This window comes from Actinomadura sp. KC06, from assembly GCF_004348735.1.
Classification (GTDB): Bacteria; Actinomycetota; Actinomycetes; order Streptosporangiales; family Streptosporangiaceae; genus Spirillospora.
In genome coordinates, this window is the sequence record NZ_SMKT01000053.1 from 1 (window position 1) to 50,086 (window position 50,086).

At 70.8% G+C, this 50,086-nt stretch carries 50 protein-coding genes; 17 read left to right on the forward strand and 33 right to left on the reverse strand.

What is annotated here, in order from left to right; genetic code table 11:
* Nucleotides 1-30: 30 nt before the first annotated feature.
* Nucleotides 31-837, reverse strand: a complete 807-nt coding sequence (locus E1287_RS18575; protein ID WP_131966222.1) for a hypothetical protein — start codon at nucleotides 835-837, stop codon at nucleotides 31-33.
* Nucleotides 838-955: 118 nt separating this feature from the next.
* Nucleotides 956-3,151: a BTAD domain-containing putative transcriptional regulator gene (locus E1287_RS18580; protein WP_165969082.1), complete on the reverse strand. Its 2,196-nt coding sequence runs from the start codon at nucleotides 3,149-3,151 to the stop codon at nucleotides 956-958.
* Between the two features lie 187 nt (nucleotides 3,152-3,338).
* Here E1287_RS18580 and E1287_RS18585 point away from each other — a divergent pair, with 187 nt between their 5' ends.
* The gene (locus E1287_RS18585; protein ID WP_131966224.1) at nucleotides 3,339-4,634 is read left to right on the forward strand and encodes a phosphodiester glycosidase family protein; all 1,296 of its coding nucleotides are present in this window, start codon (nucleotides 3,339-3,341) and stop codon (nucleotides 4,632-4,634) included.
* A 105-nt stretch (nucleotides 4,635-4,739) separates the two neighbouring features.
* Here the strand turns inward: E1287_RS18585 and E1287_RS18590 are convergent, their stop codons facing one another.
* The 3 genes from E1287_RS18590 to E1287_RS18600 form a co-directional block, all read right to left on the reverse strand.
* Entirely contained in the window at nucleotides 4,740-6,323 is a 1,584-nt protein-coding gene (locus tag E1287_RS18590) for a PQQ-binding-like beta-propeller repeat protein (protein ID WP_131966225.1), read from the reverse strand.
* Nucleotides 6,324-6,366: 43 nt separating this feature from the next.
* The gene (locus E1287_RS18595) at nucleotides 6,367-6,759 is read right to left on the reverse strand and encodes a LytTR family DNA-binding domain-containing protein (RefSeq protein ID WP_243719174.1); all 393 of its coding nucleotides are present in this window, start codon (nucleotides 6,757-6,759) and stop codon (nucleotides 6,367-6,369) included.
* Between the two features lie 276 nt (nucleotides 6,760-7,035).
* Entirely contained in the window at nucleotides 7,036-8,661 is a 1,626-nt protein-coding gene (locus tag E1287_RS18600; RefSeq protein WP_131966227.1) for a carboxylesterase family protein, read from the reverse strand.
* 479 nt (nucleotides 8,662-9,140) lie between these two features.
* Here E1287_RS18600 and E1287_RS18605 point away from each other — a divergent pair, with 479 nt between their 5' ends.
* Together E1287_RS18605 and E1287_RS18610 are read left to right on the forward strand one after the other, a co-directional pair.
* Nucleotides 9,141-10,271 carry an acyl-CoA dehydrogenase family protein gene (locus E1287_RS18605; RefSeq protein ID WP_131966228.1) on the forward strand — a complete coding sequence of 377 codons (1,131 nt, stop codon included), beginning with the start codon at nucleotides 9,141-9,143 and terminating at the stop codon, nucleotides 10,269-10,271.
* Entirely contained in the window at nucleotides 10,268-11,185 is a 918-nt protein-coding gene (locus E1287_RS18610; protein ID WP_131966229.1) for an acyl-CoA dehydrogenase family protein, read from the forward strand. The genes E1287_RS18605 and E1287_RS18610 overlap by 4 nt, the downstream gene beginning before the upstream one ends.
* Here the strand turns inward: E1287_RS18610 and E1287_RS18615 are convergent.
* Complete coding sequence (locus tag E1287_RS18615) at nucleotides 11,169-12,752, reverse strand: FadD3 family acyl-CoA ligase (RefSeq protein ID WP_131966230.1); 1,584 nt, start codon at nucleotides 12,750-12,752, stop codon at nucleotides 11,169-11,171. The genes E1287_RS18610 and E1287_RS18615 overlap by 17 nt on opposite strands.
* 70 nt (nucleotides 12,753-12,822) lie before the next feature.
* Nucleotides 12,823-13,296: a MarR family transcriptional regulator gene (locus E1287_RS18620; protein ID WP_131966231.1), complete on the reverse strand. Its 474-nt coding sequence runs from the start codon at nucleotides 13,294-13,296 to the stop codon at nucleotides 12,823-12,825.
* A gap of 62 nt (nucleotides 13,297-13,358) precedes the next feature.
* On the opposite strand from E1287_RS18620, the gene E1287_RS18625 reads away from it, so the two are divergent.
* Nucleotides 13,359-14,513, forward strand: coding sequence for an FAD-dependent monooxygenase (locus tag E1287_RS18625; protein WP_131966232.1), 1,155 nt, complete (start codon nucleotides 13,359-13,361; stop codon nucleotides 14,511-14,513).
* Here the strand turns inward: E1287_RS18625 and E1287_RS18630 are convergent.
* The 15 genes from E1287_RS18630 to E1287_RS18700 all read right to left on the reverse strand — a co-directional run bounded on the left by E1287_RS18630 (nucleotide 14,478) and on the right by E1287_RS18700 (nucleotide 26,150).
* Entirely contained in the window at nucleotides 14,478-14,783 is a 306-nt protein-coding gene (locus E1287_RS18630; protein WP_131966233.1) for a hypothetical protein, read from the reverse strand. The genes E1287_RS18625 and E1287_RS18630 overlap by 36 nt on opposite strands.
* Nucleotides 14,784-14,901: 118 nt before the next feature.
* A complete protein-coding gene (locus E1287_RS18635) occupies nucleotides 14,902-15,684 on the reverse strand; it encodes a MaoC/PaaZ C-terminal domain-containing protein (RefSeq protein ID WP_131966234.1) in 783 nt (260 codons plus the stop codon).
* Between the two features lie 150 nt (nucleotides 15,685-15,834).
* Nucleotides 15,835-16,467, reverse strand: coding sequence for an HNH endonuclease family protein (locus E1287_RS18640; RefSeq protein WP_131966235.1), 633 nt, complete (start codon nucleotides 16,465-16,467; stop codon nucleotides 15,835-15,837).
* Between the two features lie 292 nt (nucleotides 16,468-16,759).
* Complete coding sequence (locus tag E1287_RS18645) at nucleotides 16,760-17,935, reverse strand: lipid-transfer protein (protein WP_131966236.1); 1,176 nt, start codon at nucleotides 17,933-17,935, stop codon at nucleotides 16,760-16,762.
* Nucleotides 17,932-18,351 carry a MaoC family dehydratase gene (locus tag E1287_RS18650; RefSeq protein ID WP_131966237.1) on the reverse strand — a complete coding sequence of 140 codons (420 nt, stop codon included), beginning with the start codon at nucleotides 18,349-18,351 and terminating at the stop codon, nucleotides 17,932-17,934. Before E1287_RS18650 ends, E1287_RS18645 begins: the two co-directional genes overlap by 4 nt.
* Nucleotides 18,348-19,427 (reverse strand): acyl-CoA dehydrogenase family protein, encoded by a 1,080-nt coding sequence (locus E1287_RS18655; RefSeq protein ID WP_131966238.1) that lies wholly within the window; start codon nucleotides 19,425-19,427, stop codon nucleotides 18,348-18,350. The genes E1287_RS18650 and E1287_RS18655 overlap by 4 nt, the downstream gene beginning before the upstream one ends.
* Nucleotides 19,427-20,395 (reverse strand): MaoC family dehydratase N-terminal domain-containing protein, encoded by a 969-nt coding sequence (locus E1287_RS18660; protein ID WP_131966239.1) that lies wholly within the window; start codon nucleotides 20,393-20,395, stop codon nucleotides 19,427-19,429. The genes E1287_RS18655 and E1287_RS18660 overlap by 1 nt, the downstream gene beginning before the upstream one ends.
* Complete coding sequence (locus E1287_RS18665; protein WP_131966240.1) at nucleotides 20,392-21,555, reverse strand: acyl-CoA dehydrogenase family protein; 1,164 nt, start codon at nucleotides 21,553-21,555, stop codon at nucleotides 20,392-20,394. Before E1287_RS18665 ends, E1287_RS18660 begins: the two co-directional genes overlap by 4 nt.
* A 9-nt stretch (nucleotides 21,556-21,564) precedes the next feature.
* Complete coding sequence (locus tag E1287_RS18670) at nucleotides 21,565-23,220, reverse strand: AMP-binding protein (protein WP_131966241.1); 1,656 nt, start codon at nucleotides 23,218-23,220, stop codon at nucleotides 21,565-21,567.
* A 22-nt stretch (nucleotides 23,221-23,242) separates the two neighbouring features.
* Nucleotides 23,243-24,421 (reverse strand): NADH:flavin oxidoreductase, encoded by a 1,179-nt coding sequence (locus E1287_RS18675; protein WP_131966242.1) that lies wholly within the window; start codon nucleotides 24,419-24,421, stop codon nucleotides 23,243-23,245.
* 88 nt (nucleotides 24,422-24,509) lie between these two features.
* Nucleotides 24,510-24,869, reverse strand: a complete 360-nt coding sequence (locus tag E1287_RS18680) for a hypothetical protein (protein WP_131966243.1) — start codon at nucleotides 24,867-24,869, stop codon at nucleotides 24,510-24,512.
* 25 nt (nucleotides 24,870-24,894) lie between these two features.
* Nucleotides 24,895-25,287: an ATP-binding protein gene (locus tag E1287_RS18685; RefSeq protein ID WP_131966244.1), complete on the reverse strand. Its 393-nt coding sequence runs from the start codon at nucleotides 25,285-25,287 to the stop codon at nucleotides 24,895-24,897.
* A complete protein-coding gene (locus tag E1287_RS18690) occupies nucleotides 25,287-25,538 on the reverse strand; it encodes a hypothetical protein (protein ID WP_131966245.1) in 252 nt (83 codons plus the stop codon). The genes E1287_RS18685 and E1287_RS18690 overlap by 1 nt, the downstream gene beginning before the upstream one ends.
* The gene (locus E1287_RS18695) at nucleotides 25,531-25,767 is read right to left on the reverse strand and encodes a hypothetical protein (RefSeq protein ID WP_131966246.1); all 237 of its coding nucleotides are present in this window, start codon (nucleotides 25,765-25,767) and stop codon (nucleotides 25,531-25,533) included. Before E1287_RS18695 ends, E1287_RS18690 begins: the two co-directional genes overlap by 8 nt.
* Nucleotides 25,764-26,150 (reverse strand): ATP-binding protein, encoded by a 387-nt coding sequence (locus tag E1287_RS18700; RefSeq protein WP_131966247.1) that lies wholly within the window; start codon nucleotides 26,148-26,150, stop codon nucleotides 25,764-25,766. Before E1287_RS18700 ends, E1287_RS18695 begins: the two co-directional genes overlap by 4 nt.
* 133 nt (nucleotides 26,151-26,283) lie before the next feature.
* On the opposite strand from E1287_RS18700, the gene E1287_RS18705 reads away from it, so the two are divergent.
* From E1287_RS18705 to E1287_RS18730, 6 genes are all read left to right on the forward strand, one after another.
* Nucleotides 26,284-27,030 (forward strand): GntR family transcriptional regulator, encoded by a 747-nt coding sequence (locus E1287_RS18705; protein WP_131966248.1) that lies wholly within the window; start codon nucleotides 26,284-26,286, stop codon nucleotides 27,028-27,030.
* 171 nt (nucleotides 27,031-27,201) lie between these two features.
* Entirely contained in the window at nucleotides 27,202-27,456 is a 255-nt protein-coding gene (locus tag E1287_RS18710; RefSeq protein ID WP_131966249.1) for a hypothetical protein, read from the forward strand.
* Nucleotides 27,428-27,943: a DUF6879 family protein gene (locus tag E1287_RS18715; RefSeq protein ID WP_131966250.1), complete on the forward strand. Its 516-nt coding sequence runs from the start codon at nucleotides 27,428-27,430 to the stop codon at nucleotides 27,941-27,943. The genes E1287_RS18710 and E1287_RS18715 overlap by 29 nt, the downstream gene beginning before the upstream one ends.
* An 18-nt stretch (nucleotides 27,944-27,961) precedes the next feature.
* Nucleotides 27,962-28,810, forward strand: coding sequence for a helix-turn-helix transcriptional regulator (locus E1287_RS18720; protein WP_131966251.1), 849 nt, complete (start codon nucleotides 27,962-27,964; stop codon nucleotides 28,808-28,810).
* Nucleotides 28,811-28,909: 99 nt separating this feature from the next.
* Nucleotides 28,910-29,383: a hypothetical protein gene (locus E1287_RS18725; protein ID WP_131966252.1), complete on the forward strand. Its 474-nt coding sequence runs from the start codon at nucleotides 28,910-28,912 to the stop codon at nucleotides 29,381-29,383.
* 8 nt (nucleotides 29,384-29,391) lie between these two features.
* Nucleotides 29,392-29,814, forward strand: a complete 423-nt coding sequence (locus E1287_RS18730) for a hypothetical protein (RefSeq protein ID WP_131966253.1) — start codon at nucleotides 29,392-29,394, stop codon at nucleotides 29,812-29,814.
* 30 nt (nucleotides 29,815-29,844) lie between these two features.
* Here the strand turns inward: E1287_RS18730 and E1287_RS18735 are convergent, their stop codons facing one another.
* The 6 genes from E1287_RS18735 to E1287_RS18760 form a co-directional block, all read right to left on the reverse strand.
* Complete coding sequence (locus E1287_RS18735) at nucleotides 29,845-30,198, reverse strand: hypothetical protein (RefSeq protein ID WP_131966254.1); 354 nt, start codon at nucleotides 30,196-30,198, stop codon at nucleotides 29,845-29,847.
* Between the two features lie 3 nt (nucleotides 30,199-30,201).
* Nucleotides 30,202-30,903, reverse strand: a complete 702-nt coding sequence (locus tag E1287_RS18740; protein ID WP_131966255.1) for an ABC transporter ATP-binding protein — start codon at nucleotides 30,901-30,903, stop codon at nucleotides 30,202-30,204.
* On the reverse strand, nucleotides 30,900-31,616 hold the full coding sequence (locus tag E1287_RS18745; RefSeq protein ID WP_131966256.1) for an ABC transporter ATP-binding protein: 717 nt from the start codon (nucleotides 31,614-31,616) through the stop codon (nucleotides 30,900-30,902). The genes E1287_RS18740 and E1287_RS18745 overlap by 4 nt, the downstream gene beginning before the upstream one ends.
* Nucleotides 31,603-33,804 (reverse strand): ABC transporter permease, encoded by a 2,202-nt coding sequence (locus tag E1287_RS18750; RefSeq protein WP_131966257.1) that lies wholly within the window; start codon nucleotides 33,802-33,804, stop codon nucleotides 31,603-31,605. Before E1287_RS18750 ends, E1287_RS18745 begins: the two co-directional genes overlap by 14 nt.
* 12 nt (nucleotides 33,805-33,816) lie before the next feature.
* Nucleotides 33,817-35,241: an ABC transporter substrate-binding protein gene (locus E1287_RS18755; protein ID WP_131966258.1), complete on the reverse strand. Its 1,425-nt coding sequence runs from the start codon at nucleotides 35,239-35,241 to the stop codon at nucleotides 33,817-33,819.
* A gap of 124 nt (nucleotides 35,242-35,365) precedes the next feature.
* Nucleotides 35,366-36,127: an SDR family oxidoreductase gene (locus tag E1287_RS18760; RefSeq protein WP_131966259.1), complete on the reverse strand. Its 762-nt coding sequence runs from the start codon at nucleotides 36,125-36,127 to the stop codon at nucleotides 35,366-35,368.
* 247 nt (nucleotides 36,128-36,374) lie between these two features.
* Between E1287_RS18760 and E1287_RS18765 the strand changes: the two genes are divergently transcribed.
* Nucleotides 36,375-38,012 (forward strand): class I adenylate-forming enzyme family protein, encoded by a 1,638-nt coding sequence (locus tag E1287_RS18765; protein WP_243719176.1) that lies wholly within the window; start codon nucleotides 36,375-36,377, stop codon nucleotides 38,010-38,012.
* Between the two features lie 117 nt (nucleotides 38,013-38,129).
* Nucleotides 38,130-38,873: a hypothetical protein gene (locus tag E1287_RS18770; protein WP_131966261.1), complete on the forward strand. Its 744-nt coding sequence runs from the start codon at nucleotides 38,130-38,132 to the stop codon at nucleotides 38,871-38,873.
* A 23-nt stretch (nucleotides 38,874-38,896) separates the two neighbouring features.
* Here E1287_RS18770 and E1287_RS18775 read toward each other — a convergent pair whose 3' ends face one another.
* From E1287_RS18775 to E1287_RS18785, 3 genes are all read right to left on the reverse strand, one after another.
* Complete coding sequence (locus tag E1287_RS18775; RefSeq protein ID WP_165969083.1) at nucleotides 38,897-39,718, reverse strand: thioesterase family protein; 822 nt, start codon at nucleotides 39,716-39,718, stop codon at nucleotides 38,897-38,899.
* A gap of 56 nt (nucleotides 39,719-39,774) precedes the next feature.
* Nucleotides 39,775-40,572 carry an NAD(P)H-binding protein gene (locus tag E1287_RS18780; RefSeq protein ID WP_131966262.1) on the reverse strand — a complete coding sequence of 266 codons (798 nt, stop codon included), beginning with the start codon at nucleotides 40,570-40,572 and terminating at the stop codon, nucleotides 39,775-39,777.
* Nucleotides 40,573-40,682: 110 nt separating this feature from the next.
* Nucleotides 40,683-41,522: an alpha/beta fold hydrolase gene (locus E1287_RS18785; RefSeq protein WP_131966263.1), complete on the reverse strand. Its 840-nt coding sequence runs from the start codon at nucleotides 41,520-41,522 to the stop codon at nucleotides 40,683-40,685.
* 95 nt (nucleotides 41,523-41,617) lie between these two features.
* On the opposite strand from E1287_RS18785, the gene E1287_RS18790 reads away from it, so the two are divergent.
* Together E1287_RS18790 and E1287_RS18795 are read left to right on the forward strand one after the other, a co-directional pair.
* Nucleotides 41,618-42,409: an SAM-dependent methyltransferase gene (locus E1287_RS18790; protein WP_131966264.1), complete on the forward strand. Its 792-nt coding sequence runs from the start codon at nucleotides 41,618-41,620 to the stop codon at nucleotides 42,407-42,409.
* A gap of 70 nt (nucleotides 42,410-42,479) precedes the next feature.
* Nucleotides 42,480-43,223 carry a hypothetical protein gene (locus E1287_RS18795; protein WP_131966265.1) on the forward strand — a complete coding sequence of 248 codons (744 nt, stop codon included), beginning with the start codon at nucleotides 42,480-42,482 and terminating at the stop codon, nucleotides 43,221-43,223.
* A gap of 14 nt (nucleotides 43,224-43,237) precedes the next feature.
* On the opposite strand, the gene E1287_RS18800 is transcribed toward E1287_RS18795, so the two are convergent.
* Complete coding sequence (locus E1287_RS18800) at nucleotides 43,238-44,269, reverse strand: serine hydrolase domain-containing protein (protein WP_131966266.1); 1,032 nt, start codon at nucleotides 44,267-44,269, stop codon at nucleotides 43,238-43,240.
* Nucleotides 44,270-44,500: 231 nt separating this feature from the next.
* Between E1287_RS18800 and E1287_RS18805 the strand changes: the two genes are divergently transcribed.
* The 3 genes from E1287_RS18805 to E1287_RS45710 all read left to right on the forward strand — a co-directional run bounded on the left by E1287_RS18805 (nucleotide 44,501) and on the right by E1287_RS45710 (nucleotide 47,688).
* Nucleotides 44,501-45,007 carry a GNAT family N-acetyltransferase gene (locus E1287_RS18805; protein ID WP_131966267.1) on the forward strand — a complete coding sequence of 169 codons (507 nt, stop codon included), beginning with the start codon at nucleotides 44,501-44,503 and terminating at the stop codon, nucleotides 45,005-45,007.
* Between the two features lie 123 nt (nucleotides 45,008-45,130).
* Complete coding sequence (locus tag E1287_RS18810) at nucleotides 45,131-46,330, forward strand: MFS transporter (RefSeq protein ID WP_131966268.1); 1,200 nt, start codon at nucleotides 45,131-45,133, stop codon at nucleotides 46,328-46,330.
* Between the two features lie 44 nt (nucleotides 46,331-46,374).
* Nucleotides 46,375-47,688, forward strand: coding sequence for an alpha/beta fold hydrolase (locus E1287_RS45710; RefSeq protein WP_131966269.1), 1,314 nt, complete (start codon nucleotides 46,375-46,377; stop codon nucleotides 47,686-47,688).
* Between the two features lie 41 nt (nucleotides 47,689-47,729).
* Here E1287_RS45710 and E1287_RS43820 read toward each other — a convergent pair.
* Nucleotides 47,730-50,086, reverse strand: a 2,357-nt coding sequence (locus tag E1287_RS43820; protein ID WP_165969084.1) for a hypothetical protein, incomplete at its 5' end; no start/stop codon positions are given.

Sequence of the window (50,086 nt, forward strand, 5' to 3'; positions counted from 1 at the left end):
CCCCTGCCCCCTGCCCCCTGCCCAATCGCATCAGCCGGACGGCGCCGTGATGTTCTGCGGCTTGCCGAGGTCGTGCAGCGTCAGCGTCGCCTTGAACTTCACGTCCATGCTCCGCCTTCCGGCGTTGAGGAAGAACTCGCTGGTCATCGTCAGGCGCCGCGGGCGGTCCCGGCCGTCCACCCAGAGCTTGGAGTTGAAGACCGCGTCGCCCGGATACACGCTGAGCGCGGCCTTCCGCGCCTCCGGGGAATCCTCCAGGCACTGCGCCACGGTGCAGGACGCGGAGAAGACGCTCATCGCCTCGCCCGCCTCCGTCGTCGCGGACGGACGGGGCGCCGCGATCTGCCCGCGGTAGATCTCCGCGATCACGATGGTGTCGACCATCGTCGCGGTGCTCGCCGGGTCGTATCCGTCCTTCCCGGTAAGCCGGGGGCCCGCCGGGAGCGTCCGCCATTGCCCGGACTGGAGCGTGTTGCGCACGTAGGTCTGGTCCCCGATCGTGATCACGCGGACGGCCCCGGAGTCGTTCCGGGTCGGGCCGGGCCGGAGCTCGATCTCAGTCGTGACCGAGGACAGGTCCAGATCGGTTGCCGGGTTGCCCGGCATCGAGCGGTGCGTCCCGCGCATCTCCGCCGTCAGCTTGAAACCCGGAACCATCCCGTTGAGGGCGTAGACGTCGACCTCGACGTCCGCCCGGTGCGGCTGGCCGCTCAAGGCGGTGAGGGCCTTCTCGAGCCGTCCCGCCGCTTTCTCCTCCGGTGACTCCTCCTCCGGCCCGCACGCGGTGAGCACCAACACGAGGACGCCGAGACCGGCCCCCATCCCCCGCCACTTCATGAACAAAGACCTCCGACACGCTGCGCGGATTGCTCCGCATGGATAGCGCGTCGCCGCTGTCCATCCGCTATCAGCTCCCTGTCACACCAGGTCAGCGGCCCAGGACGGCGGAAGCGGCTCAGGACGCGCGGAAGCGGATCAGGACCGGGGTCTCGGTGAGCCGCATCGCCTGCCCGCCCCGGACGGGGACCGTCCGGCCGTCGAGGTGCTCCACCCGGTGGGCGCCCGGCTCGGTCTTCATCTCCGCCGTGCCGTCCGCCATCCACCGCACCGCGGCCTCCGCCGATCCCGGCAGCAGGAACCGGCACTGCCAGGCGCCTTCGGGGAGGCCGTCCGCGGGCCCCTTCCCGCAGGACCGGATCCGGGCGCCGTCCAGCCACTGCTGGAGCCGCTGGACGAACAGCGCCGCGCGCGTCGGCGGACCGCCCTCCGCCTGCAGCACGAGCGGCAGGTTCCGCGGCCCCCAGCTGTAGAAGTACATGCGGCTGTAGCGGGCGTACAGCCCGGCGAGGTAGTGGCGGACGGCGTAGTTGTTGGCGTCCTCCTCGCCCAGGGGCTCGACCGTCGGGATGTCGTGTGCGGGGCCGGTCGCCCACATCGGCAGGTGCACCCCGACCTGATGCAGCGCGTTGTAGATGGGCACCGCCTGCTCGGTCATCTCCTCGGGGCGTCCGTCGCCGAGCCGGGGGTGCAGCTTGACGGCGATCGCGTCGCAGGACCGGAAACCGCCGAGCGTCCCGAAACGGATGAGGTATTGGAGTCCTTCCGGCTTCCACATCTCCCCGAACGACGGGCAGACGACCGTGGCCCGCGCATCCACCGCCTTGATGATCGCGGCCGCGCGGCGGGTCAGCTCGACGAGCGTCGCCACGTCCCCGGTGTAGTGGTACGGGGTGTTGGGGAAGTCCCAGAGTTCGTACGCCTCGATCTGCCCGCGATAGCGCGAGACGACGGCGCGGACGTAGCGGTCCCAGTCGGCGAGGTCGTCCGGCGGCGCCGTCCTGGAGCCGTCGGAGTAGGCGCTCCTCGGGCCGCCGGGCGCCGCCCACGCCGGGGTGATGCCCATGGTGTAGGTCATCGGCAGCCGGGCCCGCCGCGCACCGGCCACCATCCGGTCGAGTGCCGACCAGTCGAACGCGTCCCGCCGCGGCTGGACGTTGGACCAGCGCGTCCCGCTGTCCCAGAACCGGACGGTGCCTACGCGGAACCCGGGCATGGCGCCGCTGCCGCTCCCGACCGTCGTCCCGAAGAACGCCGCCGGGACGCCGATGGGCGGCGAGTTCACCCAGGTCGGGCCGCCGATCCGCTGCCGCCCCTGCACGAGCGGCGTCCCGTCCGTTCCGGACGAGTACGGGCGGGAGAGGTCCGCTCCGGCCGCGCCGCCGCCGAGGCCGGGAAGCATCGCCAGCGCCAGCACGAGAATCGCTCCCCGGGCTCGGAGACTTCGCACACCCGCCCGTGCGGGCACCTTCGGCACGTCGGGGAAGGACTCGGTTTCGGACAGCGCGGAGCCAGGCTCCTCCGCGTCGGGCCGCATCGGCGTCGGGGGCTTCGGCTCCGGGTGTCGCAATGCGGTGTCGCCCTGGAGGATGGCCTCGTGGAGGGCGCGGAGCCCGACCGTGGGTTCGAGCCCCGTCTCCTCGACCAGCAGCGCCCGTCCCTCCCGGTACACCTCCAGCGCCTCCGACTGGCGCCCGCAGCGGTAGAGGGCGAGCATCAGCCGGGCGCGCAGGTCCTCGCGGAGCGGATGCTCGGCGACCAGCGCGGACAGTTCCGCCACGACGGCGGCGTGCCGTCCGAGGGCGAGTTCGAGGCCCAGGCATTCCTCCAGGGCCGTCAGGTGCGTCTCCTCCAGCCGCGCCGCCTCGCGGGAGGCGAAGGCCGCGTCGATCCCGTCCAGCGGACGTCCCCGCCACAGCCCGAGCGCTTCGCGGAACGTTCCCGCCGCGCTCTCCAGGCGTCCCGCGCCGGCCTCTTTCCGGGCATCCTCAACGAGGTCGGTGAACACGGCCAGATCCAGGCGGGCCGAGCCCAGGCGCAGCACGTACCCGGGCGGACGCGTCTCGATCAGCGCACCGGCCTCGCCGAGCGCGCGGCGCACCCGGTGCACGAGCGTGTGCACCTGGGTCCGGGCCGACGCGGGCGGGAGGTCGCCCCACAGCTCGTCCACCAGCCGGTCGACCGACACCACCTGGTCGGCGCTGAGCAGCAGCCGGACGAGCAGCGCCCGCCGCCGTCCCCCGCCGAGAGCCACGACACGGCCGTCGACGCTCGCCTCCACGGGCCCGAGCACGGCGAAGACGACCTCGTGCATGCGCGTCCCTTCAGGTCGGATGGCCATATTTCATGCCATCCCGGCACCGGCTTGTCCAGGGAACAGGGAGATTCCCGAGCGCCGGATCACGTGATCTTCGGAGATTGTTGGCGGCCGGATCGCCCGATCTTCACCCCGCTTGCGTAATCATCAGCGAGCTTGATCTCCGCTGAGAGGGGCGTCGCCCATGCCACGGAAACTCACGGTCGTATTGGTCACCGCCGGTCTGGTGGGCGGCGCCGGCGCCGTCCCGGTGCGGGCGGACGCGCCGGGGCCGCCGGGCGTGGACGGCGCCGGTTCGGGTGAGCGCCCAGACGCGCGGGTCGCCGCGCTGCCGTCGTCCAGCACGATCGGGAAGCTGCGGTTCACGTCGGCGACCCGGCTCGCGCCCGGCGTGGTGTTCAAGACATTCGAGACGACCGGCATCGGCGGCCCGGTGCGCGGCGACCTGCTCGACGTCGATCTGCGCAGCCCGGGCGTCAGCATGGGCCTGCTGCATCCGCCGAACGTCGCGGCGCGGCAGACGGTCTCGGCGATGGCGGACGCGCAGCGCGCGCTGGCCGGGGTGAACGGCGACTTCTTCAACATCAGCGAGACGCGTCCGGGCGTGGTGGCGACCGGGTCGTCGTCCGGCCCGGAGGTGGACGACGGGAACCCGCTCAAGGGCGCGGTGCCGGACGGGCAGCGGTTCGGCCCCGCGCTGCCGCCCGGAACGTCCGCGGAGGACGTCATCGGCATCGGCGCAGACCGGCGCGGGCATCTCGGCCGCCTGCACCTGACCGGCACCGTCCGCGCCGGCGCCACGCGGATCCCGGTGCGCGGCCTCAACCAGTACGCGCTGCCGGTCGGGAGCGCGGGCGCGTTCACCGACGAGTGGGGCAGCGTGTCGCGGCTGCGCGCGGTGTGCGGGACGGACGCCGTCCGGAACGACCCCTGCAGCACGAACACCGCCGAGGTGACCGTCCGGCGGGGCGTGGTCACGAAGGTCGCGGACGAGATCGGCGCGGGCGCCATCCCCGACGACACGACCGTCCTGGTAGGACGGGAGAACGGCGCGAACGCGCTGCGCAAGCTGCGTCCCGGCGACCGCGTACGGATCAGCTACCGCTTCACGAGCACGAGGAAGTTCCGCTTCGCCATCGGCGGCTTCCCCGTCCTGCGGGACGGCGAGCCGCTCGCCGGGCTCGACCCGAAGGGCCCGGCCCCGCGCACGGCCGCGGGCGTGAGCCGCGACGGCCGCCGCATGTACCTCGTCGTCGCGGACGGACGGTCGGAGCGCAGCGCCGGCCTGACCGTCGCCGAACTCGCCGCGCTCCTGGACGAGGCGGGCGTCGACGACGCCGTCAACCTGGACGGCGGCGGCTCGTCCACGTTCGTCACCCGGAGCGGCGGGAAGTCGGTCGTCCGCAACGAGCCCTCGGACGGCCGGGAACGCGCCGTCGCCAACGGCATCGGCGTGTTCGTCCAGAGCTCTCGTCCCTGAAACGGGATGAGCGCGGGCGGAGACGACTCCCTCGACGGCGTCGTCCCCGCCCGCGCGTTTCGACCGCCCGAGGCAAGCGGCCGAAGCGGTCGGCCAGAGCGGTGGCTACCGGCCGAAGGCCAGCATGACGTGGCCCTTGTCGTTCGGGTAGTTGGTGAACATGTCGCCGGTCAGGACGTAGACCATCCCGTTGGCGACGACGGCGCCGCCGCCTCCGGCGAGGGCCCCGCCGCGTCCGGTGCCGCCGTTGACGGTCGGGAAGTCGGCGATGGTGTCGAAGCTCCACAGCACCTGACCGGTCTCGGTCGAGTAGGCGCGGAGCTTGCCGTCCATGCTGCCCTCCCACACGAGTCCGGGCGAGGTCGTCACCGCGGGCGGGTGACCGAGCCGGCACACGTTCGGGTACTGCGCCGCGCCGCCGGTCGTGCAGCCGTCGGCCGGGTTCGGCGTCTTCCAGATGATGTGCCCGTCGGCGGGGTTGATCGCGAACAGCGTGCCCGGGTTCGCCATGTAGGTCGCCACGTAGAGGCGCTCGCCGTCATAGCTCGACCCCCACTGGATGCCGCTGAGCCCGCCGCCCGGCATGGGCTCGGACAGCTGGCGCTGCCAGACGATCTCGCCGGTCGCGGCGTCCAGCACGTGGTAGACGCCGACCTTCTGGCCGATGCCGACGAGCCGCCGCCCGTTCGCGGTGAAGATGTTCGCCGTGGCGCCGAGGTCGAAGTCCAGCGCGGTGCCGTCCTTCAGGTTGGGGCAGTACTGCTGGTCCTCGGGCGTCGGGCTGTTGCATTCGCGGCGCCAGGTGTCGACGTCGGTCATCTTGCGCGTCCAGCGCGGCTCGCCCGTCTCGGTGTTCAGCGCGAGGACGGAGTCGAAGTGCCCGCCGCTCCCGCTGTAGTTCTGCCCGGTGCCCACGTAGAGCGTCTTGGTGGACGGATCGATGGTGGGCGAGCTCCACACGCCCGCGCCGGACGGCCCGTAGCGCGGCTGGCCGTTCGGCCAGGTGCCGTCCTGCTTCGGCTCGGGGACGGTGTAGAACCGCCAGTCGAGCTTGCCGGTCTTGATGTCGCGGGCGTCCACGTGGCCCCGGAACCGGCAGCAGGGGTAGTTCTTGCCGTTGAGGTTCTCGCCGCTCGACGTGCCGACGTAGACGCGGCCCTGGAAGACGATCGGCGAGCTGGTCAGGATGGCGCCGGGGAAGTCGTCGATCCGCTCGGCCCAGGCGAGCTTCCCGGTGGCCTGGTCGAGGGCGTACAGGTAGCCGCGGGAGTCGCCGAAGAACACCTTGCCCTCGGCGACGGACGCGCCGTCGCGCACCTGGGCGAAGCCGGTGCCGACCGTGGACAGGTCGAACTGCCACTTGACCGCGCCCGTCTTCGCGTCGGCGGCGCGGTAGATCCCGTCCGGTCCGCCGAAGTAGACCGTGTCGCCGACGACGGCCGGCTGGCTGCGCGGCCCGCCCGCCTGGCGCGGGAACCCGAACGCCCACTTGAGCTTGAGCTCGCCGACGTTCTTCGGCGTGATCTGGTTCTCCGCCGCGGCGTGCCGGCTGCCGAGGTGGTCCTTCGTCCAGGTCGGCCAGTCCGCGGCGGGGGGCTCTCCGGACGCGGCCGGCCCGGAGGCGACGGCCCCGCTCACCAGCAGGCAAGCGGCGGCGGCCAAGGCGACCGCCCGTCTTTTGCGACGCATTTTCAGTTTTCCCTTCGGGAATTGGGAGCTTGGGGGTGGGGCTTCAGGAACCTTGGGAGCGCCGGGTCGGGCCCGGCAGGGCGCCCCTGAGCAGCCGGTCGCGCAGAGCGCCCGTGTTGCGCCGGCTGACGGTCAGCCGCGTGCCGCCGACCCTGAGCGTGCACCGTCCCGACTCGACGACCATCTCGTCGATGTGCGCGAGCGAGACCAGGTGCGACCGGTGGATGCGGACGAACCCGGCGTCCCGCCACGCCTCCTCCAAGGCGGCCAGCGAGACCCGGACGAGATGGCTGCCAGCCCCGGTGTAGAGGCGCGCGTAGTCGCCGTGGGCCTCGGCGTACCGGACGTCCGACCGGCGGACGAAATGCGTGGCGCGCCCCAGCCCGACCGGGATGAGCTCGTCGGCGCCGGCGTCCTTGACGACGACCACGACCACCAGACGCTCTTCATCCTCGGTCGGGCGGGACGGCGATCGCCCCTGCCGTGCACGGCTCTGAGCCTGCGTACGATTCGGCGGGGATGTCCGGCCCTGGAATGGGGCCGGACGAGAATGAACCGCTGTGGCTCGCATGCGCTCATGGAATCCGCGCGGCCGGAGGCGTTCAAGAGGCCGATGCGAAATCTGGCACGTAGCGCACAATCCGCGGCATTGCACGTCAATCCACCTGGTCGATGAAGTGCTCAGTCAGCCGATATCCAGTTATGCCGATTACTAACCGAACGGCATGTACTTCTTCCAGAAGTCGCAGTGGTGCTGCCTTCCGATCTCCCTGGTCATCTCGCTGTCACCCGCGGGCACCAGCGACATGACGCCCTGGTCCGACTCGGTGAACGGCGTCCACAGCGGGGTGCCGTCCACGGTCGGGTTCCCGGTGCGGGCGAATCCCGTCCACTGGGCGGTGAGCTGCTTGCCGAACGACACCTGGTTGGGCGTCAGCTCGGTGTTGCCGAACGGGCTGAGGAAGATGCTCTCGCTGATGTGGTACGACCCGTTGGGCTTGGTCGCGTCCAGGAAGAACATCGGCGGGGCGTCGGCGTTGTCGGTCTGGTACGCGAACACCTTGATGTGCTCGGCCATCCGCTGGTCGTTGATCAGCGCCGGGCAGACGGAGTTGGAGTCGGCCACGATCGTCCGGTAGGCGATGAACGGCGACGGGTCCGGGAACCGCTCCAGCGGGTACAGCTTCATGACCTCGTCCGCGGCGTCGCCGTACTGCTGGCGGATGTTCGCCTGGTACTCCGCGGGCGTGTTCGCGGACGGGAGCTGCGTCTCGTCGCGGTCGACGCCGTGCATCAGCGTGACGTCGTTGACCTTCCCTTCGGCGAACGCCTGCGCGGGCGACACGGGCAGCACCTCGCCGTCGACGACGGGGCCCTGCGTCCCCACGTCCGCCCCGACGCCGCGCCCGGTCTGATCCAGCAGCCGCTGGACGGGCACGGCGCGCAGGCAGGCGGCAACGTCGGCGACGTTTCCGCAACCTACGGCCGCCGCGAACCGGTCGGCCGCCTGCTGTGCCTCATCCCGGGTCGGCAGGTCGGCCATGCAGTCCTGCGGCTGCCATTGGACGTCGACGCCGCGCCGCGAGTTGTACTCGCCGCTCTGCGGGATGCCCTTGTGGAACAGCCCCTTCGCCGTCGGCGAGGCGGTGTTGGCGCACACGCTCGACCCGCCGGCGGACGCGCCGTAGATGGTCACGTTGTTCGGGTCGCCGCCGAACTTGGCGATGTTGGCCTGCACCCAGCGCAGCGCGGCCTGCTGGTCGCGGAAGGCGTAGTTGCCGGAGTTCTCGCCGAACGCCTTGTGCGACATGAAACCGAAGATGTTGAGCCGGTACCGGACACCGACGTGCAGGATGTTGCCGTTCTTCACCAGGTGCTTGCCGTCGGACGGCGCGCCGAACCGGAACCCGCCGCCGTGCAGTTCGACCATCACGGCGAGCGGCTTGCCATCGGTCTTCTCCGGGGCGGTGACGTTGAGCCGGAGGCAGTCCTCGTTCGTCGAGCCCTGGCCGAGCCCCGGCGGCTGCGGGCAGGTCGGGCCCGCGGCGGTGGCCTCAAGCGTGTTCGTCCACGGCGCGGCCGGCTGCGGCGGAGCCCAGCGCAGATTCCGCAACGGCGGGGTCGCGTACGGGATGCCGAGCCAAGTCTTGACACCGTCGGCTATCCCGCCGCACACCGGGCCCTTGTCCGTCTGGACGGTCGTGCCGTCCGCGCACACCAGCGCCTTCGCGGCGCCGCCGGGCGCGGCGTCGGCGGTGGCCTGGGCCGCGGGGAGCACGGGAGCGAACGCGACCGCCGCCGCGCCGATGGCCGGGACAATCCATTTACTGATTTTCACACCCGACGTGGTCCTGCCGGATCTTCTCGCGCCCGAGGCCGTTGCGCGAGTCCTCATTCTCGGCATTTTCATGCTCGGCGTCCTTTACCGTCGACTACAGTTCGACGGGCTCCCGGCAGGCGGTAATTCGGCGCCGGCCGTCCCGTCCCCCCGGCGGCTGGACGATAAGTCCGGCATAAGCCGATATGACAGGCGAATTCGCGCCGTTCGCGATGAGCGGTGCCGTCCACTCGCCAAGCGGTACCGCCCCACCGGCAGACGGCCTCCGGCGCACGACACGGTCGTCCGAGACCACCTCGCCCGGACGTTTGAGAAGCAGCGGCGGGCACACGCGCCCGCGCCGACGGTCACGGCCGCGTCCACACCGGCGGGGTGGGTCCCGGTCGATGGGAGGGCGGCTCGCGCGGTCGCCGGTCGGGCGTTTACTCTACCAAACAATTGTTAGAAAGACGCTGGACGGATCATGAGGGCGGCTGCACATGGATCTTGAGTTCGGGGCGGCGGACGAGGAGTTCCGCGCGGAGGTGCGGGCGTGGCTGCACGAGCACGTCCCGTCCGGGCCGCTGCCGTCGCTGGAGACCGCGGACGGCTTCGCCGCGCACCGGGAGTGGGAGCGGACGCTCGGCCGGGCCCGGCTCGGCGTCGTGTCCTGGCCGGAGGAGTACGGCGGGCGCGGCGCGTCCGTGCTGCAATGGCTGATCTTCGAGGAGGAGTACTACGCGGCCGCCGCACCGGGACGCGTCAGCCAGAACGGCATCAACCTCCTCGCCCCGACGCTGCTGAAGCACGGCACGCCGGAGCAGCTCGCCCGCGTCCTGCCGCCGATGGCCTCGGGCGAGGTGATCTGGGCGCAGGCGTGGTCGGAGCCGGGCGCGGGCAGCGACCTCGCGGCGCTCCGCGCGACCGCCACGCGCACGGACGGCGGCTGGCTGCTCGACGGGCAGAAGACGTGGAGCTCGCGGGCAGCGTTCGCCGACCGCGGTTTCGGCCTGTTCCGCTCCGACCCGGAGGCCGCGCGCCACCGCGGGCTCACGTACCTGATGTTCCCGCTGGACGTGGACGGCGTGACGGTCCGCCCGATCGGGCGGCTGGACGGCAAGCCCGCGTTCGCCGAGCTGTTCCTCGACGGGGTGTTCGTCCCGGACGAGGACGTCATCGGGACGGCCGGCGACGGGTGGCGCGTCGCGATGGCCACGGCAGGCAACGAGCGCGGCCTCACCCTCCGCAGCCCCGGGCGTTTCACGGCGGCGGCGGAACGCCTGGTCGGCCTGTGGAAGGAGCGGGCGGCCACGTCGGACACGGCCATGCGGGACCGGGTCGCCGACGCCTGGATCAGATCCCGGGCCTACCGGCTCAAGGGGTTCGAGACGATCTCGCGCGGCGACGACATCGGCGCCGAGTCGAGCCTGAACAAGGTCTTCTGGTCGGAGCTGGACGTGGCGCTGCACGAGACCGCCCTCGACCTGCTCGGCCCGGACGGCGAGCTGGAGTCGGACTGGCTGGAGAACTACGTGTTCTCGCTCGCCGGACCGATCTACGCGGGCACCAACGAGATCCAGCGCAACGTGATCGCCGAGCGGCTGCTCGGCCTGCCGAAGGGGTCCCGGTGAAGTTCGTCCTTTCCGCCGAGCAGCGCATGTTCGGCGAGACGCTGCGCGACCTGCTCGCCGAGGCGGAAACCCCGAAGACCATCCGTGCCTGGGCGGCCGGGGACACGGGGCCCGGCCGGGCGCTGTGGTCGTCGGTCGCCGAGGCGGGAGTGTTCGCGGTCGCCGTCCCGGAGGGCTCCGGCGGCGCCGGGCCGCTGCCGGTCGAGCTGTGCGTCGCCGCCGAGGAGCTGGGCCGCGCCGCCGCCCCCGGCCCGTACGTGGAAACTCTCGCGGCCGCCGAACTCCTGGGCGGCGTGGGCCGCGGCGAGTCGCCGTGGCTGCGGCGGATCGCGGACGGCGAGGCGGTCGTGTCGCTCGCCGTCCCGCACGCGCTGGACGCCGACATCGCCGACCTCGTCCTGGACGCGGACGGCGTCGAACGCGAGCCGGGCGAGCGCGTCACATCACTGGACCCGGCGCGGCGCCTTTTCCGTATCCGGGGCGCCGTCCCTGGTTTCACCGATTTCGGTGCGCTGCTGTGCGCGGCGCAGCAGATCGGCCTCGGCCGGTCGCTGCTGGACGTGTCCGTCGCCTACGCCAAGACCCGGCGGCAGTTCGGACGTCCGATCGGCGAATACCAGGCGATCAAGCACCATCTGGCGAGCGCGCTGGTGGAGCTCGAATTCGCGCGGCCGCTCGTGTACGGGGCGGCGCTGTCGTACGGGACGCCGGACTTCGCGCGGGACGTGTCCGCCGCCAAGGCCGCCGCGTCCGAGGCGTCCTACGCGACGGCCAAGACCGCGCTCCAGGTGCACGGCGCGATCGGCTACACCGACGAGTACGACCCGTCCCTCTGGATCCGCAAGGCCCGCGCGCTGTACTCGGCGTGGGGCACGGTGTCCGAGCACAGGGCCCGCGTCATGGCGGCTCTTTGAGCGCCCCGCCGTCTTTGAGTTCGACGCGGCGGACCTTGCCGGACGCGGTCTTCGGGAGGTCGTCCACGAAGACGACCTCCCGCGGGACCTTGAAGTTCGCGAGCCGCTCCCGGCAGTGCCCGATCAGCTCGTCCGCCGTGGCGCTCCGCCCGGGCCGGAGGCGGACGTGGGCGCGTCCTACCTCGCCCAGGCGCGCGTCGGGGACACCGACGACACCCGACTCGGCGACCGCGTCATGGCGGGCGAGAACGTCCTCGACCTCGGCGGGGTAGACGTTGAAGCCGCCGACGACGAACATCTCCTTCGTCCGTCCGGTGATGGTGAGGTTGCCGCGCTCGTCCAGGCGTCCGCGGTCGCCGGTGTCGAGCCAGCCGCCGTCCCGGATCGTCTCCGCCGTGGCCTCCGGGTCGCCCAGGTAGCCCTTCATCACGTTGTAGCCGCGGACGAGCACCGCGCCGTCCGTGCCCGCCGGAACCTTCCCGCCCTTCTCGTCGACGATGGCGACCTCGACGTCGGCGATGGGCCTGCCGCAGGTGGTGGCGATGGTCTCGTCATCGTCGTCCACCGAGCAGACCGACACCGTGCCGGTCGACTCCGTCAGCCCGTACGCGGTCACGACCTGCGGGAACAGCTCGGCGCGGATGCGCCGCACCAGCGCCACGGGCACGTCCGCCGCGCCCGTCACGGCCAGCCGGAGGGACGACAGGTCGCGCTCGTCCCTGCCCGGCGCGTCGAGCAGCGACGTGTAGATCGTCGGCGGCCCCGGCAGGACCGTGATCCTCTCCCGCTCGATCAACCGCAGCGTCTCCGGGACGTCGAACGTCCGCTGGAGCACCATCGTGGCGCCCTTCAGCAGGCAGGCCAGCACGCCCGCCTTGTAGCCGAACGAGTGGAACAGCGGGTTGACGATCAGGTACCGGTCGCCGGACCGGACACCCGTCCGCTCGGACCACGCCTCGAAGGTGCGGACGTTCTGCTCGTGCGTGCTCATGACGCCCTTGGGCTTTCCGGTCGTCCCGGACGTGAACAGGACGTCGGCGACATCGTCCGGCCGGACGGCTCCGGCTCGCGCGTCGGCCTCTGCCTGGGAGACGGCCTTGGCGATGAACTCGTCCCATGTGCCGACGCCCGGCCGCGCGGCCCCGTTGAACGTGACCACGGCCTCCAGCGCCGGAAGCCCGGCCAGGACCCCCGACTCGTCCATGCCGAGCATTCCGGGGTAGTCGATGCCGAGGAACCCGTCCTCCACGAAGAGGACCCTCACCTCGGCCTTGGTGAGCGGCCACCGCGCCTCGTCCCCCTTGAACCGCGTGTTCAGCGGGACGAGCGTCGCGCCCGCGCCCATCGCGCCGAGCACGGCGACGATCCACGCCAGCCCGTTCGGCGCCCAGATCGCGACGCGATCGCCCGGCTCGATCCCGGCGCCGATGAACGCGCCCGCCGCCCGCCGGGCGCGGTCCCGCAGCTCGGCGTAGGTCACCCGGACGTCGCCGTCGACGACCGCCTCCGCCTCCGGAAACTCCGCGGCCGCCCGCGCCAGCACCCCCGGAATCGTCAGCTCGTTCATAACCCTTCATCATGGGCGCGGCCGAGCCGGTCACGCGAAGCCCCATCCCGCTCACCGGTACGCGGCGGCGTCACCCGTCCGGGGTCCGGCGCAGCTCCTTGGCGGCCGTCCGGTAGGCGCCGGCGATGCGGACGAGCATGTCGAGCAGCAGCGGCGCCTGCTCCGGCGTGTAGCGCGCGCCGACCTCGTCCAGATACCGCCTGGACGACTCGCAGGCGGCCTCGTAGTCGTCCATGCCTCCGGCGACCGGCTCGACGGTGACCGTCCGCCGGTCCTGCGCGCCGCGCACCCGCCGCACGTAGCCCGCCTTCTCCAGCCTGTCGACGAGCCGGGTGGTGGAGGCGGACGGCAGCCCGAGCTCCTCGGAGATCGTCCCCACCGCGAGCGGCCCGCGCATCTCCAGCAGGATCGCGGCGGCGACGTCGACCGGCTGCAGCCCGAGCCGGTCGGCGACCGCCTCGTTGTGCAGCAGGACCGCGATCACGAACTCGCGGAACACGTCCTCGCCCTGCCGCGCCTGCTCCGCCTGCTTCCGCCGACCCACTGTCGCAGCCTACTCCGCCCCGATGTATCTTCATATCGAAGATACTTCATTTCGGAGGGGATATGGAGATTCTGGTCATCGGCGGCGGCATCGGGGGCCTGGCCGCCGCACGCGAACTGCTGGCCGGCGGGCACGACGTCCGGGTCTACGAACAGGCCCCGGCCCGCCGGACCGGCGGCAAGGCGATCCTCCTCTGGAGCAACGGGACCGCCGTCCTGCACGACCTCGGCATCAGCGTCGACGGCGCCGGCAACCGCATCGACAGGATCGACGCCCTGACCTCCGACGGCCGCCTGCGCACCACCCAGAGCATCGCCCACACCGCCGGCCGCTTCGGCTTCGAGACCAAGGCCATCGCCCGCCGCGACCTGCTGGAACGCCTCGCGGACGGCCTGCCGGACGACCTCGTCCGCTACGGCAAGACCTGCGAGCGCATCAGCCAGGACGGCGACCGCGTCACGGCCGCCTTCGACGACGGATCGACCGACACCGCGGACCTGCTCGTCGGGGCCGACGGCCACCACTCGGTCGTCCGGCGCCACCTGTGGGGGGACGGCGCGGTCCGTCCGGCGACCTTCGGCACCTGGCAGGGCCTCAGCCCGATCGACATCGAGCTCACCGGCACCCACCACCACAGCATGATCACCGGACGGGAGGGCGCCTGCGGCCTCATGCCCGCCGGGGACGGCCTCCTCCAATGGTGGTTCGACGTGCGCTGGTCCCCCGCCGACCCGCGCCCCGCCTCTCCGCTGACCGACCTGCGGCGGCGTTTCGGCCATTGGGCATCGCCCGTCCCCGAGGTTCTCGCCGCCGCCAACGACGACGACCTCGAATTCTTCGGCCACCACTGGAACAAGGTCCGCCGCGTATGGGGAGACGGCCGCATCACCCTCGTCGGCGACGCCGCCCACACCATGCCGCCCACCCTCGGCCAGGGCGCCAACCAGACCCTTGAGGACGTCTGGGTCCTAGGACGCGAACTCGCCAAGGAAGACAAGGACCCGGCGGCACGCCTACGCGAATACGAGAAGACCCGCTACCCGCAGATCTCCAGGGTCTCCCGAATGGCCAAGCGCAACCCCGCCAACTGGCGCATCCCACCCGTGATCGGCCGCCTCTTCCCGGAAACGTCCCAGACCACCATGCTCGCCCGCTTCAGCAACCGCCTCACCGCCCGGGTGTCAGGGACGCGAGCGGAGCACCTCCACGACACGTGACCACGAGTCGGCGCCGTGGCCGTCGTCGATCGCCCGACGTGCCAGGTCACGCATCAGCGCCGGAAGCCGGGGATCGACGCCCGCCTGCACGCTGGTCGCGTGGACGTGCTCGAGTCCGGAGAGCTCCATCAGCAGGTTGTCCTCGGCGCCGGAATAGGTGCCCGCGTCCACATCGGCCGCGAGCCGCTCGAAGGCCGCCGGCAGGATGGCCAGGATCTCACCGGCCCAGGGCAGGAACTCCTTCGCGGTCAGACCCTGTGCGGTGGCCATCTACAGCCTGACCGAGCGCGGCGTTCGTCTCGACCTCGCGCTGCGTCCGCTCGGCGAATGGAGCGATCAGAACATGGACGTCATCACCGCCGCGAGACAAGGCGTGCGTTAGTGCCCCTTAGGCGAAGTGGGCTTTGGCTGAGGAGATTACTGTTCTGCCTTCTACGGCTGCCTCGAAGTGGGTGGTATTCCAGGTGGTCATCTGGAGGACGTCGCCTGGGAAGACCGGGGCGGCGAAGCGGCCTTCCAGTTCGGTCAGGTCGGCCGGGTGTGCGCCTAGGGATCTGGCCAGGGGAAGGGTCGTGGCGGCCAATGTGCAAAGGCCGTGCATGATGGGGCGGGGCATTCCGGCCGCCTTTGCCGCGTCCGGGTCTATGTGCAGGTGGTGGCGGTCGCCTAGGAGTCGGTAGAGCGCGGCCTGATTCGGGTCGGTCGTGACGGTGAGCGGCGTCGCGTCGGGCTCTGTTTCCGGACGGCGGCGCGCCGATGGGCCTCGTTCGCCGCCGAATCCGCCGCAGCCCGGGGCGAACAGCGACCAGGTCGCCTCGAAGTATCGGCTTTCTACGGTGACGTCGAAAACCGCGGCGGAACCCTTGTCCCAGACCTCGGAGACGTAGGCGGTCATTTCCACGGATCCCGAACGTGGCAGCGGCTCCAGAACGCGGAGGCGCTGCGAGCCGTGGACGGCGGTCCGCGCGTCGAACGCGCCTGCCGAACCCAGCGCGTCCGGGGCCCATTGGGCGAGGGTCAGCGCGAAGGTCGGCAGGACGCGGAGGCGATCCTCGAAGACCAGGTCGAGGTCGGACGCGTCCGCCCCGATCGCGAGCGCGTAGAGGATGGGCCGCGTCTCGTCGCATGACACGGTTCTGCTGCCGAGTGCGCGGCCGCGCCATTCGTTCATAGCCGTCCATCATGGGCGCGGCACGATCGTCGGGGGCACGTCCGTCCCGCTCACCGATACCTCGTCGCGGGTGCCGAGCGGCGGCCCGGGACGGCTGACGCCCGTGCCCCGGCCCGCCGTCCGGAGGTCGGATGGCGGGCCGGGTGATGGTCAGCAGGTGCCGAGCATCGAGTTCAGGGCGCCCTTCTCGGCGCTGTCGACGGTGAGGCCGTAGTACCACTTCACCTGGATCCAGGCGCGGGCGTAGGTGCAGCGGAAGGCGGCGCGCGGCGGCTGCCACTGGGCCGGGTCCTGGTCGCCCTTGGACTGGTTGACGTTGTCGGTGACGGCCCACAGCTCCGGGCCGCCGAGGTCGTTGGCGTAGGTCTGGCGGCGGGACGTCGTCCAGGCCCAGGCGCCGGAGGCCCACGCCTCGGCGAGCGGCACCATGTGGTCGATGTCCAGGTCGGAGGCGAGGGTCCAGGTGGCGCCGTCGTAGGGCGAGTACCAGGAGCCGGACGTCGGGTAGCACGCGGAGTCGGTGACGACGTTGGTCCCGTCCCGCTTCAGGACGGTCTCCCGGGTGTTGCACGCTCCGGAGATGGTGATCCAGTGCGGGAACAGATCACGGTCGTAGGTGTCGCCATGGGACTCGGCGGCGACGGTGAGCTCGGCCAGCCGGGCCGCGGCCGTGGCGGCGGACGGGATGTTCGGCGGTGTCGCGGACGCCGGCGTCCCGAGGACGCCGATCAGCGCCGCGCCGAGCACGGCGGGCAGCAGGAACAGGGACAGTCGTCGTCGCATGGGGGTCGCCCTCCTGCGGCCGTTCCCGGCCGGGCCGGTGGCTCCTGAGGGGCGGGAACGGCGGCACAGCGACCGTGGCATTTCACGGTAAGTGCCTTAAATGTCACGCTTTGCCCAAGGCGCAAGAGCGGTTGGGCGGATGGTGCCGTAGGCGCCCCGGCCGCACGCGGCATGACCTGCGAAGATGCCGCCGGCAGGCGGCGGTACGCGGGCGCGACGAGCCGATGAAACCCTTGCTAACGCGCCCTGTACGGACCGGTTTGGGCACAGAAGGTCCAGTCGTGGCGTCCGTTCAGGTGTCGGCGCCCAGGACCAGGCCGCTCGTCGGGACGCCCGTCCCCGCGGTGACGAGCACGTTGTGCACGTCCCCCGGCTGGTTCACCGAAGTGCCACGGACGAGCCGGACGCCCTCCGCGATTCCGTTCATGCCGTGGATGTACGCCTCGCCGAGCTGCCCGCCGTGCGTGTTGAAGGGGAGCCGTCCGTCCAGTTCCAGGTTGCCGTCCGCGACGAAGTCCTTGCCCTCGCCTTTCGCACAGAAGCCCAATTCCTCCAGCTGCGGCAGGACGAGAGGCGTGAAGTGGTCATAGAGAATGGCGGCCTGGACGTCGGCGGGCGTCAGGCGTGACTGCGCGTAGAGTTGCCGTCCGACCAGGCCCATTTCCGGGATTCCGGTGATTTCGGAGCGGTAGTAGCTGGTCATCATCTGCTGCTCGTTGCCGGACCCCTGCGCGGCGCCCCAGATGAGAGCGGGACGGTGCGGCAGATCGCGGGCGCGTTCGGCCGACACGACGACGAGGGCCTGGCCGCCGTCGCTTTCCTGGCAGCAGTCGAGCAGCCGGAGCGGTTCGGCGATCCAGCGGGACGCCTGGTGGTCTTCGAGGGTGATGGGACGGCCGTAGAACCAGGCGGCCGGGTTCCGCGCGGCGTGCCTGCGGTCGACGACGGCGATCCGGCCGAAGTCCTCGCTGGTCGCGCCGTACTCGTGCATGTAGCGGCGGGCGAACATGGCGACCCACTGCGCGGGCGTCGCGAGCCCGAACGGCGTCATCCACGAGTAGGCGGCGCGGTCGGCGCTGACGTCCATCGGACGGTCGGCCTGCCCGAGGCCGTAGCGGGTGCCGGAGCGTTCGTTGAAGGCGCGGTAGCAGACGACGACGTCGGCGACTCCGGTGGCGACGGCCATCGCGGCCTGCTGCACGGTCGCGCAGGCCGCGCCGCCGCCGTGCCCGATGCGGGAGAAGAACGTCAGCTCGCCGATGCCGAGATTGCGGGCGATGTGGATCTCGGAGCTGGTGTCGGCGGTGAACGTCACCATGCCGTCCACGTCGGACGGTTCGAGCCCGGCGTCGGTGACGGCGGCGAGCACGGCCTCGCAGGCGAGCCGCAGTTCACTGCGTCCGGACTCCTTGGAGAACTCGGTGGCGCCGATCCCGGCGATCGCGGCGGCGCCCGGCAGCACGCTCATGCGCCGCTCCCCTTCAACTGGACGACGACGGTGCCGGTCACGTGCGGGCCGATCGCGTTGGCGCCGCGCACCGCGATCTCGACCCGGCGGTCCTCGGGATGCTTGGCGGTGATCGTGCCGGTGAGGACCATCGTGTCGCCGGGGTAGTTCGGCGCGCCGAGGCGGATCCTGATGGCCTTCACTACGGCGGCGGGGCCCGCCCAGGTGGTGACGTACCGGTCGACCAGGCCGTTCGTCGTCAGGATGTTCATGAAGACGTCCTTGGAGCCGCGCTCGACCGCGAGGGACGGATCGTGGTGGACGTCCTGGTAGTCGCGGCTCGCCAGCGCGGTCGCGACGATCATCGTCCGGGTCAGCGGGATGCTCAGCTCGGGCAGTTCCTCGCCGACCGCCACGTCCTCGAACCGGCGGTTCACAGGGCGGCTCCCAGCAGGTCGAGGTCGTGCGACGCGCCGCCGAGCGTGCCGGAGATCTGCTTGCCCCACAGGAAGTGGCGGTGGACCGGGTAGTCGACGTCCACGCCGATGCCGCCGTGCAGGTGCTGGACGCGGTGGACGACGTTGAGCCCGCCCTCGCCCGACCACCATTTGGCGACCAGAACCGCGGAGTCGGCGTCTTCGCCTGCGGCGATCAGGGAGATGGCGTGCCAGAGGCAGACGCGGAGCGCGTCGATCTCGATGTAGCAGTCGGCGAGCTGGTGCTGCACCGCCTGGAAGGTGGCGAGCGGACGGCCGAACTGCTCGCGTCCGGCCAGGTAGTCGGCGGCCAGGCGGAGCGCGCCCTCCGCCACGCCGACCTGGACGGCGGCTAGCGCGACGCGGGCAAGGCGCAGCGCGGTGGCGAGGGCACCGCTGCCGAGGGGCTGTGCTGGGGACGCGTCCAGGGTGAGGTGCGCGGCGCTGTCGTGCGTCGTGGTCTGGGCTTGTTCCCAGGAGACACCGGACGCGGAGGCGTCGAGCAGGTAGAGGCCGGGGCCGTCATCCGCGCTGGCTGCTACAAGGACGCGGTTCGCGCCGAGCGGGGTGGGGACGACCGCCTTGGTGCCGGTCAAGAGCCAGCCGTCGCCGTGGCGGACGGCAGTGCAGCGGGGTTCTGCGGGGTCTGCGGGCGCGAACTCCTCCAAGGCGATGGTCAGCCGTTCGGTTCCGTCCGCGAGAGCGGGCAGGAGTTCCTGCTGCTCAGGTGTGCCGTGCTCGGCGACGGTGAGCGCGGCGACGAGTGCCGTCCAGATCGGGGCGGGCGCGACGGTGCGGCCCTGCTCCTCCAGCAGGACGGCGAGCCCGCCGACGCCCAGACCCGCGCCGCCCGCGTCCTCGGGCAGTGCGATGCCGAGCAGGCCCGCGTCCGCGAGAGCCGCCCACAGGCGTGCGTCGAGGAGACCGGTGCCGGACTGCTCCGCCGCCTTGATCCGATCCTGATCGGCGTGGCCGTTGAAGATCTGCCGGGCCAGGCCCTGGACGGCCTCCAGCTCTTCGCCAAGGGTGAAGTCCATCAGCGCTCCTTAGCGTCGGCCGGGCGGAACACCGGCAGGGACAGGTCGGGGTCCGGGTCGATCCAGTCGAGGACGACCGGCATGCCTATCTCCACGTCCGCTGGGGCGACGTCCGCCATATTGGCGATGAGGCGGGTTCCCTCGGCGAGCTCGATCACGGCGACGACCAGGGGATAGTCGAAGGCCGGATGGCGCGGGTGATGATTGACGACGTAGGTGTAGACGTGGCCGTTGCCCGTCGACTCGATGGTGTCCCAGCCGAACGAGCCGCACTGCGGGCAGGCCGGGCCGGGCGGGTGCCGCAGCGATTTGCAGTCGGCGCAGCGCTGGATGACCAGGCGGTGCTCGCGGGCGGCCTCGAACCAGAAGGCGTTGTCCGGGTTGATCGCGGGGCGCGGACGCGATGCCTTCGGCTCCGGCTCAGCTGGAGCCGCAGCCTCGGCTGGAGCCTCGGCCGGACGGAAGCGGAGGGTGCGCCAGCGTTGGGTGGCCACGACTTCGCCCGTCGCGTCGCGGTACGTCTTGATGGTGCTGATGAAGCGTCCCGCGCCCAGTGCCGTCTGCTTCTCCGGTGAGACCGACTCGACGGTCTCCTCGACGCTGACGTGGTCGCCGGGGGTCAGCTCGCGGTGGAATTCGAACTCCGAGTCGGTGGCGACGACCGACGTGTAGCCGCCCTCGGCGAGCAGCGCGTTCAGCTCGTCCGCGGCAGAGGGCTCGGAGTCCGGACGGACGGACGCGGCGTATCCGCGCATCGTCCACGCCTGCATCATCGACGCGGGCGCCACGATGCCGTCACGTCCGCTGGCGCGTGCGGCGTCGTCGTCCAGGTAGACGGGGTTGTCGTCGCCCATTGCCTCGACCCAGTGACGGATCATGGGGACGTTCACCGGGTCCTGCCCCTGGCGGCGGGCGACCACCTCGCGTCCGGCCCATGCCTGGAGCCTGTCCTCATAAGCGTCGGTCATGAGCGCCTCGACCGGGGGAGTCCGAGGCCCTGGACGGCGACCATGTCGCGGAGCACCTCGTTGACGCCGCCGCCGAATGTGTTCACGATGCCCTGCCGCGAGAGCTGCTCGATCTGCCCGTAGAGCACGGCTCCCGGCGATTCGGGACGGATCCGTCCGGCCGCGCCGAGGATCCCGGTGAGGGTGCGCTGGACGTCGATGTGCGTCTCCGTCCCGTAGGACTTGGCGGCGCCCGCCTGGGCACCGGTCAGCGTGCCCGCCTCCACGGCCATGGTCATCTTCCAGTTCATCAGCCGCATCGCCTCCAGCCTGGCGTGCGTGCGGGCGAGATCGGCCCGGACCCACGGCAGGTCGATCGCGCCGTTGTCGCGGGCCCAGTCGCGGACGTCCTCCCACAGGCGGATCATCCGCCCGCCGAGCGCGGCGAGCCCGACCCGCTCGTGGTTGAGCTGGGTGGTGATGAGCGTCCAGCCGCCGTCGACGTCCCCGACGACCGAGGACGCGGGCACCCGGACGCCGTTGTAGTAGGTCGCCGTGACGATCATTCCGCCGACGGTCTGGATCGGGCTCCAGGAGAACCCGTCGGCGTCGGTCGGCACGATCAGGATGGAGATGCCCTTGTGCTTCGGCGCGTCCGGGTTCGTGCGGACGGCGAGCCAGATGTGGTCGGCGGTGTTGGCGCCGCTGGTGAACACCTTGCTGCCGTCCACGACGAACCGGTCGCCGTCGAGGACGGCCTTCGTGCGCAGCGACGCGAGGTCGGTACCGGCGTCGGGCTCGGTGTATCCGATCGCGAACACGATGTCGCCGGACAGGACGCCCGGCAGGAACCGGCGCTTCTGCTCGTCCGTCCCGTACCGCATGAGCGTCGGGCCGACCGTGTTGACGGTGACGAACGGGAACGGCAGCCCGGCCCGCTGCACCTCGTCGAAGAACACGTACTGCTCGGCGATCGACCTGCCCTGCCCGCCGTACTCCTCCGGCCAGCCGTAACCGAGCCAGCCGTCGTTGCCGAGCATCTTGACGATCTCGCGGAACCGCTCACCGCCGACGCCCTGCTCACCGGCGCGGCGCCGCACGTCCGGGGGCAGCAGGCCCGCGAAGTACGCCCTCAGTTCCGTGCGCAGCGCGCGGTGCGCCGCGGACTCACGCAGATCCATACCAACCCCTCACGGAAGGAAGCGCTCGCGGCCGGCGGCGGCGAACTCCTCGCGGAGCGCCGCCTTGTCGGCCTCGGTCATCAGGGCGTATCCGGGGGCGCCCCGCCCGGCCCACCGGTAGACGGGGTCGGCGGTGCGCCACCCTTCGAGCTGCATCTCCTTCTTCTTGAGCTTGCCGGAGCCGGTCGTCGGCAGCGCGTGCGAGACGCGCACGAACCGCGGCGCGCCCTTGGTGCCGAGATCGTCCTGGACGGCGAGGAACCCGGGAAGGTCGAGATCCTCGAACTCCACGCCCTCGGGGATCTCGATCGCCGCCATCACCTGGTCGCCCGAACGCGGGTCGGGGACGCCGAACGCGACCGCGTCCACGATCTTCGGATGGCGGCGGACGATGTTCTGCGTGAGCAGCGCGGAGATGTTCTCGGAGTCGACGCGGATCCAGTCGCCGGACCGTCCGCCGAAGTACAGGAACCCGTCGCCGTCGACGTAGCCGAGGTCTCCCGTCCAGTACCAGCCGTGCCTTACGCGCTCGGCGTCGGCCTCGGGGTTCTTGTAGTAGCCCTCGAATCTTCCGGCGCCGTCCACGTCGACGATCTCGCCGATGGCGGCCTCGGCGTTGGTGACGCGTCCGTGCTCGTCCAGGACGGCGGGCGCGCACGTCTCGCGCGTCTCCGGGTTCACGATCCGGACGCCGTCGCGGGCGGGCTTGCCGAACGCGGTCGCCGGGGTGCCCGGCACCCGCTTGATCATCCCGGCGCTCTCGCTGGACCCGTAGCCTTCGAGGAGCGTCGCGCCGAAGCGGCGGAGGAACTCGCGCTTGTCCTCGGGGGACGCCTCAGTGCCGAACCCGTGCGTGAGGGTGTTGTCGCCGTCGTCCGGCTGTTCCGGGGTGCCGAGGACGTAGCCGATGGCCTTGCCGACGTAGGTGAAGAACGTCGCGCCGTAGAACCGGATGTCCGGCATGAACCCGGACGCAGAGAACTTCTTCCCCAGGACGACGGTCGCGCCCACGGCCAGCGACGGGGCCCACAGCGCCATCAGCGCGTTGCCGTGGAACAGGGGCATCGAGCAGTAGCTGATGTCGTCCCGCTTGATGTCGTACTTGGCGCTGTTGTTGCGGCCCAGCTCGGCGAGCCTGCCCTGCGAGCAGCGCGCCGCCTTGGACGCACCGGTCGTCCCGGACGTGAACAGCAGCAGCATCTGCGTCTTCGGCGTGATCGACGGGTCGGCCCGGGGCTCGGAGGCGTGCGCCTCGACCATCGCCGCGTAGCCGTCATCGTCAACGAGCAGGAAGCGGTCGCGCGGGACGCCGATGTCGAGACCGTCGAGGAGTTCCAGCCCCTCCCGGTCGGTGACGACGAGCTGAAGGTCGGTGTGGCGGACCTCCTGCTCCAGGTAGGAGCCGGTCCGGGTGGAGTTGATCCCGACGATCGTCGCGCCGCTCAGCGCCGCCGCGCCGAGCCAGAGCACGTACTCGGGGACGTTCTCCAGCAGCACACCGATATGGAACGGTCCTTCTTGGCGAAGCCCGCGCGCCAGCGACGCCCGGGCTGCGCTCTCCCTGACGACCTCGTCCCACGTCCACGTCCGCTCGCGGCTGCGCAGGCCGGGACGGTCGTCACCCAGCCTGGCCAGCAGCATCCCGGCGATCGTCTCGTCTCGCACTCGCACACCCCTCCCGGCGGGCTCACATGGGCTGGACGAGAACGCAGCGCGTCCCGCCGTAGATCGCCGTCATGCACTTGTTGCAGTGGATGCACAGCGACTTCGTGTCCGGCTCGTCCTTGATGCGGTTGATCAGGTCGGGTTCGCGGAGCAGCGCCCGCGCCATCGCGACGAACTGGAAGCCTTCGGCCATGGCGATGTCCATGCCCGCCTTGTCCGTGACGCCGCCGAGCAGGATCAGCGGCATCTTCACGGCGGCGCGGATCTGGCGGGCGTCCTTGAGCAGGTAGAGGTCCTCGTACGGGTACTCGCGCAGGAACCGGCGTCCGACCAGCTTCACGCCGAGCTTGATCGGCTGCGGCATGACGGCGGCGAACTCGTGCAGCGGCGCGTCGCCCTTGAACAGGTACATCGGGTTGAGGAGCGAACTTCCGGCGGTGAGTTCGAGGGCGTCGAGCGAGCCGTCCGCCTCCAGCCAGCGGGCGACCTGGATGGCCTCGTCCAGCCAGAACCCGCCGGGCACGCCGTCGTCCATGTTGAGCTTGGCGGTGATGGCAATGCGATCCCCCACGGCGTCCCGCACAGCCCGCGCGATATCCCGCGACAGCCGGGCCCGGTTGGCCAGCGAGCCGCCGTACTCGTCCTTCCGATGGTTGATCTTCGGGCTCAGGAAGGAACTGGCCAGGTAGTTGTGGCCGAGATGGATCTCGACGGCGTCGAACCCGGCCTCGATCGCCATCCGCCCCGCATGCGCATGCCCCTGGACGACCCGCTCCAGGTCAGCGCGCGTCGCCGCCCTGGTGAAACTCGTGGTCGTCGCGTGGAAGTGCCGATTGGGCGCAATGGCAGGCAGCCCATTGCCCTTCGGATTCGCAACCGGTCCTGCATGCCCGATCTGCGCGGCGATGGCGGCACCCTCAGCATGCACGGCCTCGGTCAGTTTCCGCAGGCCGGGGAGTGCTTCGTCCGTCCACAGAATTTGTTTGCGATCCGTCCGCCCATCCGGCGCAACGGCGCAGTACGCGACGGTCGTCATCCCGACACCACCGGCCGCATGCCGCACATGAAACTCGATCAGCTCGTCAGTGACGAGACTCTTCTTGCTAAGCCCCTCATACGTGGCTGCCTTGACGATGCGGTTCCGCAGCGTGACCGGACCGAGCTTGGCGGGAGCGAGCACGTCGGGTATCGGGTCGTTCATCCAGGTCCTTCCATCCGGACCCGACGTTAATCAGCGCGCCGCCCGCCCACGCCGACCATCCCGCTGACCGGGAGCGACGACCTCGCACTCAGCCCCACTCCCTGCCCGGAAACATCCGCCCCTTCAAGATCAGATCCAGCGCATCCGCCGCCGCCTTGACGTCCCCGCACGGCGACACGAACCCACCGCGCCCGTCACCCGCCTCGAAGTACCCCCACGCCTGCCCTGGCATCGCCCGGACGGTAACGACGGCCCCGATGTCGTCCGCCGCCCCACTCGCGTAGACCCACAGCAACGGCACCGGAAACCGGAACTCCCGCTTGTCGTAAAGCCCCACGCACCGCCACCCCTTGGGCAGAAGAGCGACCCGCAGCAGCTCAAGCCTCCGCACCGCCGCGTCATGGCCGACCCACGTCCGCCATTCCAGGACGACCCGCCACCGCCCCACCGCCTGACACGCACCCCGCGCCACCTCACACACCCTTTCCGACCCGCGCCCACACCCACTTGCCGTGCGGCTTGGTCTGGTAGGCGCCGCACCCGAGGGCGAGCGCCTCCACGATCGGCAGCCCTCGGCCGCTGAGTCCGTCCTCATCGTGCTTGCGCACCGGCATGACGTCGGACGCGTCCCACACTTCGAACAGCAGCCCGCGCAGCTCGTGCGTGAGCCTGACGCGGATCTCCTGTTCGGGCGCGTGCCGGACGGCGTTCGTCACCAGCTCACTGGCGATCAACGTCGCGTCATCGCGCAGCGCGGTCAGCCCCCAGGACGCGAGCCGCAACTCCACCAGCATCCGAACCTGCGCCGGTGCCGTCCGCGCCGCCAGGAACCGCGCGTCCAGGACGTTCGCGGGTCCGCACTCCATCACGACCACCGCCCCAACTGCCGCACCACCAGGACGATCCGCTCCGCCGCCGCGGCCTCGCGCCCGACCTCGCCGAGCACATGCCCCCGCTCCCCACCCCACCGGAACCGCGCCCCATCACACGCGATCACCCGCTCGCCCCGCGTCCCCAGCGACGCGAGCACCATCCCCTCGGACACGCTCGCCCGGATACCCCGCTGCACAAGCTGCGCCGCCAACGCCTCCAGCGGCTTGCCCGTAACTTCACACACAGGTCCGTCTCCTTCCGGCCAGGCTGAGGCCCTGGCCCGCGGCGGTCTGTCGCCCGCTCTCGTGGTGGCGAGCGACGGCGCGCTCGGTGATGTCGCCGGGACGGCGCTCCAGCTCAGCGCTCCCGACGCCCTTCTTGTGGTGGGACGTGGCCACGACGACCCGGTCCATCAGCCCTCGGTAGGCGGCGATCGCTTGCTGCGGGTCTGTGCAGCCCTCCGCCAACGTCATGCCTCGACGCTCCAGGTCAGCTCCGCCCACATGGTTTGGCCTTCCGCGCCGACGTCGTGGCCGAGCCTGTCGGCGGTCTGCTCGATGATGATCAGCCCTCGCCCGTGCTCGGCGGCGAGGTCGTGCGCCTCCGGCCGGCCCCAGGCGCCGGTGCCGGAGTCGGTCACGGCGATACGCGCCCACCCGGGGCGGATCGTCACCGTGATGGACAGTTCTCCGCCGCCTGCGTCACTCAGGGTGTGTCGGATGCTGTTGGCCGCAAGTTCCGCAGCGATGAGTTCGGCATCGCCACGGCGCGGGCTGCCGTTGAGGAGTCCGCACACGAACGCACGAATTGCCGGAACCATGGACGGCAGACCCGGATAGGTCTGGGACCATTCCATGACAGAGGGCACCTCCAAGCGATCAAGTTCTTACACTGAGTGACCCGGCAAGCTGAGTACTCAGCTTGCGACCTGAGCACTCAGGTTGTCAAGCTTGGGGACAGGAATCGCACCCAGCGCACCGGAGACGCCCGTGACACAGCCCGCCTACCTGCGTATCGCCGACGATCTGCGGCAGCAGATCGTCGACGGCCGTCTCGGACCGGGCGACCGGGTCCCGTCCCGCCACCAACTCGCCCGCGACCACGGGGTCTCCGACCGCGTCGCCGTCGAGGCCGTCCGGCTCCTCGTGTCCGAGGGCTATGTCGAATCCCGCTCCGGGTCGGGCACCTACGTGAGGCAGCGTCCGACGGTGAGGCGCCTGACTCGAAGCTGGTACCGCGAGGCTCGTGGCCGTGCCGACTCGCCGTTCCGCGCGGACATGGAGACCCAGGGTCGCGCCGGAACATGGCGGTCGTCGTCGGAGACGTCCACCGCGACACCGGCCGTCGCAGAACGGCTTGGCGTGGCCGAGGGCGATCCCGTCATGCGGACGCAGTACACCTTTCTCGCCGACGAGCAACCCGTCATGCTGTCCACCTCGTGGGAGCCCCTCGCCCTGACGCGCGGGACGCCGGTGATGCTGCCCGAGTCGGGCCCGTACGCGGGCGCTGGCGTGGTGGCGAGGATGCGCGCGATCGAGCAGACGGTGACGCTGGCGTCAGAGGTCGTCACGGCTCGGGCGATCCTCGCCGACGAGGCCGACGTGCTCGGCGAGCCGATGGGCTCCATCGTCATGGTGATCCAGCGGACCTACTCCGGCGACCACCCCGTCGAAACCGCCGACATCATCGTCCCGGTCGACCGCTACGAGTTGGCCTACGTCATCCCAGTGGACTGACCGCGAGCAGTCCGGAACGGGCTCTCCCCGCCGGGCACTTGAGGAGTTCGGGATATGACCGCCGTGAACCTCGCGTCGGCGGGCCGGCGAACTTCTTGACGGGCCGGACGGCCCGGGTGAGGGTCGGAGGACGTGTCGCTCTCGGGCACACCACCGATCGTGGAGGGCACTATGGCGCTACTGTGCATCGGCATCGACCCTGAAACCAATGAGGACAAGTGCCCGGCGGTGTTCTTGGATACCGACACCGGCGACTTCGTTCTCGTCGGGTGGACGGTGACTGATCCCGACACGCTCGCCAAGGTGGCCGAGCGCACCCCGGTCGCGGACTACGAGACCGTGGTGCGGCTCCCGGCCCGGATGCGGGAGATCATCACGAAGGCCCTGGAGGTACCTGATGTCGGGGAACGCACCGACCTTCGCTGAACTACTCGCGTCCACGAAGCTCTCCGCGATCCACCTGGAGATGCGGGACACCTACACTCCGGACGACCCCAAATTCCTCGCGTGGCGGGAAACCGGCGCCCTCGAAGGATTCGGCGCGGGCACCCCCTGGTTCGACCTCATCCGCTCCGCGATCGCTCGTGGCGTGACCGTCCGCCGGGCCCGGCTGGTGTCAGAACCGGTCACCGAGTACATCCGCTTCGAGCACGCTGTGACCGGCCGGCACAACCTTCCGGCCGGGGAACGGGTCCGATGGCTGTCCCGGTGCCGCGCCTCTGACCTGGCGCTGCCCGGCAACGACTTCTGGGTATTCGACGACCGGCTGGTGCGGTTCCATCACTTCTCAGGGGACGGCCACCCCCTCGATGACGAATTCAGTGAGAACCCGGCGGTGATCAAGCTGTGCGTCGACGCGTTCGAGGCCGTGTGGGCACGGGCCGTCGATCATGCTGACTTTGAGCCGCGGTGAAGCTGTCAGTCACAACCGATGTCCATCTCACCGTCTTCTTCGGTCCAGGCCGCACGCGAAGAGCTGGCCGCACGCCTGCGCGAAATCCGGGTTGAAACCGAATTGACCGGAAAGGCACTGGCTGCCGAAGCCGGGTGGCACCGCACGAAGGTCTCCCAGATCGAGCACGCCGCACGCCCGCCCTCCCCTAACGACATTCGCACCTGGTGCCGCATCTGTCACGCCGCCGACGAGGCCGAGGACCTCATAGCCCGACTTCGCGACGTCCAGGGCGGCTACATCGAATGGAAACGGCTCCAGCGCACCGGCCTCAAACGTCTTCAGGAGACGGCACGGGCGGAGTTCGACGAGTGCCGACACCTGCGCGCCTATTGCTCCCAGGTCATGCCCGGCCTGCTCCAGACCGCCGACTACACCCGCGCGCTCCTCGGATCGGTCCAGCGGTTCCGCGAACTCCCGGATGACGTTGAGGCCGCGGTCGCAGTCCGCCTGGCCTGGCAACGGGTCCTCACCGAGGGAGACCACCGCTTGGCTTTCCTGATCGAAGAGAGCGTGCTGCGATACCGGCTCGGCAGCGCCGAGGTCATGGCCGATCAGCTCGGCCACCTAATGGCCGTCATGCAACTGCCGTCGGTTTCGCTCGGCATCATCCCTTTCGCCACGACGCGCACCATCACACCGCGCCCGAACTTCACCATGTTCGACGCCGAGAACGTCCAGGTGGAACTTCCCTCGGCGCTCATAACGGTGACCGCGCCAGGGGAGATCGCGATCTATGCGAAGGCGTTCGAGGAGCTTGCTGAGATGGCCGTGATCGGTGGAGCCGCGCGAGCCTTGATCGCCTCGACGATCAGCACGCTGGACTGATTCGCACGTAACACTCGGTCACACTCCTGGCCTGGAGCGTAACGCCAGGTGGACGCTCTGTTTCGACGGCACAGATGCGAAAGCCACCGGGAGGCAACGATGACCATCGCCTTGAATCGGGCGGCGCAGGCTGCCAAGGACCCACGTGAGCTCGTCCCGCCCGAGGTATGGGACCTACTGGTCGAGGACCTGCGGCGCTACCACCACGTCACCCGTGGCTACGCAGAGCGGATGATGGGACAGGCACTCGTGTTCCTCAAGGCGCAGGCGGAGGTCGTCCGGGCTCGCCTGGAGGGACGGCACTGGGAGCGGATCGTCCCGACCTCGCCTGTGGATCCGGCGTGGCACGCCTTCATCCTGCGGTCGCAGGCCTACGAGGCGTTCTGCCAGGAGCACGCGGGCGAGTACATCCACCACGTGCCCTACCAGAACGAGGCCATGCTGAATGGCGAGGCGCTTGAGGTCACGATTCCGCGGTTGGAGTCGACCGGGTATCGGGTGGACGTGGAGTTCTGGCACGGTGAGCGGTCGCCGTGCTGCCCGCCGGAGTGCAACAACATGGGCGGGAAGTAGCGCACGCCGTGGCGCACCGGATCGCCCCTGACGCGGCCAGACCTGCGGCCGTCCGGTCCACGCATTACCACTGCTACAAGTGGTCGGGCAGCGGGCAGGAGTGGGAGCGGCTTGGAAAGAGCGACACGCTTGATCTGAACAGCCCCGACCGGCCGCCGGTGCGGACGGTCGATTGGCTGATCAAGTCGCCACGGTTCATTGCGGCCGTCCACGCTGGCCCGCAGGCCGCGCGGGACTGGCTGATCGGCGAGTGGGACCGGGCGCGGGAGAAGGCGATGACCCCGGTCCCCGAATGGGTGAGCAGCGAGGACCGGGCGGCGCGGGCGTTGAAGGCGATCGAGACCGGTTGCTGGCCGTCCTACAGCCAGTGGCTCGCCGGTGGTGTGATCGTGTTCCTGGCCGTCGTCGGCAGCGACCAGACGTGCCATTGAGCGGCACCGTCCAGAAGCCGCTGCTCCCCGCTACTGCTCGTTCTTCAGGGCCTCGGCTATCTGGTCGGTTTGGGACTGGGATTCGATTAGTTGGCGAAGGAGCCATAGGCGTAGAACGCGGGTTACGGCGGCGGCCAGGTAAAGGGCCGCGCCTAGGACGGTTACTGCCAAAAAGCCGACGGCGAGGGTCTGGAGTGAGCCGACGTCGCGGAGGTCGTCCTTGGTCAGGGAAACGTTGTAGGCGATGAACGTGCCGACGACCCCGATGACCATCGCCAATGCCCCGGCGATCCGGAGGACGCCGTCGTATCTCGACTGGTCTGTCTTGAGTTTCTGGCGTGCGACGTCGTCCTTGAACTGCTGGCGCCGTTCTTCGGTGAGCATGGGTCAACCTCCCAGGTAGTCGCTGGACAACCGGTCTTCGATCTCGTCGGGGGTTCCGGCCGCGACGATGCGGCCGTTCAGCATCAGGGCGGCGGTGTCGGCGATCGGCAGGACGGCTCGGGCGAACTGCTCCGCGACGAGCACCGACAGGCCGCCTTCGACCAGTTCGGCGACCGTCTCGTACATCCGGGTGACGATCATGGGTGCGAGGCCCATGGACAGCTCGTCGAGCAGGAGCACCGCCGGGTCGGCGCCGAGGGCGCGGGACAGGGCGAGCATCTGCTGCTCGCCGCCCGAGAGTGAGCCGGCGAGCTGGCGGCGGCGTTCACCGAGGATGGGGAAGCGGGCGTACGCCTTCTCCTCCAGGTCCTCCAGGCGGGCGCCGGTGCCGGTCGCGGCCCACAGGTTCTCCCGGACGGTCAGGTTCGGGAAGATCCCGCGGCCCTCGGGGATGGAGCACACGCCTAGGCGGGCGGCGTCCTGGGCGGAGATGCCGTTCACCTTGCGTCCCGCGAAGCGCAGTTCTCCGCCGGACGGGGCATGCAGGCCCGCGCAGACTCGCATTGTGGTGGATTTGCCGCCGCCGTTCGGGCCTAGCAGTGCGAGGAGCGAGCCGGGCCGGAGGGTCAGGTCTACGCCGTGGAGTACCTCGATCGCGCCGTAGCCCGCACGGATGCCTGCCAGTTCGAGCATGGGTTCCGTCATCCGGCTGCCTCCGTGCCGATGTAGGCGGCTATGACCTCGGGTGACTCCTTGATCTCCGCCGGGGTGCCGGACGCGATCAGCGCGCCGTAGTCGAGGACGTGGATGGTCGCGCAGAGGCGCATGACGAGCGGCAGGTCGTGCTCGACCAGGCAGATCGCGAGGCCCTCGGCGGCCAGGCCGGTGAGCATCTCGGCGAACGCGTCCGTCTCGCGGTCGGTCTGGCCGGACGCGGGCTCGTCCAGGAGCAGGACGCGCGGTGAGGTCATCAGCGCGCGGGCCACCTCCACGACGCGGGCCCGTCCGATGGGGATGTCGGAGACGTCGCGGTCGGCGATGTCGGTGAGGCCCGTGCGTTCGAGGATCTTGTCCGTGTCCTGATCACGGGTGGAGCTGTGCTGGATGTCGCCTGCCACGCGGATGTTGTCGCGAACCGACAGTGACAGGAACAGTTCCAGGCGCTGGAACGTCCGGGCCATGCCGCGCCGGGCCCGGCGGGCCGGGGACAGCTTCGTGATGTCGTCGCCGTCCAGCAGGACCTGGCCGGACGCAGGTTTCTGCAGGCCGGTGATGGTGTTGAACAGCGTGGTCTTGCCCGCGCCGTTCGGGCCTATCAGCCCGGTGATCTGTCCTTTGCCGATGGTGAGGCCGACGTCGTCCACGGCGGTGTTGCCGCCGAACCGGACGGTGATGCCCCGTGTTTCAAGCAGGGACATGGGCACCTTCCTTCAGGCCGAGGTCACGGTCTAGCCGAGTGCGGAGCTCGTCGGTGTAGGGCTCGTCCACGCCGATCAGTTCCAGCGGTGTCGGGCGGGCCCGCCGCTCGCGGCCGAAGAGGGGCAGCAGCATGATCGTGCAGAGGGCGATCAGCGAGAACGTCCAGGCCCCGATCACGCCGGTGAGCGCCAGGACGTACAGGGCCGCGCCGAACGCGCCGGCCCCCAGCAGGACGGGCCTCGAACCGCGCAGCGTGCGGTAGCCCTCGACGATGTCGTGGACGAAGCCGCTCGGGTTCCGTCCGACGCCCATCCCGACCAGCGCCGTCCCGACGAGGACGAGATGGCCGAGCGCGCCGTAGATGTTCGACAGGCCCTCGCTCTCCAGCGCCAGGTCGCTGAACGTCGACACCAGGACGGCGGACCCGACGCCCGCCATCAGGCCGCCGAACAGCGCGCCGCTGATGTAGCCGATCCCGGCGACGACGACGAGCATGAGCAGGGCCAGGCTGCCGACGAAGGAGAAGTTCTCCTGCGCGACCGTCCCCGTCGCGGACGACATCAGCACCCCGCCGAGCCCGGCGATCGCCGCGGAGATCATGAAGACGCTCAGCTTCAGCCGGACGAGGTCCTGCCCGAGCATCGCGGCCGCCGCCGGGCTGTCCTTCATCGCGGCGAGCCGCCGACCGTATCCGCCGCCGCGGAGCGCGGCGAGCCCGACGGCGATCAGCGCGAACAGGACGGTGGCGGTCATGAGCGAGGTGGTCCCGTCCCGGAGGTCGAGCGGCCCGATCTTGAGAGGCGGGACGATGAGCGAGCCGTCCGGGAACAGCGTGAACTTCACCCCGAACCATTCGTGCTGGGTGGTGTCGCGCAGCACCATGTTCGACAGGAATTCGCCGAACGCCATCGTCGCGAGGGCCAGGTAGAGGCCGCGGAGCCGTAGTGCGGGCAGCGCGACCAGGCCGCCGACCAGCGCCGCCGCCGCGACAGCGAGCAGCAGGCCCTGGACGTTCAGGTGCGCGCCGAGCCCGCTCCCCCGCACGCCGAAGTGGAACGCGACGACCGTCGCGACCGCGCCGAACGCCAGCGGCGCGAGGTTCAGCTCGCCCGCGTAGCCGGTCAGGACGGTCAGCGACAGCGCGATGATCGCGAAGCTCATGCCGAGCGCGAACGTGGTGACGCCCGCGTCCGACAGCAGCAGGCTGTACAGGTACACGATCGCGACGAGCGTGACGCCCCACACGGTCGCGGCGCGGACGGTCGGCGGACGGTACCGCTCGCGGGTCCGGATCGCGGCGCCGCGGAGGCGGTCCTGGGGCAGCAGCACCAGCACCACGAACAGGATGATCATCGGCAGCGAGACGCGCAGGTTGCCGGTGAACGTGCCCGCGGACGGCAGGTAGGCGAGCACGTAGTTGGCGGCGAGGCCGAGCACCATCGCGCCGACGAACGTGCGGGGGATGCTGCGCAGGCGTCCGAACATCGCGGCGGCGAACGCGTCGATCACCAGGAGGGTGAGGGCGTTCGCGTCCAGGCCGCCGCCGCTGATCGGCACGATCAGGACCCCGGCGAGGACGGCGAGCGTCGAGCCGAGCGCCCACGACAGCATCGCCGCCCGCTCGGGGTCGTGGCCGTTCAGCCGCAGCAGGTCGGGGTCGTCGACGGATCCGCGCATGACGACGCCCGTCCGGCTGCGGGTGAACAGCACGCGCAGCCCGACCGCGATGACGACGGCGGCGACCAGGCAGACGATCTCGTGGTACCGGACCACCACCCCGCCGACCGTGATCTTCGAGCCGGAGCCGAAGAACATGTCGACGGTGTGCGCCTCGTCCGGGTTCCAGATCCACTGCGCCAGGTAGACGGTGCCGAGCAGCACCGCCACCGTCACGATGATCTTCGTGACGTCGGCGGTGCCGCGCAGCCCCTTCATGATCACGGCGTGCAGCGCGGCGCCCATCGCGGGGCCGGCGAGCCCGACCACGACGATCAGCGCGAGCCACACCGGCCAGCCCCACCGCTCGGTGACGTGCCAGTACAGGAACGTGCCGAACATCGCCTGGGCGCCGTGCGCGAAGTTGAATATCCCGGACGTGTTGTACGTCAGCACGAGCCCCGAGGCCGCGATGGAGTACACCGACCCCAGGACGAGCCCGAGGATCGTGTAGGTCAGGAACGTCGTCATGCGATCTCCGGATCAGCCGGCCTGCGGCTTGATGACGTCGCCGGTCAGGAACTTGGTGGACGTGCGGTCCGCGTTGAGCGTCGTCCCCCAGGTCTTCGGGTCGGTCTTGACGACGAAGTCGCCGCCGCACTCGAACTCCCCGACGTTCTTGGGGAATGCCTGCTCGTACTTGGTGCCGTTGAGCTTCACCATCAGCGAGCAGGACGCGGGCTTGTTGTTGCCCGGGTCGGTGGGCGCGTGCAGGCCGCCGCCCGTCCACTCGTGCACCTTGGACAGCTCGTTGATCACGCACTGCCGGGTCAGGTCGGAGCCGCACTTCTGCGCGGACTGCGCCCACAGGAGGAAGGACGACGTGGCCTGCATGCCCAGCAGCGCGACCTTGCCCTTCTTGGCGCCGACGATGTCGGTGTACTGCTTGACGGCCGGAACCTTCGCGGCGTTCTCCAGCGGCTGGAAGATCATCCCGACGTGCAGGTTGTTCCCGGCGCCGGAGGCGTTCCACTTGGAGACGAACGTGCTGTACCAGGTCGCCTCGAACACGTAGGTCGGCTTGGCGCCAGCGCGGTCGATCGACTCCAGGAAGCTGAACTGGCCCGGGTCGGGCGAGTCGGACGTCCACAGGTACTTGACGCCGCAGTCCTTGATCTTCTCGGCGAACGGCATGTAGCTGCTCTCGCCCTTGTCGTTCAGCCGGACGCCGCATTCCATCGGCGTGATCCCGATGCCCTTCATCGCCCCGGCGATCTTGTTCGTGCCGTGGGTGACGGCCGGCGACGTGGACAGCAGGATGTCCGTCTTGCCCTTGAAATCGGGGAACTGCTTCTCGGCGATGCGGAGCGCGCCGATGTTCATCAGGTCCACCGGGTACGGGACGGCCTCGTACTTCATCGGGCCCATCGCGGCGTTCGGCCCGACGGTGAATCCGGCGACGGTCGGCAGCTTGCACCCGACCCGATACTGCTCGGCGGCGTCGTCCAGCGCGAAGCCCTGCCCGACGAGCATGAAGTCCTGCTTGCAGGACTCCTGCACGACCTTCACCGACTGAGTCATCGCGGCGTCGTACTGGTTGCCCTTGAGCTTGCGGCCGTTGATGCCGCCCTGCTCGTTGCACCAGTCGATCATCGCGCCGATCGCGTCGCCCATCTCCTTGGACAGGCCGGGCGCGGACGCGAAGCCGCGATCGTCGCCGAAGCCGATCGCGATCTGGTCGTCGGTGACGCCCTGGTCGGTCTTGCCCTTGGCGTCGCCGGGGCCGCAGGGGGACGGCATCGTCCCGAACGTCTTGCTCGCCGTGGTCTTGCCGCCGCCGTCCGAGCCGTTCCCGCCGTTCCCGTCCGAGATGCCGTCGGTGCCCGAGCGATCGCTGGCACAGGACGCGGTCACCAGCGCGACCGCCAGGGCGCCTGCGGCGAGACGCCCGATCTTGTCGACCTTCATCCGGTCGTACTCCTTCGTGAGTCGGGGTGGTGCGGCGGGGGGGCGATGGTCTGCGGCACGGCGGTACGCGGGTGCGCACGGCCGGGGAACCCCTGCGCCGGGGAAGGCGGATGGGCCGGGTCGGTCAGCCGAAATTGGCCTGGCCGCCGTCGAGAGGCACCGTCGCCCCGGTGAGATAGCGCATGGCGGGCTGGACGATCGCCACGACGGCCCGGCCGATGTCCTCCTCGCAGTCGCCGACATAGCCGAGCGGAATCGTCTTCCGGAACTCCTCGGCCGCCTCGGGGTTCTGCTCCGCCCACCACTTCAGCCCTGGTGAGAGGGCGTGCGGGGCGATGTTGTTGGCGCGGATCCCGTCCGGTCCCCATTCGGCGGCGGCCGTCCGGGTCAGCGACCGCAGCGCCTGCTTCGCCGCCGCGTAGGCGCCGTAGGTGGCCGGGTCCCAGCGGACCATCGCGGACGTGACCAGGTTGACGATGCTGCCGCCGCCGCGCGCCTTCATGTGCGGGTGGCACGCCTTCATGAACGCGAACGCGGCGAACGGGCCGGTGATGAAGCCCTTTTGGAATTTGGCGTCGCTCATCGACAGCAGCGGGCCGTAGGCGCCCGAATAGGCGTTGTTGACGAGGATGTCGATGGCGCCGAACGATTCCGCGACCGCGTCGACGACACCGGGAATGGCGTCGGTGTCGGCGACATCGCAGACGAACGCGTCCGCTTTCGCGGACCTCGCGCGGGCTTGCTCGCATGTCGCGTCGAGCGTGGCCCTCGTCCGGCCGAGTGCCGCGATCGCCGCGCCCTCCGACGCCAGCGCGAGCGCGATGCCCTGCCCGACGCCCTGGCCGGCACCGGTCACGATCGCGACCTTGCCGCTGAGGCTTCCCATGGCTTCTCCTACTCAGTCCTGCTTGCGCGCCCAGCCCTCGGTCCGACGGTTCGCGCCTGTCGGTCCGGGTCTGCTCAGTCCTGGTGGGGTCATCGTGATGTGACCCGGCCCACGCCATAGCCCCAGTCCCGCTCACCGGGAACGGGTTCGGGAAAAGCCGCCGACGGCCGTCCCGCTGAGCGGAAAGCCCTGGTGAAGCCCGGACGCGGAGGCCGACAATGAGCCGTCGGCGAGGAGGAGGATGCGGGTGTCCAGTCCTATGGAGATCGTCCGGGAGCTGACCGGGCCCGGCGGCGAGTTCGAGCTTCGGGACGAGGACGTGCTCGGCGCGCGGCTGCCGGTCTTCGCGAACCGGGCCCGCGGTCTCGGCGAGGTCCTCGCCCGCTCGTCCGCCTACGGCGACCGCGACTACATCGTCACCGCGTCACGGCGGCTGACGTTCGCCGAGCACGCGGCGGCCGTCGCGTCGATGGCGAAGGCGCTGCGGGACGACCTGGGCGTCCGCCCCGGCGACCGCATCGCGATCAACGCGGCCAACAGCCCCGAGTGGATCATCTCGTTCTGGGCGGCGATCGCGGCGGGCGGCGTCGCGGTCGGCTACAACGCCTGGTGGGCGCCGCGGGAGGTGGAGCACGCCCTCGGCCACACCGAGCCGAAGCTGGTCATCGCGGACGCGAAGCGCGCGGCGCTGACGCCTCCCGGGAACTCGGTCGCCGCCGTCCTGACGGTCGAGGAGGACGTGCCGTCCCTGACCTCCCGCTATCCCGGCGCGGACCTGGACGTCCCGCCCGTCGCGGAGGACGACCCGGCGGTCATCCTGTACACGAGCGGCACGTCGGGACGTCCGAAGGGAGCCGTCCACTCGCACCGCAACCTGACCTCGGTGATCGAGTACCACCGGTTCAACGACGCGATGATGCGGGCGTTCGGCGACCCGGTCGACCCGTCGTCCCGCCGCTACCTGCTGGCGCTGCCGCTGTTCCACATCGCGTGCCTGCACAACCTGGCCGTCCCGCGCCTCGCCACCGGCACCGCCGTGATCATGCACGAGGGCGGTTTCGACGTGGACAAGGTGCTGAGCCTGATCGAGCGGGAGCGGGTGACGAACTGGGGCGCCGTCCCGACGATGGCGCACCGCCTGGTCGAGCACGGCGACCTGTCCCGGTACGACGTGTCGTCCCTGACGGCGTTCGCCCTGGCCACGGCGCCGTCCTCGCCCGCGTTCAAGGAGCGGCTGCGCGCGGTGTTCCCCCCGGCGAAGAACGCGCTGGTCGACAGCTACGGGCTCACCGAGTCGTGCACCGGCATTTCCGTCGCGACGCCCGCCGATCTCGCCGAGTCGCCCGGGACGCTGGGCCGCCCGACCCTCGGCGTCCAGCTGGAGATCCGCGACCCGGACGACAAGCCGGTCCCGGTGGGCGTCGAGGGCGAGGTGTGCACGCGCAGCGCCTACAACATGGTCGGGTACTGGCGCGACCCGGACGCGACCGCGCGGGCCATCGACGCTGACCGCTGGCTGCACACGGGCGACATCGGGATGCTCGACGAGCAGGGCAGGCTCCGGCTCACCACCCGCCGCTCCGACCTGATCATCCGCGGCGGCGAGAACGTCTACCCGGCCGAGATCGAGAACGTCCTGGCCGAGCATCCGGGGGTGCGGGAGTGCATCGTCGTCGGCGTCGCGCACCCGGACCTCGGGCAGGAGGTCGCGGCGGTCGTCGTGGTCGCGGACGCTCCGCCGGCACCGGAGGAACTGGCGGCCTACGCCCGCGAGCGGCTCGCGTACTTCAAGGTCCCGTCCCGCTGGCACATCACGACCGATCCGCTTCCCCGGAACGCGACGGGGAAGGTCCTGCGCAGGCAGATCGAATCCAGCCTTCCCTGAGCGGACGCCTACTCAATCGGCAATTGAGTAGGCGCGCGGATGCCGCGAGCCTCTGATCGAGCGACCGTGGTGGTCTCCAGCACGTTCCGCGACGTTCGCCATTTCAGGAGCCTGGACGTGTCCAAGAACCTTCTGTCGCTCGCCATTCTGGTCGCCGTCGTCTCGGCGGTCGTCCTGCTCTTCGTCAAGGACATCTCGCTGTCGGTGGCGCTTTCCGTGGGGGCGGGTGCGCTGTGCCTGGCGTGGCTCGTCCTGCTGCTGACCGTCCCGTGGAACGTGTATTTCCAGGCTGTCGGCCTTCTTGAGGAGATCCGCGTCAGCAAAGAACGGGGATTGGACGTTCCCGCCGGCAGCGGCGACGAGGCCCGCCGGATCGCCGCGCGGATGAAGGCGGCGGCGGTCGGGGCGCACGTCCTTTCCGCCGCTCTCGTCGCCGCCGTCACCTATTTCTCCGGCGCCGACATCGGCTACTACTTCGCCGCGTTCTACCTGGTCAGCACGTCGTTCCGGCCTGCCGGCGCATGGTTCGCCCATCTGCGCCGGCGGCTCAGCACGATGCTGAAGGAAGTGCGCTACCCGCGCGACGACGTCCTCGGCCTCACCGAACGGGTCGAGTTCCTGGAAGCCCAGGCGGAGAATCTGCGGGCCACGACCGAGCAGCTCCATTCGGCGGACCTCGCGGCGGAACGGAGCATCGCGGACCTTTCCGTCACCACCGCGCAGCGCGCCGGTGAACTGGACCGGCGGCTGGACGCGATAGGCCGCCAATTCGAGGACACCGTGACGCGGCTCACCGACAACCAGGAGGTCATCGCCGGGATCAAGGCGTTCCTGCGGATGCTCCGCACGGAGACCGCCTGAGCCTTTCTTGACCGCCGAGGGGTTCAGCGCGGAGTCGTCCGGTCCGGGCGGCAGATCAGCTGCCCGGACGCCGAGGCGAGCAGTTCCCGCTCGTCCGACCAGATCCGGTTGCGGAAGCCGATGAGCCCGTTCTCCGCCACCTCCGCGGTGCCCTCCCCGAACAGCCATTCCGACTCCGGCGCGGGACGGTGGAACTGCACGTTCAGGTCGAGGTTCGGGGCGATGAATCCGCTGTCCGGCGGGTGCGCGTGCCACACCGCGCTCCAGGCGATCGTGTCCAGGATGACGAGCTGGCGCGCCATGTCATCGGTGGTGTGCCCGGGAAATCGGTACCACGCTCCGTAATACGGCTCCCCGAGCGGACGGCTTCCCACATCGTCATGCCAGACAAGGGGCTTGCCCTCGATGCTGTTCCACATCGGCGGCATCGGAGGATCCGGATCGGGGATCAGCTCGGCGAACGAGCGGAGTTCTTCCGGCGCGGGCACGTCCGGCATCGCCGCGGCGTCGTGGCGCAATCCGTCCAGGTGGTCGGAGGCGAGCCAGATCAGGGCGTCCGCGACGGCCGTCCCGTCCTGCCGCATGGAGCACCGCACCGACTCGGCTCGTTTCGACCGGCGCAGAGTCGTCACTTCCACGTCGACGGGCGCGAACCGTCCCACCGACAGGAAATGGCAGGACAGCGACGCCACCCGCGGAAGCGATCCGTGCGCCAGCGCCGCCCGCGCGAGAATGGCGGCCACGTAACCGCCGACCGGGCCCCACGCAGACCAATCGGGCACCAGCTCGGCCTCGTAGCGCCCGTTCCCGCCCGTCACCGCCGCGTCGACCGCAAGATCCCTCACACGGGCACTGTAAAACGCGTCAACGACAGTCCTCGACCGGATTTCCGGGCACCACTTCAGGCGGAGCCAGGCGCAACACGACCATTCGCCTTCTGCTCCCCCGCCTGCCCGACCCGCTCGGCCAGGAACGCCTCCCAGGTCCGGGAGCCCAGGGTGGCGCCTTCGAGAGTCAAGTTGTCGCCGTCGCGGTAGGCGCGGCCCGACTTTCCCGGGATCCGGAACGGCAGCATGGGACGGCGCTTCCCGCGCGCCCGCAGGTATCCGCGGGTCAGCTCGCTCAGCTCGTACACCTCGGGCCCGGCCAGGTCGGGGACCAGCCCGGCGGGCTCGCCGAGCGCCAGCTCCGCGACGTCGCGGGGGTCGACCGGCTGGAGCCGCAGCCCGCGCGGGGCCGGGACCACCGGCGACTTCGCCATCATCCGCACCAGCTTCAGGACCAGGTCGTGGAACTGGGCGGCGCGCAGCGTCGTCCACGGCACGCCCGAGTCGATGACGGCTCGCTCCGCGTCAAGCTGCATCTTGAGGAACCGCTGCGGCATGCGGTCCGCCCCGATGACGGAGATCAGCACCAGATGCCGCACACCGGCCCGCGCCGCCGCCTGCGCCAGGTTGCGCGTCGCCACGTCGTCGCCCTTGTAGCCGCCCGCGAGATGCAGGACGGTCTCGATGCCGTCCAGCGCGGCCTCGACGCCTTCGTCCTTGAGCACGTCGCCGACCACGTACTCGACGCCGTCCTGCGGCTCGCGGGCGCGGCGGCTGAGCACCCGCACCTCACGCCCCGCGTCCCGCAGCAGCGGCACGACCTGCCGCCCAAGCGTGCCCGTCCCACCAGTAACCAGAATCGGTGTTCCCATGTCTCCTCCACTCCCTCGAACCAACACCAACAAAGACGGTCGGGCTGCCAAAGGATGTGACATCAACGCGATCTTGAAGGGCCCGCGACCCGCGGTAGGCGGATGCGGGGCTATCCGGCGTGGGTGCGGAGCCAGGTCAGGGTTGATGGGGCGGAGTTGAGGATGGAGATGTGTCCGTCGTCAGCGGAGAGGCGCAGGTCGGCGCTGGAGCAGTGCCGGGCGAGCCATCGGGCATGGGAGGCGGGCACGATCCGGTCCTGCTCGCCATGGAGGACGAGGAGCGGCGCGGTGATCCTGGACGGGGCGAATCCCCACGGCGCGACATATGCGAGGTCGTCGTCGACCAGCCCTCCGGTGCCGTTCTCTACTGCCGGGCCGACCACGTCCTCGAACCATGACCATTCATCCGCGAGCGCGGCGTGATCGGCCGGGGTGAACATGTCCGGGTCGTGTTCGGCGCTGGCCTCGTAGTCCTCTTTCGCTGCGCGTCCTGTGACGGCAGCGCGCAGCGACGCCTCGCTGGACGCGCCCATTCCGGCGAACCAGTCGAGCCCTTCGGCGTCGAACGGAGCCAGGGCGGCGACGCTGACCACCGCGAGGACGCGGTCGGACAGCAGCGCACCGCAGGCCAGGGCGTGCGGCCCGCCTCCGGAGTGCCCCATCACCGCGAACCGGTCGATGCCGAGCGCGTCGGCGACGGCGGAGACGTCGGTGGCGGACGACGCCACGTCCCGTCCCGGAAGCGGGCTGGAACCGCCATATCCGGGACGGTCATGAGACACCCAGCGGATCGCCTGTCGCGCGGCGGCCGGGAAGAGAGGGCGGGGCGGCGCACCGATGTTCGGCGTCCCGTGGTGCCAGAAGACGGGCAGCCGGCCTGCGCCGCCTGTGTCGTAGACGTGCAGGGTGCGACCGCCGTCCACCTTCAGATCGAACTCGGCGACCTCCATGCCGAGACCGTACCGATAGGCCGCGGGCCTGGTGACGGGGGCGCTCCGCCTGACAGCATCGGTCGCGACCGCCCCGGGGATCAGGGAGAGCCGCCGTGAGCACACATCCCGAGATCGACACGACCGTTCCGCATTCGGCGCGGGTCTGGAACTACCTGCTGGGAGGCAAGGACAACTATCCCGTCGACCAGATGGCCGGCGACAGGGTCTGCGAGATCTTCCCCGGCATGGTCGACCTCACGCGCCATTCCCGGTACATGCTGGCGCGGGTCGTCCGGTACCTGGCCGATGAGGCGGGCATCCGGCAATTCCTGGACATCGGCACCGGGCTGCCCACCGTGGACAACACCCATGAGGTGGCGCAGCGGATCGCGCCTGAATCCCGGGTCGTGTACGTCGACAACGACCCGCTGGTTCTGGTGCATGCCCAGGCGCTGCTCAGGAGCACGCGTGAAGGGGCGACGGATTACATTCAGGCGGACGTCCGCGAGCCGGAGGCCATCCTGGCGCAGGCGTCCAAGACCCTCGATTTCAGCCGGCCCGTGGGGCTGATGCTCATGGGCATTCTCGGCCTGGTCGGCGACTACGACGAGGCGCGGTCGATCGTCGACCGGCTGATGGCGGCGCTGCCTTCGGGCAGTCATCTCGCCGTCTACGACGGCACGGACACCGACCCGGCGTATCTGGAGGCCATCGGCCGGTACAACGCGAGCAGCGGCGCGGTGCCTTACGCGCCGCGCAGCGTCGAGCAGATCGCCCGCTATCTCGACGGCCTGGAGGTGCTGGAGCCGGGCGTCGTCCTGGTGTCGCGGTGGCGGCCCGAGCCGAGCCCTTGGGAGGAACCACCGGCTGTGCCCGGCGCGGGCGGCGTCGCCCGCAAGCCCTGACCCCCGGTCCCGGGCCTTCGCGCACCGAACTGTAGAATTTGGTTCGATTTTCGGCGAGGGGACGGCTGGGATGCGCGAGATCGCGGCGGCGGTGGCGGAGCCGATCGGGCGGCTGGGCGGGGCGTTCATGCGCTCGCGGGAGGCGAAGGCCTTCTCGGCGGAGACCGGACTCACCGGCTGGACGCCGTATTTCCGGGGTCGTTGCGGTGTCCTGGGGGACGTTGACGCTGACGTCGTCGCGGCTGCGGCCGGTTTCTTCCCGGTCGAGACCGTGCGGAAAGCGTGGGGAGCGGGCGCCGGTCTTCCTACGGCGACGGCCGCCACCCGGTACGCGGCCGTGGCGCAGGATTTCGGCCGCCGCAAGCTGGCCGACTTCGCGGAATCGGCGCGGCTCGCCGACCTGCTCCAGCGCGTCGTGGACGGCGGGCCCGTGGTCGCCGCGCCGCTCTTCGCCGGCTGGCGGGCGATGCCGCTGCCCGAGGACGACCGGGCCAGGGTGATCCAGCTCGCGCACGTCGTCCGGGAACTGCGCGGCGGGCTGCATATCGTCGCGGTCCTGGTGAGCGGGTTGAGCCCGCTGGAGGCGGTGCTGAGCGGTCACTCGGCGATCCTTGTCGACGGCGAGCCGAACGCCGAGTACTTCGGCTGGCCGCGTCCGTATCCCGAGGTGACGGACGAAATACAGCGCCTCCGCGACGACGCCGAACGGCTCACCGACGACCTGATGGCCCCCGCTTTCGCGGCTCTCGGCACGGCGGAGGCCGACGAGTTCGTCGCTCTTCTCCAGAAGGCGGAACGAGCCGTCTTCGGCTGACATGCGGGCTCGGGTCAGTCGCGGGCGCGTTTCTCGATTCCCAGGGTCAGTTCCGTGTTCTGTTCCTCAAGGTTCCATTTCCCGGCGCGGTAGGCGTGGTTGGTGATCCAGAACACCATCACGCGGTGGTCGGTGAAGCGGGCGAATTCCCCGAACGACCAGTCGTTGCCGCCGTCGTGTTCGAGCACACGCCGGCCGTCGCCGGTGCGGACGACACCCCAGCCGTATCCGTAGTAGAACTTGTCGCCGTTTCGCACTCCGACGAGGACGTGCGGTTTGAACATCTTGCGTTTGGCGCGTCCGGAAAGGATCCGGTCGCCTTCCAGCGCGCGATGCCAGCGGAACATGTCGCGGGGCGTGGACAGCAGGCCGCCGTTGCCGCGCAGATACCAGTAGGGTCCGTCGGCGGCCCACGGGTGCTCGTACGGCCGCCCCTGCGGCGTGCCGCGCTCGTCGTACTCCACCGCGACCTGGTCGCGTTCCCATCGGGGCAGGACGTAGCCGGTCCGCGCCATTCCCGACGGCGCGAACAGATGCTCGCGCAGGTAGCGTTCGTAGCCGACGCCCGAGACCTTCTCGACGATCGCCGCCAGGACGCTGTATCCCACGTTGGAGTAGTGGAACTCGGCGCCTGGAGCCGACTGCAGTTTGGATTTCAGCGCGGCTCTGAGCATGCCGTCGCGCGAGACCGGTTCGTAGTCGTCCCCGCCGATTTCTTCGTCGTCCAATCCTGCGGTGTGCGTGAGGAGGTGGTGCAGGGTGATCTCGCGCTTGTCCGCGGGTATCGGGCCTAGGAATTTGCTGAGGCGGTCGGTTACCTGCAGCTTGCCCGCCATTTCCAGCTTCATGATGGCGGCGGCGGTGAACTGCTTGGTGATGGACATGACGTCGTAGACGGTGTCGCAGCGCGCCGGGATCTTCCTCTCCCGGTCGGCGAAGCCGAAGCCGCCGCAGTGCACCAGCCGTCCGTTATGAGCGGCGACGACCGTCCCGCCCGGCCCCTTCGGCAGAGCCCCTGCCAGAAAACTCTGGATGGACGGATCCATGCGCTCACGCACATCCTGATCCGCCCCTTGCAGGCCGATACCGGCGGCGCCTCCGCCGCCGCACGCGCTAACGACGCCCATCGCGGCCAGCGTGATCGCGACCATTCCCAACCCCGGAGAGCAGCGGGTCATTTTCATGCCTCCGCACGCTACGGAGATGACCGCGCGGCGTCGTCCCTCGGCCGGATGAGAAAGCGCGTCCCTCTTGCCGGGGACGGCACACTGTGAATCATGATGGTGCTGGAGACGGAACGGCTCGTCCTGCGGCCTCTGACAGGCGAGGACTTCGACGACTACGCGGAAATGCTGGCCGACCCGGACGTGGCCTCGGGCCTCGCGGAGAGCGTGGGCACCGGCCGGGCGGACGCCTGGCGCAGCCTCGCCACGTTCATCGGCCATCGGGAGATCCGCGGCTACTCCCACTGGGCCGTGGTCGAAAAGGCGACGGGAAGCTTCGTCGGACGTGCCGGGCCCTGGCAACCGCACGGCTTCCCCGGCCTCGGGGTGGGCTGGTGCCTCTCCCGCCTCCATTGGGGGAAGGGGTACGCGTCCGAGGCCGGTCGCGCGGCCCTGGCGTTCTGCTTCAACGAGCTGGCGGCCGAGAAGGTCATCTCGCTGATCCTGCCCGGCAACGCCCGCTCCATCGCCGTGGCCGAACGCATCGGCCACCGCTACCTGTACGACACCGAATACCGGGGCCAGACCGTCCACGTCTACGGCCAGCAGCGCCCCACGTAGCCCCGCGACCGTCCCACCGCGGTTCAGGGGACTCGGTGGTGGATCCGTGGTGGGCACGGATGTGGGTCAGTGGTCCCGGACGCGACGCTTCTCAGCAGTTGGACACCTGCTGAGGAGGACCCGATGACCACCACCACGACGGCGCGGAGCACGACGGACGGGGCGGCGCGGCCGCGGTTGATGAGCCGGGCGTTCGCGCTGGTGCTCGTGGCCGCTGTGGGCTCGTCCACTAGCTTCTACCTGCTGTTCTCCGCGCTCCCCCGGTACGCGGACGCGACCGGGGCTGGCGGGGTGGGCGCCGGGCTGACCACGGGCGCGATGATGCTCGCGACCGTGGCCGCCGAGCTGGCCGTCCCGCGGCTGACGGCCCGGTTCGGGTACCGGAAGGTGTTCGGCGCCGGGCTGGCGCTCCTCGGGATCCCGGCGCTGGCGCTGGCGGCCTCGGGCGGCATGGCGATGATCCTGACGGCCTGCCTGGTGCGGGGCGCCGGGTTCGCGGTGGCGGTGGTACTGGGCGGGGCGCTGGTGGCCTCGACCGTCCCGGCGGAGCGGCGCGGCGAGGGGCTGGGCGTGTACGGGATCGCCTGCGGCGTCCCGGCCATGCTCGCGCTTCCGGCGGGCCTGTGGCTGGGTGACCTGGTCGGCTACGAGGCGGTGTTCGTGCTGGCCGGCGTGTCCGCGCTGGCCGGGCTCGCGGCGGTGAGGGATCTGCCGGGACGGCGCCCCGAGCCCGAGGAGCCGCTCGGCCTCGTCGCCGCCGCGCGGAGGCGTGAGCTGCTCGTCCCGTCGCTGTTCTTCGCCGCCACGACCGTGGCGACGGGGATCACCGCCACCTTCCTGCCGCTGGCCGGCGGCGCGGTGTCCGCCTGGGCGCTGCTGGCGCACAACCTCGCGGCCACCTGCACCCGCTGGTGGGCGGGACGCAACGGCGACCGCTACGGGGCGTCGCGGCAGCTCGTCCCGGGGCTGGTGATCTCGGCGAGCGGCATCGCGCTGCTGATGCTGGTGTCCAGCCCGGCCGCGGTACTGGCCGGGATGGTGCTGTTCGGCGTCGGGTTCGGTCTCACCGGCAACGCCAGCATGGCCGTGATGCTCGACCGCGTCCCGTCCTCCTCCTACGGGACGGTCAGCGCCCTGTGGAACGTCGCCTACGACGTGGGCATCGGCGTCGGCGCCACCGGATTCGGGTTCGCCGCCGTCCACACCGGATACCCGGCGGCCTTCGGCCTGACGGCCGCCCTGATGCTGCTGCCCCTTCTCGTCGGCACGGGCGGCGCACGCCGGCGGGCGCGCGCCGAGAGCGACCAGCTCTGCACCGCCTGACCTCCTCCCTCCCCCCGAAAGATCAACTGAGAAAGGGAACGACCATGAGGAAGATCATCGTCTCCGAGTTCATCACCCTGGACGGCGTCATCGAGAAGCCCGGCGAGCTGGGCTGGGCCTTCCGGTTCGACCGCGGCGACGAGGGCGACGCCGTCAAGGCCGAGGAGGTCCGCACCGCGGGCGCCCTGCTCCTGGGACGGACGACCTACGACGGCTTCGCACAGGCCTGGCCCCAGCAGACCGGCGAGTTCGCCGACAAGATGAACGAAATGCCCAAGTACGTCGTGTCCAGCACGCTGGAGAACCCCGAATGGGACAACACGACCGTCATCACACTGGACGACGTCGCCGAGCTGAAGCGGCAGCCGGGCGAGGACATCCTGGTCAACGGGAGCGGCCGGCTCGTCCAGGCGCTGGCCGCGCGCGACCTCGTGGACGAGTACCGGCTGATGGTCTACCCGATCGTCCTGGGCGGCGGGCAGCGGCTGTTCGCGGAGAGCGCGGAGGAGGCGGCGCTGCGGCTGGCCGAGGCGAGGCCGGTCGGCGATGACGGGATCGTCCTGCTCACCTACCGGCCGCGGCACCGCACGGCGACCTCGGCGGACGGGACGTCCATCGCCTATGACCGCGTCGGCGCAGGGCCCGCGGTCATCCTCGTTCAGGGCGCGTTCTCCAGCCGCAACGACCCGATCATGACCGGGATCGCGGAGGCGCTGGCCTCGGAGTACACGGTCTACAACTACGACCGGCGGGGGCGCGGCGACAGCGGCGACACCGCGCCCTACGCCGTCCAGCGGGAGATCGAGGACCTGACCGCGCTGATCGACGCGGCGGGCGGGACGGCGATGGTGTTCGGGGGTTCGTCGGGCGGCGCGCTGGCGCTGGAGGCCGCGGCGGCCGGTGCCCCGATCACGAAGCTGGCCGTCTTCGAGCCCCCGTACGTGACCGCGCCTGACCGCTCGCTGCCGTCCGCCGAGGAACTCGCCGCGCTCGCCGAGCAGGGACGGCGCGGGGACGCGGTCGAGCTGTTCCTCACCAAGGGCGCCGAGATGCCGCCGGAGGCGGTGGAGGGAATGAAGGCCCAGCCATTCTGGGCTCACATCGAAAGCGTCGCGCACACCCTCGCGTATGAGGCGGCCGTTGTGGGCGCGGGGCCCGTCCCGGAGCGGCTGTCGGCGGTCTCCGTCCCGACACTGGTGCTGGCGGGTTCGGCCAGCTCCGACCGGATGCGGGACGCGGCGCAGGCGGTGACAGAACAGCTCTCCGGCGCACAGCTCGAATGGCTGGAAGGTCAAGCGCACGGCCAGGTCGACTCCGCCTCCATCGGGACGGCGGTCGGCGAATTCTTCTCCGCCTGACGACTCCCCTGCGAATAGCGCACCTCTCAATTCGAGGTGCGCTATTCGCATTTCGTCAGCGCCGCCAGCTCAGCGCGGCCCTCGTCCGCCCGCTCGGGAAGGAGCAGCAGCGTGGACGCTCGCTCGAAACGGGCGCCGATGCGCTCCCACCCCTCGACGGCGGCGGCCAGTTCGCCCGGATCGTCGTGCAGGCGTCCTCTGGCGCGGGTCAGGCAGGCGGCACCCCACGCGTTCTCGGCGGCGGCGTCCTCGGCGGCGGCGATCCGTGCCGCCGCGTCCGGAAGGCCCGCCACGACGGCGAGCTCAGCGCCGGCCGCGTGGGAGTACCCGGCGTACATCGGGTTCGTCGCGTCCGAGAAGAGCCCGGCGACCAGCTCCGCCGCCGAGTCGGACCGCCCGGTGTGGACGGCGATCAGCGCGTCGACGAATCCGGCCAGCGTCGGAAGGTCGAACACCTGCCCGGTCGGCGTGCCGGGCGTGCGGGCCCGCCACTCCAGGTACCGTCCGCGATCACCGCGCAGGCCGTGGACGAGCGCGGGACCGACCGCGACCGGGAGCATGAACCCGCTCTCCAGCCGTCCCGTCCGCACCCAGCTCTCCCACGCCTCGTCGGCGTGCCGCAGCGCCTCGTCGAACTCGCCGCTCAGCGCCAGCGGCAGGATGATCGTGTTGGACGACAGGTAGTACTGGTCTTCGAGCAGGTCGTCCGCCAGCGCCCGCCGCGCGACGGCGAGCGCCGCGGGCAGGTCCCCGGCGGCGGTCGCGCAGTTCACCGCCACGTGCACGATGTCGACGATCTCGACCGCGCTGGCCGGGTCGTCGCGGGGCAGGGCGTCCAGCAGGTCCAGCCGGGACATGCCGATCCGGTGCGCGTCCCGCAGGCGGCCCTCGCGCAGCGCGGCGCAGACCGTCGCGTCGAGGCCCGCGCTGAGCAGCACCGGGTCACCGGCCGCACGCGCCGCCGCCACGGCCTCCTCCGCCCGGACGGGATCGGTGCTGTACGGCTCTGCCGAGGCCGTCCAGGCGCGGGCGGCGGCGAGCCACCCCGCGACGACCGGATCATCGGGATCACCGGCGTCCTCCGCGCGCTCCAGCAGCCGCCGCAGCTCCTCGTGCGGGATCAGGCCCCAGCCGGGATTGCGCGCCGTCGTGACGACCGCCGTCGCGAGGAGGACGGCCTCCGCGTCGCCGTCCGCGGCGTCCCGTGCCTGGTCGGCCGCCGAGCGCAGCAGTTCGAGATGCCGGTGCCCGCCGGTCGGGAGGACGTGCGTGCAGTCGGCCGCGCTCTTGAGGTCCCTGGACGCCTCCCCGGGCGACCCCGCCCGCTCGGACGCCTCCAGGAAATGGCCGTACGCCTCGCGCGCGAACCGTCGCGTGTAGGCGAGGCGTCCCAGCGACCGGGCGAGCCCGTGCGCCACGTCACCGGCGTCCGCGGGGGCAGCGGCGAGCGCCGCGCGCAGATCGTCCGCGACGACGTCGAACTCCCGGTCGTCGGCGACCAGCCCGGCCGCGACCTTGGCGGCCCACGCCAGATGCAGATCCCGCAAGGCGGCCTCCTCACCGCCCAGCGCGAGCTGCTCACCGGCGAACGCCCGGACGGTCTCCAGCAGCCGCCAGCGCCCCTGCCCCGCCCTGACGACCAGGCTCTTGTCGACAAGACGGCCCAGCACATCGGCCGCCGCGCCCGCCGTCGTCCCCGGGGTCACGGCGAGGACCGCGTCCAGGTCGAACCCGCCCGCGAACACCGCCAGCCGCCGGAACAGGCGGCGCTCCTCCTCGTCCAGAAGATCGTGGCTCCACGCCAGGACGGCGCGGAGCGAGCGATGCCGTTCGTCCGCCCCGCGCCCACCCGCGAGGAGGCGAAGCCGATCGTCCAGCGCCGCCAGCACACCGGACGCGCCCAACGCCGCGCTGCGAGCGGCCGCCAGCTCGATCGCCAACGGCATGCCGTCCAGCCGCGCGCAGATCTCCGCCACCGCGCCGGGCTCCGCCGCGAACTCGGGGTCGGCGGCCAGGGCCCGGTCGGCGAACAGCGCCTCCGCGTGCGACGACAGCGGCAGCGGCCCCACCCGCACGACCCGCTCCCCCGGGACGCCGAGCCGCTCCCGGCTGGTGGCCAGGATCCGGGCGCCGGGACATGCCGCCAGGGTCCGGTCGGCGAACCCGGCGACCGCGTCCAGCAGGTGCTCGCAGTTGTCGAGGACGATCAGCGTCCGGCTCCGCCCCAGCCGCTCGGCGATCACCGCGTGCAGCTCGGTCTGCGGCCGCTCGGTCACGCCCAGCGCGGCCGCCACGGCATGCTCGACGAACCCGTCCCGCACCGGAACCAGGTCGACGAACACGCCACCCAGCCGGGACGCGGCCGCCGCCACCCCGACCAGCCGCGACTTGCCCACCC

Coding starts and splice junctions, on each gene's coding strand:
- E1287_RS18660 (WP_131966239.1), bottom strand. CDS start 20,395: ATGACCGACGCTTATGAGGACAGGCTCCAGGCATGGGCCGGACGCGAG.
- E1287_RS18625 (WP_131966232.1), top strand. CDS start 13,359: ATGGAGATTCTGGTCATCGGCGGCGGCATCGGGGGCCTGGCCGCCGCA.
- E1287_RS18590 (WP_131966225.1), bottom strand. CDS start 6,323: ATGCGTCGCAAAAGACGGGCGGTCGCCTTGGCCGCCGCCGCTTGCCTG.
- E1287_RS18580 (WP_165969082.1), bottom strand. CDS start 3,151: ATGCACGAGGTCGTCTTCGCCGTGCTCGGGCCCGTGGAGGCGAGCGTC.
- E1287_RS18735 (WP_131966254.1), bottom strand. CDS start 30,198: ATGCTCACCGAAGAACGGCGCCAGCAGTTCAAGGACGACGTCGCACGC.
- E1287_RS18640 (WP_131966235.1), bottom strand. CDS start 16,467: ATGCGACGACGACTGTCCCTGTTCCTGCTGCCCGCCGTGCTCGGCGCG.
- E1287_RS18635 (WP_131966234.1), bottom strand. CDS start 15,684: ATGAACGAATGGCGCGGCCGCGCACTCGGCAGCAGAACCGTGTCATGC.
- E1287_RS18675 (WP_131966242.1), bottom strand. CDS start 24,421: ATGAACGACCCGATACCCGACGTGCTCGCTCCCGCCAAGCTCGGTCCG.
- E1287_RS18630 (WP_131966233.1), bottom strand. CDS start 14,783: ATGGCCACCGCACAGGGTCTGACCGCGAAGGAGTTCCTGCCCTGGGCC.
- E1287_RS18720 (WP_131966251.1), top strand. CDS start 27,962: ATGTCCATCTCACCGTCTTCTTCGGTCCAGGCCGCACGCGAAGAGCTG.
- E1287_RS18655 (WP_131966238.1), bottom strand. CDS start 19,427: ATGGACTTCACCCTTGGCGAAGAGCTGGAGGCCGTCCAGGGCCTGGCC.
- E1287_RS18805 (WP_131966267.1), top strand. CDS start 44,501: ATGATGGTGCTGGAGACGGAACGGCTCGTCCTGCGGCCTCTGACAGGC.
- E1287_RS18605 (WP_131966228.1), top strand. CDS start 9,141: ATGGATCTTGAGTTCGGGGCGGCGGACGAGGAGTTCCGCGCGGAGGTG.
- E1287_RS18755 (WP_131966258.1), bottom strand. CDS start 35,241: ATGAAGGTCGACAAGATCGGGCGTCTCGCCGCAGGCGCCCTGGCGGTC.
- E1287_RS18760 (WP_131966259.1), bottom strand. CDS start 36,127: ATGGGAAGCCTCAGCGGCAAGGTCGCGATCGTGACCGGTGCCGGCCAG.
- E1287_RS18810 (WP_131966268.1), top strand. CDS start 45,131: ATGACCACCACCACGACGGCGCGGAGCACGACGGACGGGGCGGCGCGG.
- E1287_RS18645 (WP_131966236.1), bottom strand. CDS start 17,935: ATGAGCGTGCTGCCGGGCGCCGCCGCGATCGCCGGGATCGGCGCCACC.
- E1287_RS18665 (WP_131966240.1), bottom strand. CDS start 21,555: ATGGATCTGCGTGAGTCCGCGGCGCACCGCGCGCTGCGCACGGAACTG.
- E1287_RS18715 (WP_131966250.1), top strand. CDS start 27,428: ATGTCGGGGAACGCACCGACCTTCGCTGAACTACTCGCGTCCACGAAG.
- E1287_RS18700 (WP_131966247.1), bottom strand. CDS start 26,150: ATGGAATGGTCCCAGACCTATCCGGGTCTGCCGTCCATGGTTCCGGCA.
- E1287_RS18710 (WP_131966249.1), top strand. CDS start 27,202: ATGGCGCTACTGTGCATCGGCATCGACCCTGAAACCAATGAGGACAAG.
- E1287_RS18585 (WP_131966224.1), top strand. CDS start 3,339: ATGCCACGGAAACTCACGGTCGTATTGGTCACCGCCGGTCTGGTGGGC.
- E1287_RS18750 (WP_131966257.1), bottom strand. CDS start 33,804: ATGACGACGTTCCTGACCTACACGATCCTCGGGCTCGTCCTGGGGTCG.
- E1287_RS45710 (WP_131966269.1), top strand. CDS start 46,375: ATGAGGAAGATCATCGTCTCCGAGTTCATCACCCTGGACGGCGTCATC.
- E1287_RS18695 (WP_131966246.1), bottom strand. CDS start 25,767: ATGACGTTGGCGGAGGGCTGCACAGACCCGCAGCAAGCGATCGCCGCC.
- E1287_RS18800 (WP_131966266.1), bottom strand. CDS start 44,269: ATGGATCCGTCCATCCAGAGTTTTCTGGCAGGGGCTCTGCCGAAGGGG.
- E1287_RS18740 (WP_131966255.1), bottom strand. CDS start 30,903: ATGACGGAACCCATGCTCGAACTGGCAGGCATCCGTGCGGGCTACGGC.
- E1287_RS18685 (WP_131966244.1), bottom strand. CDS start 25,287: ATGGAGTGCGGACCCGCGAACGTCCTGGACGCGCGGTTCCTGGCGGCG.
- E1287_RS18575 (WP_131966222.1), bottom strand. CDS start 837: ATGAAGTGGCGGGGGATGGGGGCCGGTCTCGGCGTCCTCGTGTTGGTG.
- E1287_RS18615 (WP_131966230.1), bottom strand. CDS start 12,752: ATGAACGAGCTGACGATTCCGGGGGTGCTGGCGCGGGCGGCCGCGGAG.
- E1287_RS18745 (WP_131966256.1), bottom strand. CDS start 31,616: ATGTCCCTGCTTGAAACACGGGGCATCACCGTCCGGTTCGGCGGCAAC.
- E1287_RS18780 (WP_131966262.1), bottom strand. CDS start 40,572: ATGGGAACACCGATTCTGGTTACTGGTGGGACGGGCACGCTTGGGCGG.
- E1287_RS18725 (WP_131966252.1), top strand. CDS start 28,910: ATGACCATCGCCTTGAATCGGGCGGCGCAGGCTGCCAAGGACCCACGT.
- E1287_RS18795 (WP_131966265.1), top strand. CDS start 42,480: ATGCGCGAGATCGCGGCGGCGGTGGCGGAGCCGATCGGGCGGCTGGGC.
- E1287_RS18785 (WP_131966263.1), bottom strand. CDS start 41,522: ATGGAGGTCGCCGAGTTCGATCTGAAGGTGGACGGCGGTCGCACCCTG.